The sequence below is a fragment of the Streptomyces sp. NPDC043878 genome (assembly GCF_056435735.1).
On record NZ_JBWKDW010000037.1, the window covers coordinates 1 to 57,671 of the forward strand.

Annotated in this window: 38 protein-coding genes and 1 pseudogene (1 of these 39 running past the window's edge); 19 read left to right on the forward strand and 20 right to left on the reverse strand. The window is 73.3% G+C overall.

Features of this window, described 5'->3' with window-relative positions; translation table 11 throughout:
- Both AC07AZ_RS35065 and AC07AZ_RS35070 read right to left on the reverse strand, forming a co-directional pair.
- The coding region (locus tag AC07AZ_RS35065) for a maltotransferase domain-containing protein (protein ID WP_478854794.1) at positions 1 to 572 on the reverse strand (572 nt) is incomplete at its 3' end.
- A gap of 70 nt (positions 573 to 642) precedes the next feature.
- On the reverse strand, positions 643 to 942 hold the full coding sequence (locus AC07AZ_RS35070) for a DUF5133 domain-containing protein (RefSeq protein ID WP_478854795.1): 300 nt from the start codon (positions 940 to 942) through the stop codon (positions 643 to 645).
- A gap of 301 nt (positions 943 to 1,243) precedes the next feature.
- Between AC07AZ_RS35070 and AC07AZ_RS35075 the strand changes: the two genes are divergently transcribed.
- Positions 1,244 to 1,756, forward strand: a complete 513-nt coding sequence (locus AC07AZ_RS35075; protein ID WP_478854796.1) for a pep a2 — start codon at positions 1,244 to 1,246, stop codon at positions 1,754 to 1,756.
- Positions 1,753 to 3,897: a glycogen debranching protein GlgX gene (gene glgX / locus AC07AZ_RS35080; protein ID WP_478854797.1), complete on the forward strand. Its 2,145-nt coding sequence runs from the start codon at positions 1,753 to 1,755 to the stop codon at positions 3,895 to 3,897. The genes AC07AZ_RS35075 and glgX overlap by 4 nt, the downstream gene beginning before the upstream one ends.
- A 240-nt stretch (positions 3,898 to 4,137) precedes the next feature.
- Here glgX and AC07AZ_RS35085 read toward each other — a convergent pair whose 3' ends face one another.
- On the reverse strand, positions 4,138 to 4,941 hold the full coding sequence (locus tag AC07AZ_RS35085; RefSeq protein WP_478854798.1) for a VOC family protein: 804 nt from the start codon (positions 4,939 to 4,941) through the stop codon (positions 4,138 to 4,140).
- Between the two features lie 280 nt (positions 4,942 to 5,221).
- Positions 5,222 to 6,013: a SigB/SigF/SigG family RNA polymerase sigma factor gene (locus AC07AZ_RS35090; protein WP_478854799.1), complete on the reverse strand. Its 792-nt coding sequence runs from the start codon at positions 6,011 to 6,013 to the stop codon at positions 5,222 to 5,224.
- Positions 6,014 to 6,498: 485 nt separating this feature from the next.
- On the opposite strand from AC07AZ_RS35090, the gene AC07AZ_RS35095 reads away from it, so the two are divergent.
- Positions 6,499 to 7,011: a hypothetical protein gene (locus AC07AZ_RS35095; protein WP_478854800.1), complete on the forward strand. Its 513-nt coding sequence runs from the start codon at positions 6,499 to 6,501 to the stop codon at positions 7,009 to 7,011.
- 82 nt (positions 7,012 to 7,093) lie between these two features.
- On the opposite strand, the gene hemC is transcribed toward AC07AZ_RS35095, so the two are convergent.
- The 4 genes from hemC to AC07AZ_RS35115 all read right to left on the reverse strand — a co-directional run bounded on the left by hemC (position 7,094) and on the right by AC07AZ_RS35115 (position 10,949).
- Entirely contained in the window at positions 7,094 to 8,029 is a 936-nt protein-coding gene (gene hemC / locus AC07AZ_RS35100) for a hydroxymethylbilane synthase (protein ID WP_478854801.1), read from the reverse strand.
- A 150-nt stretch (positions 8,030 to 8,179) separates the two neighbouring features.
- Entirely contained in the window at positions 8,180 to 8,959 is a 780-nt protein-coding gene (locus AC07AZ_RS35105) for an NPP1 family protein (protein ID WP_478854802.1), read from the reverse strand.
- A gap of 114 nt (positions 8,960 to 9,073) precedes the next feature.
- Complete coding sequence (locus AC07AZ_RS35110) at positions 9,074 to 10,075, reverse strand: ATP-dependent DNA ligase (protein ID WP_478854803.1); 1,002 nt, start codon at positions 10,073 to 10,075, stop codon at positions 9,074 to 9,076.
- Positions 10,076 to 10,199: 124 nt separating this feature from the next.
- Entirely contained in the window at positions 10,200 to 10,949 is a 750-nt protein-coding gene (locus AC07AZ_RS35115; protein ID WP_478854804.1) for an SDR family oxidoreductase, read from the reverse strand.
- A gap of 112 nt (positions 10,950 to 11,061) precedes the next feature.
- Between AC07AZ_RS35115 and AC07AZ_RS35120 the strand changes: the two genes are divergently transcribed.
- Complete coding sequence (locus tag AC07AZ_RS35120; RefSeq protein WP_478854805.1) at positions 11,062 to 11,742, forward strand: TetR/AcrR family transcriptional regulator; 681 nt, start codon at positions 11,062 to 11,064, stop codon at positions 11,740 to 11,742.
- A 135-nt stretch (positions 11,743 to 11,877) separates the two neighbouring features.
- On the opposite strand, the gene AC07AZ_RS35125 is transcribed toward AC07AZ_RS35120, so the two are convergent.
- Positions 11,878 to 12,066 carry a hypothetical protein gene (locus AC07AZ_RS35125; RefSeq protein ID WP_478854806.1) on the reverse strand — a complete coding sequence of 63 codons (189 nt, stop codon included), beginning with the start codon at positions 12,064 to 12,066 and terminating at the stop codon, positions 11,878 to 11,880.
- 161 nt (positions 12,067 to 12,227) lie between these two features.
- A complete protein-coding gene (locus tag AC07AZ_RS35130; protein WP_478854807.1) occupies positions 12,228 to 13,706 on the reverse strand; it encodes an MFS transporter in 1,479 nt (492 codons plus the stop codon).
- 595 nt (positions 13,707 to 14,301) lie between these two features.
- Between AC07AZ_RS35130 and AC07AZ_RS35135 the strand changes: the two genes are divergently transcribed.
- The 5 genes from AC07AZ_RS35135 to AC07AZ_RS35155 all read left to right on the forward strand — a co-directional run bounded on the left by AC07AZ_RS35135 (position 14,302) and on the right by AC07AZ_RS35155 (position 19,175).
- The gene (locus AC07AZ_RS35135) at positions 14,302 to 15,135 is read left to right on the forward strand and encodes an SDR family oxidoreductase (protein ID WP_478854808.1); all 834 of its coding nucleotides are present in this window, start codon (positions 14,302 to 14,304) and stop codon (positions 15,133 to 15,135) included.
- A 165-nt stretch (positions 15,136 to 15,300) separates the two neighbouring features.
- Positions 15,301 to 15,816 carry a MarR family winged helix-turn-helix transcriptional regulator gene (locus tag AC07AZ_RS35140; protein ID WP_478854809.1) on the forward strand — a complete coding sequence of 172 codons (516 nt, stop codon included), beginning with the start codon at positions 15,301 to 15,303 and terminating at the stop codon, positions 15,814 to 15,816.
- 93 nt (positions 15,817 to 15,909) lie between these two features.
- Complete coding sequence (locus AC07AZ_RS35145; RefSeq protein WP_478854810.1) at positions 15,910 to 16,305, forward strand: DoxX family protein; 396 nt, start codon at positions 15,910 to 15,912, stop codon at positions 16,303 to 16,305.
- Entirely contained in the window at positions 16,302 to 16,769 is a 468-nt protein-coding gene (locus AC07AZ_RS35150) for a peroxiredoxin (RefSeq protein WP_478854811.1), read from the forward strand. Before AC07AZ_RS35145 ends, AC07AZ_RS35150 begins: the two co-directional genes overlap by 4 nt.
- Positions 16,770 to 16,835: 66 nt before the next feature.
- Positions 16,836 to 19,175 (forward strand): SpoIIE family protein phosphatase, encoded by a 2,340-nt coding sequence (locus AC07AZ_RS35155; protein ID WP_478854812.1) that lies wholly within the window; start codon positions 16,836 to 16,838, stop codon positions 19,173 to 19,175.
- A gap of 12 nt (positions 19,176 to 19,187) precedes the next feature.
- Here AC07AZ_RS35155 and AC07AZ_RS35160 read toward each other — a convergent pair whose 3' ends face one another.
- Both AC07AZ_RS35160 and AC07AZ_RS35165 read right to left on the reverse strand, forming a co-directional pair.
- Positions 19,188 to 19,622: a cupin domain-containing protein gene (locus AC07AZ_RS35160; RefSeq protein ID WP_478854813.1), complete on the reverse strand. Its 435-nt coding sequence runs from the start codon at positions 19,620 to 19,622 to the stop codon at positions 19,188 to 19,190.
- A 234-nt stretch (positions 19,623 to 19,856) separates the two neighbouring features.
- Positions 19,857 to 20,687, reverse strand: coding sequence for an aldo/keto reductase (locus AC07AZ_RS35165; RefSeq protein ID WP_478854814.1), 831 nt, complete (start codon positions 20,685 to 20,687; stop codon positions 19,857 to 19,859).
- Between the two features lie 196 nt (positions 20,688 to 20,883).
- Here AC07AZ_RS35165 and AC07AZ_RS35170 point away from each other — a divergent pair, with 196 nt between their 5' ends.
- On the forward strand, positions 20,884 to 21,861 hold the full coding sequence (locus tag AC07AZ_RS35170) for a TauD/TfdA dioxygenase family protein (RefSeq protein WP_478854815.1): 978 nt from the start codon (positions 20,884 to 20,886) through the stop codon (positions 21,859 to 21,861).
- A 9-nt stretch (positions 21,862 to 21,870) separates the two neighbouring features.
- On the opposite strand, the gene AC07AZ_RS35175 is transcribed toward AC07AZ_RS35170, so the two are convergent.
- The gene (locus AC07AZ_RS35175; protein WP_478854816.1) at positions 21,871 to 22,905 is read right to left on the reverse strand and encodes an LLM class flavin-dependent oxidoreductase; all 1,035 of its coding nucleotides are present in this window, start codon (positions 22,903 to 22,905) and stop codon (positions 21,871 to 21,873) included.
- 76 nt (positions 22,906 to 22,981) lie between these two features.
- Positions 22,982 to 24,484 (reverse strand): metallophosphoesterase family protein, encoded by a 1,503-nt coding sequence (locus tag AC07AZ_RS35180; RefSeq protein ID WP_478854817.1) that lies wholly within the window; start codon positions 24,482 to 24,484, stop codon positions 22,982 to 22,984.
- Positions 24,485 to 24,843: 359 nt separating this feature from the next.
- On the opposite strand from AC07AZ_RS35180, the gene AC07AZ_RS35185 reads away from it, so the two are divergent.
- Entirely contained in the window at positions 24,844 to 27,243 is a 2,400-nt protein-coding gene (locus AC07AZ_RS35185) for a M4 family metallopeptidase (protein WP_478854818.1), read from the forward strand.
- Between the two features lie 73 nt (positions 27,244 to 27,316).
- Here AC07AZ_RS35185 and AC07AZ_RS35190 read toward each other — a convergent pair whose 3' ends face one another.
- The 3 genes from AC07AZ_RS35190 to AC07AZ_RS35200 form a co-directional block, all read right to left on the reverse strand.
- The gene (locus tag AC07AZ_RS35190; RefSeq protein ID WP_478854819.1) at positions 27,317 to 28,501 is read right to left on the reverse strand and encodes a glycoside hydrolase family 64 protein; all 1,185 of its coding nucleotides are present in this window, start codon (positions 28,499 to 28,501) and stop codon (positions 27,317 to 27,319) included.
- 166 nt (positions 28,502 to 28,667) lie between these two features.
- A complete protein-coding gene (locus AC07AZ_RS35195; RefSeq protein ID WP_478854820.1) occupies positions 28,668 to 29,417 on the reverse strand; it encodes a dienelactone hydrolase family protein in 750 nt (249 codons plus the stop codon).
- A gap of 161 nt (positions 29,418 to 29,578) precedes the next feature.
- Positions 29,579 to 30,199, reverse strand: a complete 621-nt coding sequence (locus AC07AZ_RS35200) for an L-threonylcarbamoyladenylate synthase (RefSeq protein WP_478854821.1) — start codon at positions 30,197 to 30,199, stop codon at positions 29,579 to 29,581.
- A 393-nt stretch (positions 30,200 to 30,592) separates the two neighbouring features.
- Between AC07AZ_RS35200 and AC07AZ_RS35205 the strand changes: the two genes are divergently transcribed.
- Positions 30,593 to 32,131, forward strand: coding sequence for a helix-turn-helix domain-containing protein (locus tag AC07AZ_RS35205; RefSeq protein ID WP_478854835.1), 1,539 nt, complete (start codon positions 30,593 to 30,595; stop codon positions 32,129 to 32,131).
- Between the two features lie 511 nt (positions 32,132 to 32,642).
- Here AC07AZ_RS35205 and AC07AZ_RS35210 read toward each other — a convergent pair.
- A complete protein-coding gene (locus AC07AZ_RS35210) occupies positions 32,643 to 33,110 on the reverse strand; it encodes a hypothetical protein (protein WP_478854822.1) in 468 nt (155 codons plus the stop codon).
- Between the two features lie 259 nt (positions 33,111 to 33,369).
- On the opposite strand from AC07AZ_RS35210, the gene AC07AZ_RS35215 reads away from it, so the two are divergent.
- The 7 genes and pseudogenes from AC07AZ_RS35215 to AC07AZ_RS35245 all read left to right on the forward strand — a co-directional run bounded on the left by AC07AZ_RS35215 (position 33,370) and on the right by AC07AZ_RS35245 (position 56,736).
- Positions 33,370 to 34,719, forward strand: a complete 1,350-nt coding sequence (locus AC07AZ_RS35215; RefSeq protein ID WP_478854823.1) for a transaminase — start codon at positions 33,370 to 33,372, stop codon at positions 34,717 to 34,719.
- A 40-nt stretch (positions 34,720 to 34,759) separates the two neighbouring features.
- Positions 34,760 to 35,197, forward strand: a pseudogene (locus AC07AZ_RS35220) (Lrp/AsnC family transcriptional regulator); the annotation flags it as partial.
- Positions 35,198 to 35,698: 501 nt separating this feature from the next.
- Entirely contained in the window at positions 35,699 to 37,423 is a 1,725-nt protein-coding gene (locus AC07AZ_RS35225) for a fatty acyl-AMP ligase (RefSeq protein WP_478854824.1), read from the forward strand.
- Positions 37,424 to 37,839: 416 nt separating this feature from the next.
- Positions 37,840 to 52,140: an SDR family NAD(P)-dependent oxidoreductase gene (locus AC07AZ_RS35230; protein WP_478854825.1), complete on the forward strand. Its 14,301-nt coding sequence runs from the start codon at positions 37,840 to 37,842 to the stop codon at positions 52,138 to 52,140.
- Positions 52,141 to 52,203: 63 nt separating this feature from the next.
- On the forward strand, positions 52,204 to 54,771 hold the full coding sequence (locus AC07AZ_RS35235) for a thioester reductase domain-containing protein (protein ID WP_478854826.1): 2,568 nt from the start codon (positions 52,204 to 52,206) through the stop codon (positions 54,769 to 54,771).
- Positions 54,768 to 55,904: an alpha/beta hydrolase gene (locus AC07AZ_RS35240; protein ID WP_478854827.1), complete on the forward strand. Its 1,137-nt coding sequence runs from the start codon at positions 54,768 to 54,770 to the stop codon at positions 55,902 to 55,904. Before AC07AZ_RS35235 ends, AC07AZ_RS35240 begins: the two co-directional genes overlap by 4 nt.
- Positions 55,905 to 55,968: 64 nt before the next feature.
- Positions 55,969 to 56,736, forward strand: a complete 768-nt coding sequence (locus AC07AZ_RS35245) for an alpha/beta fold hydrolase (RefSeq protein WP_478854828.1) — start codon at positions 55,969 to 55,971, stop codon at positions 56,734 to 56,736.
- 67 nt (positions 56,737 to 56,803) lie between these two features.
- On the opposite strand, the gene AC07AZ_RS35250 is transcribed toward AC07AZ_RS35245, so the two are convergent.
- Together AC07AZ_RS35250 and AC07AZ_RS35255 are read right to left on the reverse strand one after the other, a co-directional pair.
- Positions 56,804 to 57,337, reverse strand: a complete 534-nt coding sequence (locus AC07AZ_RS35250; protein WP_478854829.1) for a DoxX family protein — start codon at positions 57,335 to 57,337, stop codon at positions 56,804 to 56,806.
- A 143-nt stretch (positions 57,338 to 57,480) separates the two neighbouring features.
- On the reverse strand, positions 57,481 to 57,671 hold the 3' portion of the coding sequence (locus AC07AZ_RS35255; RefSeq protein WP_478854830.1) for a GAF and ANTAR domain-containing protein. Its footprint extends 502 nt past the window's final position; the window shows 191 of its 693 coding nt (coding positions 503–693); its start codon lies beyond the right edge, outside the window — the gene reads right to left on this strand; the stop codon is at positions 57,481 to 57,483.

Consider the following 57,671-nt stretch of genomic DNA (forward strand, 5'->3'; position numbering starts at 1 on the left):
AGCAACTCCCGCGGCGCCGACGCACTGACGTGCTCACGCAGCGGATGGCGGGCCAGTACCGCGTCCACCTCCGGCGTCAACGCCGCCGCCAGCCGCGTGGCGACCGGCAGGGTGTCGTCGCGCAGGGTCCGCGCCGCCGCCATGACCGCCGTACGCGACGGGCCGTCCGGCACGCCCGCGGCCGCCCGGCCGTACAGGTCCGCGCCCTCCTCCAGGACCAGCCCGGTGTCGATGCCGGCCGGGACCTTGATCCGGGCGACATGGCGCCAGGTGGCCACCGGGTCGCTCCACGCCTCCACGCGGTAGGTCCAGCGGCCCACCGCGTCCGGGGTGATGTCGGCTCCCCACCGGTCGGTGCCCGGGGCCAGTTCCCGCATGGGGGTCCAGGGGCCGTGGCTGCCATCCGGGCCGGTCAGCACGACGTTGGCGGCGACGGCGTCGTGTCCCTCGCGGAACACCGTCGCCGAGACCTGGAAGGTCTCTCCGGCGACCGCCTTCGCCGGACGCCTGCCGCACTCCACGGCAGGACGGACATCGCGCACCGGGATACGGCCGATCGGGGTCGAACTCATGGGTGTCACCTCCGCCGTGCTGAAGGCCGGGCCTGTCGGCCCGGCCGGGAAGGGAGTTGCGCCGGAAGGGTCACCTTCCGGCGGGGGAGCGCCGGTCGGCCGCGGGCGGGCCCCGCCGGACCACGGCGCTCGGATGCGGCCGTTCGTCCTGCTCCCGCAGATAGGCCGACAGGGTGGTGCGCAGATACCGGTCGGCCGCGTCCGCGGCCTCGCGCGCACACCGCTTGCCCATCAGCACGCACAGGGTGTAGCCCGAGTCCTCGAACGTCGCCCGCAGGTCCCGGTCGGCGGGTGCGGCGAGCATCATGCGTTCCCAGGCCCGGTACCGGCGCAGGTGGCGGGCGACTTCGTTCTTGGCCGGCAGCAGCATGGCGACGTTCACCTTTCAGGGTCTCGAAGGCACGTACTCCCGACCGCCGGTCGGTCACCGTGCGCACGCGGGCACGGTTCCGTCACGGGCAGCGAGGTCTTCACTCATGGTGCACGTAGGGCGACCCAGCGTCTTGTTGGGTTCTCAACTACCCCTTTGGTCGCTCGTGTTGCACGAATGGCGTAGCCCTCGCACTCTGGAGCTGACTCAGAAGCGACAAGTGCTCACGCTTCGTGTCCGGGGCCCAGTCCCCGCAGGGGGCGAGGAGGAGCGAGAGCTTCGCCGGTGAGGAGCGACGACGATGAAGACCGCAGTGCCCTGCTACTACCACCTCGACGTGGAGGTCGGCCCCGAACGGGTCGGACAGGTCAGCCGCATTCTGGCCGCCCACCTCCGGTTCTGGGACCTGGAGAACCTGGTCGCACCCGTCTGCCACGGAGCCGAACTGCTGCTGAAGGCCATCGGTGAACACGCGACGGACAACAACACGTCCATCGAGATGTGGTGGACCGGCCAGCACCTCATCACCGCCATCGGGGACAACAACCGGACCCTGCGCCCGGACCAGGAACTGCGCGCCTGCCTGGAGCGGATCGCCGCGATGAGCGACGGCTGGGGCTGCTGTGCCACCGACACCGGCAGCAAGGTCATCTGGTTCTCGCAGCGGGCCCGCGCCGGCGAACGCGTCCCCCTGGTCCCGACCGCCCCCGCGCCCAGCCTGCGCGAAGGGCTCCAGGTGCCCCGCGAGGTCGCCGTCGCCCAGCTGGCGGGCGCGGCGAGTACGCCGGACGGCGTACTGGTGGCCGCCCGGTGACCGCGCGCCGAAACCGGAAAGGGGTGCCCGCCTGGAGCGGGCACCCCTACCCGCTGGGTGCCGCCTACGACGGCGAGGGCACCAACTTCGCCCTGTTCAGCGAGGTCGCCGAGCGCGTCGACCTGGTCCTCGTCGACGACGACGGCGGGCACCGCGAGGTACGGCTGAGCGAGGTCGACGGCTTCGTGTGGCACGGCTTCGTGCCCGGTGTCGGACCGGGCCGGCGCTACGGCTACCGGGTGCACGGCCCGTGGGCCCCCACCCTCGGGCACCGGTGCAATCCGGCGAAACTGCTCCTCGACCCGTACACCCGGGCGGTGGACGGCCAGGCCGACAACCACGCCTCGCTCTTCGAGCGCACGCCCGGTGGCCCCTCCCCGTCCGACAGCGCGGGACACACCATGCTCGGCGTGGTCACCGACCCGGCCTTCGACTGGGGCGACGACCGACCGCCCAGGCGGCCCTACGCCGACAGTGTGATCTACGAGGCCCACGTCCGCGGACTGACCGCGACCCACCCCGACGTCCCCCCGGAGCTCCGCGGCACCTACGCCGGTCTCGCGCACCCCGCGGTGCTCGACCACCTGACCTCGCTCGGCGTGACGGCCGTCGAACTCATGCCGGTCCACCAGTACGTCCAGGACGGCGTGCTCCACGACCGCGGACTGTCGAACTACTGGGGCTACAACACGATCGGCTTCTTCGCGCCGCACAACGCCTACGCCGCCCACGGCACCCGCGGACAGCAGGTCACCGAGTTCAAGGCCATGGTGAAGGCGCTGCACGCGGCCGGCCTCGAAGTCATCCTGGACGTCGTCTACAACCACACCGCCGAGGGCAACGAGAAGGGCCCGACCCTCTCCTTCCGCGGCATCGACAACGCGTCGTACTACCGCCTGGTCGACGGCGACTGGGGGCACTACTACGACACCACGGGCACCGGCAACAGCCTGCTGATGCGCCACCCCTACGTGCTTCAGCTGATCATGGACTCGCTGCGGTACTGGGTCACCGAGATGCACGTCGACGGTTTCCGCTTCGACCTCGCGGCCACGCTCGCCCGGCAGTTCCACGAGGTCGACCGGCTGTCGGCGTTCTTCGACCTGATCCAGCAGGACCCGGTGATCAGCCGCGTCAAGCTGATCGCCGAACCGTGGGACGTCGGCGAGGGCGGCTACCAGGTCGGCAACTTCCCGCCGCTGTGGTCGGAGTGGAACGGCAAGTACCGGGACGCGGTAAGGGACTTCTGGCGGACGGAACCGCACACGCTCGGCGAGTTCGCCTCCCGGCTCACCGGATCCTCCGACCTGTACGCGCACAACGGACGCCGTCCCCGCGCCAGCGTCAACTTCGTGACCGCGCACGACGGCTTCACCCTGCGCGACCTGGTCTCCTACAACGACAAGCACAACGAGGCCAACGGCGAGGACAACCGGGACGGCGAGAGCGACAACCGGTCCTGGAACTGCGGGGCCGAGGGCGAGAGCGACGACCCGGCCGTCCTGGCGCTGCGCGCCCGCCAGCAGCGCAACTTCCTTGCCACACTGCTGCTTTCGCAGGGCATCCCGATGCTCTGCCACGGCGACGAGATCGGCCGCACCCAGCGTGGCAACAACAACGCCTACTGCCAGGACAACGACGTGTCCTGGATCGGCTGGGAGCTGACGGCGGAACAGGAGTCGCTGCGGGACTTCACCCGGCACGTCATCGGTCTGCGCGCCGAGCACCCCGTGCTGCGCCGCCGCCGGTTCTTCCTCGGCGAGACCGTCCGGCACGCGGGACAGCCGCTGCCCGACCTCGTGTGGCTGCTGCCGGACGCGCGCGAGATGACGGACGAGGACTGGCGGCGCTCCGACGCGCACAGCGTCGGTGTCTTCCTCAACGGGGACGCCATCGCCGAGCCCGGCCCGCGCGGCCGGCCCCTGGTGGACGACTCCTTCCTGCTCCTGCTCAACGGCTACTGGGAGCCGGTGGACTTCCGGCTGCCCGACGCCGCCTACGGCGAGCGCTGGACGACCCTCGTCGACACCGCTGACCCCGTGGGCGGGGCCGACGAGTCGGAGCACAAGGCGGGCACGGCACTGACCGTCGAGGCACGGAGTCTGGTCCTGCTGTCGCGGCCCTCCCGCGGGACCCGCTGAGGGGCGGCTCCCGGTCGGCCGCGGTGGCGCGCGGCCGGCGAGGGTGACGCGACGTCGTGGGCGGGTGCCGGCGACCTCGGTGAGGGGCGATGGCGTGAGGTCACCGCTCGTGGCGTGAGGCCGCCGCTTGTGGCGTGAGGCCGCCGCTTGTGGCGTGAGGCCGCCGCTTGTAGGGGTGAGGTCACCGTTCGTGGCGTGAGGCCGCCGCTTGTGGCGTGAGGTCACCGCTCGCGGGGTGGGTCACCGCTCGTGGCGTGAGGTCACCGTGAACTGGGCGCCGTCCTGATCCCGCAGCACGGCCTCGGCGCCGTCCTCGGCCAGGACGCTGCCGCCGTGCCGCTCGGCGGCCCGGGCGCAGGCCGCCACGTCGGACACCGCGAAATGGACCTGCCAGTGCGGCCGGACGGTGGGGTCGGGTGCCGATCCCAGTGCCCCGGACACGATGCGCGCCACCACGTCGCCCCGGTTGCGCAGCACCACCTCGCCGCCTTCGTACCCGACCTCGCAACAGCCGTCGCTCTCCGACGCCCAGTCGAGGACCTCGCCGTAGAAGATGGCGGCGTCGAAGGCGTCGCGGGTGTGGAGCCGGATGAAGGCGGGCTGCGAGTGGCGCCACCTGTCCCAGTTGGCGACGAGCTCGCCCTCCCAGACACCGAAGGTCGCGCCGTCCCGGTCGGCCAGCAGTGCGGCCCGTCCGGGCGGGAAGGAGATCGGGCCGACCGCCGCCGTACCGCCGCGCTCCTGCACGCGCGCCACCACCCGGTCCGCGTCGGGCACGGCGAAGTACGCCGTCCAGGCCACCGCCATCTGCCACATGGACGCCACCGCGGCGATCCCGGCGACGGGTGTGTCGTCCGCCAGAGCGACCCGGAACCGGTCGCCCAGCTGCGCCGTTCGCCACCGCCAGCCGAGCACGGCGGTGTAGAAGTCCTCGGTGGCCCCGACGTCACGGCTGGTCAGGCTCACCCAGCAGGGGGCGCCGAAGACGGAGTGGGTGGGGTAGACGTCGGTCGTGCCGGCGGAGAGTCGCGCGTCGTGCGTCATGGCAGTCTGTCCTGGTCTCGTCGGCCTGGGCCCGGGGTCCTCACCCCAGTCTCCGGCCGGAACCTTCTGGTCCGCCTGCCGAGTACCCCGGCGACTGCGTCGAAACGGTGACAGGACCGCTCGTGAAGGGTCGTGCGACTCACCCGGGAGCGGTGACACGACCTGCTAGGAAGGGTGGCGCGGGCGTCGCCCCGGCAGGGGTGCGGGCACACCCGGGGAGTGAAGGGCCGCAGACGACCGGGAGGCCGCCGAGGTGCGAGCGGGCGCCCCGGCGTCGTCGTCAGCGGGTCTCGTTGAGGACCTCGTCGCGGAGCCGGTCGAAGCAGCCGCTGAGCAGCCGGGAGACGTGCATCTGCGAGATGCCGAGCCGCTCCGCGATCGCGCTCTGCGTCATGCCCTGGTAGAAGCGCAGGTACAGGATCGTGCGCTCACGCTCCGGCAGCGCGTCCAGACAGGGCCTGACGGCCACCCGGTCGACCACGACGTCGTAGCCCGGGTCCGGCCGGCCGAGGGTGTCCGCCAGGGCGTACCCGTCGGTGCCGGGCATCTCGGCCTCGAGCGACAGCGTGGAGAAGCACTCCAGGGCCTCCATGCCGGTGCGCACCTCGTCCTCGCTCAGCTGCGTGAACGCGGCGATCTCGGCGACGGTCGGGCCCCGGCCGGACGTGGTGTCCGACAGCTCCCGTATGGCCTGGCGTACCCGGTTGCGCAGGTCCTGGACCCGGCGCGGCACGTGCAGCGTCCACAGGTGATCGCGGAAGTGCCGTTTGATCTCCCCGGTGACGGTGGGCACGGCGTACGCCTCGAAGCGGCTTCCGTGTTCGGGGTCGTAGTGGTCGACGGCCTTGACCAGGCCCAGCGCGGCCACCTGGTAGAGGTCCTCCAGGGCCTCGCCGCGTCCCCGGAACCGGATCGCGATCCGCTCGGCCATCGGCAGCCACAGCCGGATCAGTTCGTCACGGAGCGCCTTGCGCTGCGGACCCTCGGGCAACGCCGCCAGCCGGACGAACGCCTCGATGGTGTCGGGGGCGTCGTCGTGCGGATGCGGCTTCGTTCTGGTGGTGATGCGCATGGCGCGCACCTCCTCGAGAGGTGCTGAAGGGACAGACACCGCGGGACGCGCGACCCGGACGTACGTACACACCGGAGACCGAGTGCCGACTCCCACGGATCGTGCCTCCTGTCCGAAGCACTGGAATTCGGATTCCCTGCGTGTCTCCGCCGAAACAAATCGGGTGATTAGCTGTCAATACGTATTCATATGGTCACCTGGTGCGGTCGCGTGGCGGGGACCGTCACCGTCAAGCCGCGGTGCCTCGCACGGCCGTACCTTGGCCTCCTCGCTGCTGGGACGGCCGGCCCGTTGATCATGCGGTGGAACGTGATGTGCGGCACGCTCGCGGACACCGTTGTCGGGCCGGCCGGCGGATTCTTCCTGCGCACGGCTTGATCACCGATCAAGGGGACGAATTCGCTGGCCACAGCGCATTCCGCTCATTTGACAGTGCGCTGAGCCCACAGATAGGAAGCAGCTCTCTGAGGTCGAAGAGGTGCACCGTGTACGAGCCGAACGTGGTCGGGGACTGGCAGGAGTACGACGAACATGCCGGTCTGCGTGTCCGCGTCCACCGTCTGGAGGCGGGCGACCCGCCACGCGGACGCGACGACGCCGCCGAGGGACTCACGTACTTCAGTCTCCGGGTGACCGTCGAGAACCGCGGCAGCCGGCACTTCGGCATCCACCTGGAGGACGGCCAGATCGACGTGCGGGTCGGCCCCGACGGGGAGAGCGCGTTCATCGACTGGCGCAACACCCAGTTCATCGAGGGCTTCGACGTCCATCCGCTGCGCCGGGCCACCGCCGTGCTGTACGCGGCCGGTCCGGAGGCGGCCCTGAGCCAGGTCGACGTCCAGATCCAGCTGCGGGTCGACGAGGAGTGGGCCGACCGCCGGCTGTGGGCCGGGGGCATCGGCGTCGACGAGCAGCGCGCCCATCCGGCGGGGCGTGAGAGCCTCGCGCACCAGGTGAGCAACTTCCTGCGGGACCAGGCGGAAGAGGGCACCGCCTGACCGGGCGCCCTCGCCGGGCCCTGACCGTCCGCCCTCGCGCTCGCCCTGCCCGACCGTCCGCCCTGCCCGGGCGAATGCCTTGTCAGTGCGGGATGCCGTCGATGATCTCGCGGGCGCCCTGACGCAGCAGGGCCACGGCGACCGAGGTGCCGAGGGTGGCCGGGTCCAGCCGTCCCGCCCACTCGTGGGCGTTCAGCCGGGTCTTGCCGTCCGGGGTGAACACGCAGGCCCGCAGGGACAGCTCACCGGTGCCGTCCACCTTCGCGTAGCCGGCGATCGGGCTGTTGCAGTGGCCCTGGAGGACGTGCAGGAACATGCGTTCCGCGGTCGCCTCCCGGTGGGTGTCCGGGTCGCCGAGCTCACTGACCGCGTCGATGACGTCGAGGTCGCCCTCACGGCACTGGAGGGCGAGGATGCCCGCGCCGATCGGCGGCATCATCGTCTCGGGGGAGAGGACGTCGCTGATCACGTCCTGCCGGCCGATGCGCTCCAGGCCGGAGACCGCGAGCAGCAGGGCGTCCGCCTCGCCGGCCGCCAGCTTCTCCAGCCGCCGGTTGGCGTTGCCGCGGAACGGCACGCAGTCCAGGTGCGGGTGACTGGCCGCCAGCTGCGCGACCCTGCGCACCGAGGAGGTGCCCACGCGTGTCCTGGCCGGCAGTTCGTCCAGGGTGAGCCCGCCCGGGTGGACCAGGGCGTCGCGGATGTCGTCCCGTCGCAGGAACGCGGCGAACGTGGTGCCCGCGGGCAGCGGCCGGTCGGCCGGCACGTCCTTGACGCAGTGGACCGCGAGATCGGCCTCCCCGGCCAGCAGCGCCGCGTCCACCTCCTTGGTGAACGCGCCCTTGCCCTCGACCAGGGACAGATCGCCCAGCCACTTGTCCCCGGTCGTCCTCACCGGCACGACCTCGGTGCGCACACCGGGGTGGTGCAGGGCCAACTCGGCCCGAACCCGCTCCACTTGGGCGAGAGCCATGGGGGAGTCACGGGAGACGACACGGATCAGTTCCGGCACAGACATGCGGACACGATAGACCGTCGGGGAGGTGCGTCCGTGCCGTAACGCCCGCTTCCAGGCGGTGGTCCCGGTCACTGGCGCGGCGGCCGGCACGCCGTCCGGGAGCCGTCCCGGGCCCGGGGCCTGCGCCCCGGTCCCGGTTCGTCGCGACGGTCAGGCGTTGGGGTCGAACGGGATTCCGGACGGTTTGGCCGACGAGAGGTGCGAGGCGAAGCTGCCGTCCTTCAGGCCGAAGTTGGCGCTGCCGAAGTTGTACGCGCTGAGCTTGTCGCGCAGGCCCGCGGGATAGCCGTTCCAGCCGACCAGCGGCGGGTACTGCCAGGTGTGCTTGTGGTTCTCCGGCGGCTCGTCGTTGGTGTTCGCCAGCCGGAAGCAGTGCGTGCCGATGCCGTCCTTGTGGTAGACGATCTTCGGGTGGGTGCCTTCGAAGCGGACGGTGGAGGCCGCGTGCACGGTGAACGAGCCGTGGTTGGAGGTCGACACGTACTGGACCTGGTCGTTCTGCACCCACACCACGACGTGTTCCCAGTCGTTGCGGTGCCCGCCGAGGCCGCTGCCCGCCACGGCCTGGTCCTTCTCGAAGTACAGCCCGTACATGTAGGCGCACCAGCCGTTGTTGCATTTGGAGCGCGCGTAGCCGTTGGTGTTGTCGAGGTCCGAGGCGTCGTGGCAGCTGCCGTTGAGGGCGCCGCTCGGGTTGAGGCCGCCGTTGACGGTGCCGTCGGGGCCGATGGCCGGCGTCGGGTAGCAGCCGTCGGTGTCGTAGTCGAAGGCGGGCTGGTAGGTGTTCTCGCCGGCTTCGGCGTTGGCGGGAAGGGCCGTCGGAGGGGCCGCGAAGGCGGCGGAGGGGAAGGCGACGACGAGAGCGACGGCTCCGGTGAGTCCGGTGAGCCATCTCCGCCGGTGCAGGGTGGACCTCTTCGAAGACGACACCGCGTCCTCCTTCTGGGGGCGCAGCCCAACGGCTGTGGGGGGCAAGGGAGTTCAGCTTCCCGGCTTTTCACTGCCGCGCCAAGGGCCACGGGCGTACCAGATGTGAAGGGCAGATCAACTGTTGGTTTTGTCAGGGGGGACGCTGTCGTCCGGGAGGTCGGCGGAGGACTGTTCGGGGGTGAGGTCGGTGCGCAGCCGCAGCCAGGACGGCTGTCGCAGCATCCCGGCCCGGGTCCGGGTGCTGTAGCGGACCTCGCCGACCAGCAGGGGCCGTACCCAGTGCGCGCCCGCCACCGGCGGCGCCGGGGTGAAGGGGCAGACGTCCGTCGCGGCGTCCCGCAGCAGTTCGGCGAGGCGCAGACGTTCGTCCTCGCTCCAGCCGGTGCCCACGCCGCCGACGTACCGCAGGGTCCCCGCGGCGCGCTGGCCGACCAGCACGGCGCCCGGCAGTCCGGTGAGCCTGCCCCTGCCGGGCAGCCAGCCGCCGACGAGGACGTCCTCGCTGCGCATGTTGCGGATCTTGATCCAGGCGCGTGAGCGCACACCCGGTTCGTACACCGAGTCCAGCCGCTTGCAGACCAGGCCCTCCAGGCCGTGTTCGCGGGTGGCGCGCAGCGCCTGTTCGCCGTGCCCGACGAGCGCGGCGGGGGTCGACCAGGAAGGCCCGGCGAGGGCCAGCTCCTCCAGTTGCCGGCGCCGCCGCGCGTAACGCAGCGGGAGCAGGGAGCGTCCGCCCAGATGCAGCACGTCGAACAGCACCAGATGCGCCGGGACCTCCGCGGCCCGGCGCGCGGCTCTGCCGGGGGCGTGCGCGAGACCCATACGGGACTGCAGCAGCTGGAAGTCGGCGCGGCCCCGCGCGTCCAGGGCGAGGATCTCCCCGTCGAGCACGGCGGGCGTGGAGCCCAGGGCGCCGCCCAGCGCGAGCAGTTCGGGGTACGCGGCGGTGATGTCCTCCCCGGACCGGGCGCGGAGCGTCACGCTGCCGTCCCCCGGCAGGTAGACCACCGCCCGCTGGCCGTCCTGCTTGGTCTCGTAGGCCCAGCGGGTGTCGTCGGCGGCGGGCGGCAGGGAGCCGGGTGTGGCGAGCATGGGGGCGATCGGCGGGAGGCGCACTGCTCAGTTCTCGACGCCTCCGCCCGACGGCACGCCCCGCCGCGCGGCATTTCGCCTGAACGGCGTCGGCCGGACGAGGGCGCGGCGCGTCAGGCGACCCCGCGACACGCAGGGGAGCGGCGCGTCAGATGATGCCGCCGTTGGCTCGCAGCACCTGCCCGTTGACCCAGCGGCCGGCCGGGCCGACGAGGAACGACACGACTGCGGCGATGTCCTCGGGCGTCCCCAGGCGCTCCAGCGGGGCCTGCGCGGCGAGGCGGGCGACGGTCTCCTCGTCCTTGCCGTCGAGGAACAGCTCGGTGGCGGTGGGGCCGGGCGCGACGGCGTTGACGGTCACGTCACGGCCGCGCATCTCCCGGGCGAGGATCAGGGTCAGTGCCTCGACCGCGCCCTTGCTCGCGGCGTAGGCGCCGTAGCCGGGGAAGGCGAGAGCGAGCACCGAGGTGGAGAAGTTGACGAGCGCTCCACCGGGGCGCAGCCGGCGGGCCGCCTGCTGGTCGACGACGAACGTGCCGCGGATGTTGGTGCGGTACAGCGCGTCGAGCTCGGCGAGGTCGAGGTCCGCGACGGGCGACAGCGGCATCCGGCCGGCCGCGTGCACGACCGCGTCGACTCCGCCGTACGTGCTCTGGGCCAGGTCGAACACGGCCGCGACCGCGTCCTCGTCGGCGACGTCCGCCCGCGCGGCGACAGCGCTGCCGCCGGCCGCCTCGATGGTGCGTACGACGTCGTCGGCAGCGTCCTGGTTGCCCGCGTACCCGACGACGACGGCGAATCCGTCGGCGGCGAGCCGTTGGGCGACCTGGCGTCCGATGCCGCGCGATCCACCGGTCACGATCGCGACGCGCTGCTGTGCCGTGGGCTGAGTGGTCATGACTGCATCCTTTGTTAGCGGCGCTACGTTTCTTTCGTACCGACGATAACATGACGTGTAGCGTCGCTATTCCTATGTCGTATCAGTGTTACGAATGGCGTACGGTGGACCCATGGACGCGCGCGAGAAGATCCTGGAAGCGGCCACGGCCCTGCTGGCCGAGGCACCGGTCGCCGACGTCTCCACCCGCGCGGTCTGTGAGGCGGCGGGGGTCGGGGCGCCGATGCTGTACCGCCTCTTCGGTGACAAGGCGGGACTGCTGGCCGCGGTCGTGGACCGGGGGTTCGAGCAGTACCTCGCCTCCAAGCGGACCGCCCGCCCCGGCGCGGACCCCGTCCAGGACCTGAAGCACGGCTGGGACAACCACATGCGGTTCGCGCTGGAACACCCCCACCACTACCGGCTGATGTACTCGCCCGGACTGACCGCCCCGCCCGCGGCGGCCCAGGAGGCGCACGCCCTGCTGCACGGCATCCTGGAGCGCTGTGCGGCCGCCGGACGCCTGACCGTGCCCCCCGCCCTCGCCACCCGGGTGATCATGTCCGCGAACGTCGGAGCCGCGCTGTCCCTGCTCACCAGGCCGGAGCAGTACCCCGACGACGGGTTCTCCGCCCGGTTGCGGGACTCCGTGATCGACTCGCTGACCCGCCCCGCCGAGCCCGGCGAGCCCGAGGGCGTCCCCGGCGCGGCCGCCACCCTCGCGGCCCGTCTGCGCGCACACCCGCCGCAGTCGTTCACGGCGGTGGAGGCGGCGCTCCTCCAGCAGTGGCTGGACACGCTCTCGGAGAGTTGACGGCTCGGTCGCCCGGGGGCGGTGGCGTGGCCTGACACCAGGCCCGACTGGTAGGCCGTCACAGTGAGTCGGGCGCGGTCGCGGGCGCCCACCCGGTCATCGGGTGATGGACGCGGGTGCGTAGCGTCGGCGGGCTCACGAAGAGCTTCCCGAGATCTCCTCGTCGGAGCGCCCCTCGGCCGTCCACGCCATCACCTCGCGCGCGTTGGCGAGGGCCGGACGGTGGGCGACGACGTCGTGCAGTTCGCGGGCGATGCGCACGGGCTCCGCCACGACCCGGTGGCGCGTCTCCTCCTCGCGGCTGCGTTTCGGCGTACGCGGCACGCGCCACCGTGCGCGGGAGTGAGCATGCGGCGGGCCCGCGGGAGTGAGCATGCGGCGGGCCCGCGGGAGTGAGCATGCGGCGGGCCCGCGGGAGTTCCGCCTGACGCATCGAACCCGGTGGCCGCGGACCGTCGTGGGTCCGCGGCCACCGGGCCGGGTGCTCAGTGCGCCGAGGGAGCGTCGGCCGTCGCCTCCGCGGCCGTGGGCGCCGCCGCGGTCACGGCGGTGCGCTGGCGCGGGATGAAGGAGGCCACGGCGCAGGCGAGCAGGGCCGCCCCGGCGCCGAGGCCCATCACCGTCTTGAAGCCGTTCTCCGAGGGCAGCGCGTAGCCGCCGAAGTCGGCGGTCATGTGGGACAGGATGACGCCCGCGATCGCGCTGGCCACCGAGGTGCCGATGGAACGCATCAGGGTGTTGAGGCTGTTCGCGGCGGCCGTCTCGCTCGCCGGTACCGCGCCCATGATGAGGGCGGGCATCGAGCCGTAGGTGAAGCCGATGCCGGCGCCGATCACACAGGACACCAGGACCAGGTGCCAGACCTCGGACATCAGCACGATGTTGATGCCGTAGCCGGCCGCCACGATCAGCGCGCCGATCATCAGGGTGACCTTGGGGCCCCTGGCCCTGGAGACGGCCGCGGACACCGGGGCGGTGGCCATCATGACCAGGCCGGACGGCGCCATGACCAGACCGGCGGTCAGCAGGGACCGGCCCAGCCCGTAGCCGGTCGGCGCGGGCAACTGCAGGAGCTGTGGCAGGACCAGGGACATCGCGAACATCGAGAAGCCGATCGCGATCGAGGCGAGGTTCGTGACCAGCACCTGGCGCCGGGCGGTGGTGCGCAGGTCGACCAGCGGCCGGTCGGTGCGCAGTTCGAAGACGCCCCACACCATCAGCACGACCACGGCCGTCACGAACAGGCCCAGCGTGGTACCGCTGCCCCAGCCCCAGTCGGCGCCCTTCGAGACCGCCAGCAGCAGGCACACCAGCCCGGTGGCCATGCCCACGGCGCCGATCACGTCGAAGCGGCCTCCGCTGCGTACCGGCGACTCTGGCACGGTCAGCAGGACGAGCACGAAGGCGATCACGCCCATCGCGGCGGAGCTCCAGAACAGCGTGTGCCAGTCGAAGTGGTCGGCGATCAGCGCGGCGGTCGGCAGTCCGAGGGCGCCGCCGACACCGAGGGAGGCGCTCATCAGGGCGGTGGATCCGGCCAGCCGCTCGGCGGGCAGTTCGTCGCGCATGATGCTGATGCCGAGCGGGATGACGCCCGACGCCATGCCCTGGAGCGCCCGGCCGACGACCAGCGGGACCAGCTGGTCGCTGAGCGCGCACACCACGGAGCCCGTCACGAGCAGGACGACGCTGACCAGCAGCATCCGGCGCTTGCCGAACATGTCACCGAGGCGGCCCACCACGGGGACGGCGACCGCGCCGGCCAGCAGGGTGGCCGTGACCGCCCAGGCGGTGTCCGAGGCGGGGGCGTCGAGCAGTTTGGGCAGCTCGGGCACGATCGGGATGACCAGGGTCTGCATCAGCGCGACGACGATTCCGGCGAAGGCCAGCACCGCCACCACGGCGTTCGTCCGCGGTGGTGAGCCGCCTCCGGCGTCGCGGGGTCGGGCAAGGGCGTCGGACATGAAGGAGCCTCCGGGTGTGGTGGACGGGCCGAACTCGCGACGGGAGACTGAACTCGACCGAAGTTAAGTCAGATGCTTGACTTACATTAGTACCCTGGGCCGCCGGTCCGTACGGCGATCACCGGTTCCAGGCGGGCGTGTGGCGCGAGTGAGGTCGGGACACCGGCCGGTCCACCCCGCACGGCCTGGTGCCGTGCGGCGGTCCGAACCGGTGCGGCGGAGCGGATCACCGACGGGCGCGACCGCTGTCTGCCCGAACCACCCCCCGAGGTTCGCGCCGAGCGGGGTGAACCGGCCTGCCGGCTGATCGTCCACACGCCCACCGAGCACGAGCGCGCCCTTGCGGCCGACGCTCCCACCCCGTGGGGCGGTTGGCGGGGCGCGCCCGGGTCCGGCCGACGCGACCCTCGGCGTGTGGACGGCGCCCGTCACGCCGGGGGCGTGACGGCGGCCGGAGGACCTCGGCCCGATGTCGTACGAAGGGTTGCCCAGGCCGGACGGACCCCCATAGATTACTTGAGTCAAGCAAAAGGTTTGCCGGTGAGCCGGGCAGCGCGGGAGCGGCCGGCCCGCCGGCCCGTCGAAAGGGGTGCCCGTGGCGGGTGTTGCGTCCGGTGAGCGGGGAGAGGTGGTCGTGGTGACGGGGGCGGGAGCCATCGGCGCGGCAGTGGCGCGGCGGCTGGGCAGCGGGCGCACCCTGCTGCTCGCCGACGTCTCCCGCGAGCAGGTCGACCGCGCGGTGGCCGCGCTGCGTGCCGAGGGGTTCACGGCGCTCGGCACGGTGGTCGACGTGTGTGATCGCGCGGCGGTGCGCAAGCTCGCCGACGCGGCCACCGCCGAGGGGCGGCTCGCGGCCGTCGCGCACACCGCGGGGGTCTCCGCCGCGGTCGCCTCGGCGCGGACCAACTTCGAGGTGAACATGGTCGGCGCGGCCCACATCATCGAGGAGTTCGAGGCCGCGGCCGTCCCGGGCACCGCGCTGGTCTGCGTCGCGAGTGTCGCCGGCCACTACGCCACCCTGAGCGCCGCCGACGAGGCGGCCCTGGCGACGACACCCGCAGGCGAACTGCTTGGACTCGACCTCGTCGCCACGGTCGGGGAGGACGCCGTGTCGGCGTACATCGTGTCCAACCGGGCCGTGCAGGTGCGGGCGCAGGCCGCCGCCCTCGCCTGGAACCTGCGCGGCGCCCGGGTGAACACGGTCAGCCCCGGAGTCGTCGCCACGCCGATGGCCCGGGCCGACGCGGGCTCGGCGTACGGCGCGTGCCTGCCCGGGCTGCTGGACGCCTGCGGCGCCGGCCGGGCGGCGACTCCGTGGGAGATCGCCGACGTGGTCGCGTTCCTGGCCGGGCCGGACGCGCGGTACGTCACCGGAGCCGACCTGCTCGTCGACGGCGGCCAGTCCGCGTGGACGCGCTGGCACGACTGAGGGGCATCCGGACGCGGGACGAGCGCGGGGCGTGCGCAGGGTGGGCCGGGTGCGAACCGGGCGACGGCGCGGCGAGCGGGCGAGGGCTCGTCGCGGAGCGGGGCACGGGGTGCGGATCCGCTGTAGTTTACTTGAGTTACGCAACAAGATGGTAAAGTGGGTCACATGTCCACCTCACCCCTGCCCGATGTCCCCGCGTCCCCGGAAGTCGTCGAGATCGAACGCGCCCTGACCCGGATCACCTACCTGAGCACCCGGGCCCGGCAGCACGAACGGCTGATGGCCCTGGCCGGCGTACCGCTCGACCGTGCCGCCGTGGCGCTGCTGCGCCAGATCGCCGACTCCGAGCCGCAGCGTCCGGGAGAACTGGCCCACCGGCTGGGGGTCGAGGCGTCCCACGTCACGCGCACCGTGCAGCAGCTGCAGAAGTCCGGCTACGTCACCCGGGTGCCCGACCCCGAGGACCGGCGTGCCCAGCGCGTGCAGCTCACCGAGGCCGGTCAGCTGGCCGTCGACCGCGTCCGTGAGGCGGGTTCCCGCGGCATGATGCTCGCGCTGGCCGACTGGTCGCCACAGGAGCTGCGGCAGCTCGCCACCCTCTTCCACCGCATGGTCGACGACTTCCTCTCGCACGCCGAGGACGGAGCCGAGCAGGCCGTCGCTCCCGCGAGGACCGGCTGACCCGCCTCGTGACACCGGCCGGCGGCGACGTGGTGGTCACACCCGCAACTACCGTCCAGTAATATCGCGCGGCAGGTCATCAGAGGAGGAACCGTGTCACGGTCCGAACGCTCGCCCCTGCTGCTCGCCGGCCTGCTGGCCACCGCGGGTGTCGCCCACTTCGCCTCACCGCGTCAGTTCGACGCGACGATTCCCCGGTCGCTGCCCGGCTCGCCCAGGGTCTGGACGTACGCCAGCGGCGCCGTCGAACTGGCGCTGGCCGCCGGCCTCGCGGTGCCCCGCACCCGCAGGGCCACCGCGCTGACCGCCGCCGCGTTCTTCGTCGGAGTCTTCCCCGCCAACGTCAAGATGGCCGTGGACTGGCGCCACCGGCCCACCCCGCTGAAGGCGGCGGCCCTCGGACGGCTGCCGCTTCAGGTGCCCCTCGTGCTGTGGGCCCGCGGCGTCGCCCGGAACGCCGCCGCCGTGAACGCGGGCGGACGGTCGTGAGCGGGCGCGTGGACGTCGGCGACACGGTCGAGGACTTCTCGCTGCCCGACGAGACCGGTACCGACCGCAGCCTCTCCGAACTGCTCGCCGACGGGCCGGTGGTGCTGTTCTTCTACCCGGCGGCCCTGACGGCGGGCTGTACCGCGGAGGCCTGCCACTTCCGTGATCTCGCCGCCGAGTTCGCCGCGGCCGGCGCACGGCCCGTCGGCATCAGCGGAGACGCCGTCGAGCGCCAGCGGGACTTCGCCGGACAGCACAACCTCGGCATGCCGCTGCTGTCCGACGCCGACGGCGCCGTCCGTGAGAGGTTCGGCGTGAAACGGGGGTTCTCCCTGGCCCCCACCAAGCGGGTCACCCTCGTGATCGCGCCGGACCGGACGGTCATCGAGGTCGTCCGCAGCGAACTGCGGATGAACACCCACGCCGACCGGGCCCTGGCCGCGCTGCGCGCCCACGGCAAGTGACCCGCGGGCACCCGCGGCCCTACCGCGCGGTTGATGCGGTGCCCCAAAGGGACCATTCTGGACGATATGGAGCACGTCTCCGCTGCGGCGGTCCTCGATGGCCGGGGCATGGTGACGGGGTGGAGCGAGGGTGCCCGGCAGCTGACGGGATACGCGGCGGAGGAGGCCGTGGGACGGGCGGCGCGGGAACTGCTCGCCCATGCCCCGCCTCCGGACGTCCTGGCCGCGCTGGAGGGTGACGTCGTGCTGCGCCACCGGGACGGCTCCCCGGTGCCGATCACGGTCCGGGCCAGCGCCGTGCTGGGCCGGGACGGTGCGCCTGGCGGATACGTGGTCACCACCGAACGGCCGCGCCCGCCGGAGCCGACGCTGGGCGCGCGCGCCTTCGAGCAGGCATCCCTGTCGATGTCCGTCTTCGACAGCGAACAGCGCTACCTGCGCCTCAACGGCGCGGCCTGCCGGGTGATGGGAGTGCCGGAGGAGGTTCTGCTCGGCAGGCACTTCCCGGACACCGTGGCGGACGCCGAACACAGTCGCGGCTTCCTCGGCAAACTGCGCCAGGTGGCCGAGACCGGCCGACCCGTCCGCTACGAGAGCTTCACGGGCGCGCCCTCCAGCAACCGTGAGCACGCCTGGAACTTCGAGATGTGGCCGGTCCGCGACGACGCCGGAAAGATGACCGGCGTGGCGCTGGCGGGCTTCGACAGCAGCGAGCAGTACTGGGCACGGCAGCGGCTGGCGCTGCTCAACGAGGCGGCCGCCGCCATCGGCACCACCCTGGACGTCGTGCGCACCGCCGAGGAACTCGTGGAACTCCTGGTGCCCCGGTACGCCGACTTCGCCAGCGTGGACCTGCTCGACTGGGTCCTGAGCGCGGACGAACCGCCGGCCATGCCGGACGGCGAGATCGTGCTGCGGCGCGTCGCCCACGGCTCCGCCACCGAGGGCACGCCGGAAGCCGCCGTGCACCTGGGCGCGGCGGACGTCTACCCCGCCTTCTCGCCGCCGGCCAAGGCGCTGCTCCAGGGGCGGCCGGTGCTCGGCCAGGCGGGCGAGCCCGACTTCGTGCGATGGGTCGCCGAACGCAACGCGCAGGCCCCCGCGGGGCGCGCTCACCGCAAGGGCGTGCACTCGATGCTCGCGGTGCCGTTGCGGGCCCGCGGCACGACGCTCGGCGTCGCCGTGGGCGTGCGCATCGCCCACCCGGACGACTACGCCGAGGACGACGCCGTCCTGGCCGAGGAACTCGCCAGCCGCGCCGCGGTCTGCGTGGACAACGCCCGCCGCTTCGCCCGGGAACGGACGACCGCGCTGGCCCTCCAGCACAGCCTGCTGCCGCGGGGGCTGCCCGGACAGGCGGCGGTCGAGGTCGCCCACCGCTATCTGCCCAGCGGGTCGCTGGCGGGCATCGGCGGTGACTGGTTCGACGTCATCCCGCTGTCCGGCAGCCGGGTCGCGCTGGTCGTCGGCGACGTGGTGGGGCACGGCATCCCCTCCACCGCGACCATGGGACGGCTGTGCATGGCGGTGCGCACCCTCGCCGACGTGGACCTGCCGCCGGACGAACTCCTCACCCACCTCGACGACCTGGTCACCCACCTCGCGGCGTACGAGGGCGGCGAGGAGGTCGCGGAACTGGGCGCCACCTGTCTCTACGCGGTCTACGACCCGGTGTCGCGTCGCCTGACCCTCGCCGCGGCGGGCCATCCGGCGCCCGCCCTCGTCCTGCCCGACGGCACCGCGCGCCTGGTCACGATGACCCCCGGCCCCCCGCTGGGCGTGGGCGGTCTGCCCTTCGAGGCGACCGAGCTCGACCTGCCCGAGGGCACCGTCGTCGCCCTCTACACCGACGGCCTGATCGAGGACCGCGACCGTGACGTCGACCGCGCCACCGCCGAACTGTGCCGCTCGCTGACCGCCCCCGCGGAGTCGCTGGACGCGCTGTGCGACACCGTGCTGAAGGCCGTGCTGCCGGAGGAGCCCGGTGACGACGTGGCGCTGCTGCTGGCCCGCACCAGGGTGCTGGGCGGCGACCGGGTCGCCACCTGGGACGTGGCGCCGGACCCCGCCCATGTCGCCGTCACCCGGCAGGCCGCCACCGAGCAACTGGCCGCGTGGGGACTGGACGAGGAGGTGGCCTTCGTCACCGAACTCGTCGTCAGCGAACTGGTCACCAACGCGATCCGCTACGGCGAACCGCCCATCCAGCTGCGGCTGATCCGGGACCGCACCCTCATCTGCGAGGTGGCCGACGGCAGTTCCACCTCACCGCACCTGCGCCGCGCCCACGCCTTCGACGAGGGAGGGCGCGGCCTGCTCCTGGTCGCCCAGCTCACCCAGCGCTGGGGCAGTCGCCAGACCGGGCGCGGCAAGACGATCTGGGCCGAGCAGACACTGCCGGACTGACCGTCCGGCCGCTCACTGGAACGGGCACCCGGGATTCGGCGCGTCCTCGGAGAACGGCGCGTCGTGCGGCAGTACGTAGAGCACGTCCAGGACGAGCGGTGCGGTGCCCAGGTTGCGGCCGATGTGGACGTTGCCCGGGCCGGCCGGTTCCCGGATGGCGCCGCCCTCGCGGTAGACGCCGTCGGAGGCGCAGCCGGAGTCGAAGTGGCTCAGCGTGCCCTGGCGCACGACGCCGTAGAGCGGGCCGTCGTGGTAGTGCCAGCCGGTGCTCTGCCCGGGCGGCACCGTGATCTCCCGCACGACGTAGTCGGTGTCGCCCACCGTGGTGCGGCTGATCAGCCGGGCGGTGACGCCCGGACCGGCCGGGGTCGCGTGGGCGGTGCCGCCGACGAGGACGGTGGCGGCGGCGACCGTCCCGGTGAGGGCGGTGCGGAGCGCGTGGCGCATGCGTGGGCCTCCTGGTGCTGGAGCGGGCCGATCGGGACGTGCCGCAGCGAACATAGAGGCGCGGAGGTCCCGCCGGGGCCTCAACGGCCATATCGGCCGATCCGCGGCCCCCGCCGGATCGGGGCTCGTGGGGGGCACCAAGGGGTCCGCGACGGCACGCCGGTACGCGCCCCGGGCTGTCCGCCGGTACGCGCCCCGGAGGGCTCGCCGTACGCGTACCGGCGGACCGCCCGGTCAGAACTCCTCGTGCACTTCCGGGTCGCCGCCGATGCGCTGGTGGTCCCGGTCGGCGACGGCCCGCATCTGGGCCGGGCCCAGGGAGAAGCCGAAGACGTCGAGGTTCTCGCGCTGCCGGTCCGGGTCCGACGACTTCGGGATCGGGACCGCGCCGAGCTGCGTGTGCCAGCGCAGCACGACCTGGCCGGGCGTCACCCCGTGCGCCTCGGCCACGGACACGATCACCGGGTCCTCCAGCAGCCGCGTGCCCCGGCCCAGCGGGCTCCAGCTCTCGGTGCGGATGCCCTTCTCGGCGTGGAAGGCGCGCAGTTCGGCCTGCGGGAAGAAGGGATGCAGCTCGATCTGGTTGACGGCGGGCAGGACCCCGGTCTCCTTCTCCAGCCGCTCGATGTGCCCGGCGGTGAAGTTCGAGACGCCGATCGACCGGACGAGTCCGTCCTCACGCAGTCTGATCATCGCCTTCCACGAGTCGACGTACCTGCCGACGCGGGGCAGGGGCCAGTGGATGAGGTACAGGTCCACGTACTCCACCCCCAGTCGGCGGCGGGACTCCTCGAAGGACGCGAGGGTCTCGTCGTACCCGTGGTGGCGGCCCGGGAGCTTCGTCGTCACCACCACGTCCTCGCGCGCCACGGAGCCGTCCGCGAGCCCGAGCCCGACACCGGTCTCGTTGCGGTAGTTCGTCGCCGTGTCGACCAGGCGGTAGCCCGTCTCCAGGGCGCCGCGCACCGCCGGCCGCGCCTGCGCGTCGTCCATCGGCCAGGTGCCCAGACCGATCGCGGGAATCGTCGTACCGTCGTTCAGCGTGTGGGTCGGGATGCCGGCCACGGCCGCGCCTTTCTCTGGCTGCTCTTCGACTGCCTCGTACGGCCAGTATGGGAGCGCGTGCCGCCCGGCCCCAGCGGCCACGCGGAGGCCGCGCCCGCGGCCGGGGACGCTGTCGCCGGCCGCCGCGATCACTGACACGATCTTCCGTGGAGCCGGCACGGGCAGGTGTGGCGGCGGACGGGCGAACGGAGCGGGCATGACGACGGACAGGGCCACGGCGGGCGGGTCGGCGGAGGGGACCGCGGGGATCGAGGTGAAACCGGTCGCCGGGCACATCGGCGCCGAGATCACCGGCGTCGACCTCGCCGGCGGGCCGACCGACGCCCAGGTCGCGGCGATCAGGGCGGCGGTGCTGCGCTGGAAGGTGGTGTTCTTCCGCGACCAGCGCCTCGATCACGCCGGGCATGTCGCCTTCGCCCGCCGCTTCGGCGAACCCGTCGTCCTGCCCCGCCGGGGCAGCGCCTCGCCGCCGGACGTCCCGGAGATCGAGACCACCGCCGACCGGCTGGAACTCGGCGGCAGATTCGGCATGGACCACGAGGAGTGGCTGCGCCGCCGGCGCCACAGTCTGCTGCGCGGCTGGCACTGCGACCACGGTGCCCGGGTCGATCCGCCGGCCGCGACGATCCTGCGCGCCGAGACCGTCCCGCCCTACGGCGGCGACACGACCTGGTCGAACCTGGCCGCGGCCTACGCCGGGCTCTCCGCACCGGTGCGCGCCTTCGTCGACGGCCTGCGGGCCGAGCACCGGCTGGGCGTCGGCTACCAGCCGCGGCCCGGCGACGACGCCTACGTCCGTCACCTGCTGGACCATCAGATCGCCACCCTGCACCCGCTGGTACGGGTGCATCCGGAGACCGGCGAGCGCGTGCTGTACGTCAACGGCTACTACGTGGAGCAGATCGACGGCGTGTCCCGGGCCGAGAGCGCGGCCATCCTGGAACTGCTCGTCGAGCAGGCGACCCGGCCCGAGTACACCGTACGGTTCCGCTGGGAACCGGGCAGCGTCGCCTTCTGGGACAACCGGGCCACCATCCACCTCGCCCCCGCCGACAACGCCCACCTCGGCCATCCCCGGACCATGCACCGGGTGATGCTCACCGGCGACGTGCCGGTCGGGGTGGACGGCACACCGTCGCGGGCGCTCGTCGGAAGCGAGCCCGGCCGCTGGTGACGCCGCGGCTCAGCCGGCGGGCCGCCAGCCCAGCGCCGGACCGAGCTTCGTGGCCATGTCGGTGAGGATCTGGACGTAGTCCTCGTGCTCGAAGGTGAACGGCAGCGCGAACGCGACCTCGTCGACCTCACGGAACGCGGCGTGCGCGTGCAGCCGTTCGACCAGCTCCTGCGAGGTGCCGACCAGGTCCGGCGCGAACATCAGGCGTGCCGGGCCCTGCGGCGAGGCGGTGCGCGGTGCCCGTCCGGCCGCGTACTCCTCGTACTTCGCGCGCTGACCTGGCGAGGCGGAGTCGGTGGGGATGACGACCAGGCCCTGCGAGACGCGGGCGGCCTCGCCGTCGGGGTGGTGGGCGCGGAAGGCGCGGATGTGCGACAGCTGGATGTCGGCGAAGTCCGCGGGGCTCTCCGTCTCGGGGCCCTCGGCCTTGACGACGCTGCTGGTCAGGAAGTTCATGGCGTTCTCGCCGGCCCAGCGCGCCGAGCCCAGGCTGCCGCCGCCGTACCACAGGCGGTCGCCCAGGCCGGGGGAATGGGGCTGGACCCGCTCCGAGAACACCTCGAAGCCCTCGGTGCCCCGGAAACCGGTGACCGGCTTGCCGCGTACGCCGTCCAGCAGCCGTTCCACGCGGGTGTACCCGAAGTCCTCGGCGTCGGCGGTGTCCGGGTACAGGGCGTCCTTGACCTGGTCGTAGTGCATCGGCGGGCCGACGCTGACGCCCGGGTTGAGGCGGCCTCCGCTCAGGATGTCGACGGTCGCCAGATCCTCGGCCAGGCGCAGCGGGTTCTCCCAGCCCAGGGGGATGACCGCGGTGCCCAGCTCGATGCGGCGGGTGCGCTGCGAGGCGGCGGCCAGCACGGCGACGGGGGAGGAGATGCCGTACTGGAGGTGGCGGTGACGGACCCACGCGCTGTCGAGGCCGAGCCGCTCGCCCAGCTCGATGATCTCGAGCGTGGACTCGTGTCCCCGGCGCGGATCGGCTTCGTCGAAGAGACCGATGGTGAGGAAGCCCAGCTTGCGCAGCGGGCGTGAGGTCGGGGACACGTGCTCCTCCATCGTCCACGGCGCACTCGGCCGTACACCGGTCGCTCCGATTGTCTCAGGCGCTGTCGGGGAGCTTTCAGGTCAGGGGGATGACGACCTCGTCCTCGATCGGCGGTTCGGCCTCCTGCGCGCGGTTGCCGGTCGCCGCGTAGCAGCGCAGCCGGACGGCCTCGGGCGTGACGTCCAGGCGCAGGAAGCTCTTGAAGAAGGGAGGACTGTAGGTGGCCGAGCCGGGTGAGAACAGCTGCGTGTAGATCTTGCGCACCGGCAGCCGCAGTCGCGCGGTGCGGTCGGGGCGGCCGCCCGCCCCGAGCAGGCTCGCGACCAGCCGGATGCGCGCGGTGACGCGGGCCGGCGCACCCGGGGAGCGGGTCGGCGGGACGCCGAGCCGTTCGGCGATCACGGCGGTCGCCTCGGCCTCGCTGAGCTCGAAGAAGCGCCGCAGGCGCAGGCGGCGTCCGTAGAGCCTGCTGTAGAAGGCGAGGGAGTCGCCGCGCAGCGGATAGCAGCGGAAGTCCCGCTCGGTGACGTTCGCGACGCCGACGCGCGGGATGGTGTGGGTGGCGTGCATGAACGCCCCGCCGCCACCGGAGACCACGTACTGCAGGGTGCGGCCGTCCACCTGGACCGGGTAGCGCTGGTAGTTGTGGATGTCGCCGCCGATCGCCGCGACGTAGTGGTGGGCGGGGTCGCGCACGATGTCGTCGACCGTGCCGCCGCCCTCGATCGCGCACGGGTGGTGTTCGCCGTCCACGTACAGCGGCGACCCGGTGACGAGGATCTTCGGGCGGGAACCCCGGGACACCTCGCGCAGCCATACCCCCTGTTCGGCGTCGAGGGTGCCCAGCAGACCGGTGTCGATGCCGACGACGCGCACCGGTCCGGCGTCGATCGCCCAGTACGGGCCCGGCTGGATCGCCTGTTGGGCCGGTGCGGACCGCAACGCGCGGGCCGCGTCGAGGTGTTCACCGTCGTGCGGGCGCGGCCGGTGCCACAGCAGTGACCGCAGCCAGGCCCGGGTGAGGGGCCGCGGGGCGGGCTCCGGGGGGAGGGGCGCGGTGTCGTCGCAGAAGACCCGCATGAAGGCGCCGAGGTCCTCGTACCAGTCGTGGTTGCCCGGTATCGCGTAGACGGGGGCCGGGTAGTCCCGGTAGGGGCGGAAGAACTTGGTGCCGTAGTCGTCGGCGCTGCCGACCGGGTAGATGACGTCACTGGCGAGGACGGCGAAGTCCGTTCCCCGACCGATCTTCAGAAAGCCCGGTACGACGGCGTACTGGGGGTCGTCGCCCTCGCCGGTGTCACTGATGACCATGAAGGAGAACCGGTCCGGGACCTCGCGCCGGATCACCTTGTCGGCCGGTGCGCCGGCGGCCGCCCGGCGGGCCACCCATCGGTCGCGGGTACGGCCGGTGGGGTCTCCGAACCAGGAGGCCAGCACGCCGTTGCGGGCGGCCCACAGCATCTTCGGGTCGAGCCAGGAGATCTTCTCGACCCTGGGTGGCATGAGGTGCCGGTAGTCGCCGCGTTCTGCGGTGCCCCAGCCGGCGCCTTCGGCGGTATCGCGTGAGGAGTCAGACACCGGTGCACCGTAACAACCGTGCTGGTGACGGTCGTAGGCCCGTCCGCCCCTCGTCCGCGCGAGGCCGGTACGCCCTCGCGCGGACACAGGCAACGAACAGGCGGCGCACAGAAAGGGCGTGGGCGGCGGCGCGGGTACCGAGGGATAACCCTAGAAGCCTCCGGGTTCTGGTGACATGGCCCGGACAAGCCTGTCAGTCTCCCTCCCAGCTGCCCTGCACGAGTGTCAACTGCCGTGCAAGGCCAGTCTGTTCCCCTCACACACGCTCGGTCCCGCACACCTCGGCTCGTCCCGGACAGCACACCCGTCTGCCCGGTCTGTCACCGGCCGACCCATCGGTCGCAGCAGTAGGAGAACGAGTGAGATCCATCCCCCGCAAGCGGACCGCGGTCGGAGCAGCCCTGCTCTCCACCGCCGCCCTCCTGGCCGTCGGCGTCCAGACGGTCCCGGCGGCCGCGCAGCCCGCAGCCCCCCACCCCAGCCCCCTGCGTGCCGGCGGCCTGCCCGCCGACATCACCCCCGCGCAGCGCACCGCGCTGGTCAGGAGCGCCGCGTCGAAGACGGCGCAGACAGCCCGCATCCTCGGCCTCGGCGCCAAGGAGAAGCTGGTCGTCAAGGACGTCGTCAAGGACAACGACGGCACCGTGCACACCCGTTACGAGCGGACCTACGCGGGACTGCCCGTCCTCGGCGGCGACCTGGTCGTGCACACCCCGCCCGCCTCCCGGGCCACCGGCACGGTGAGCACCACCTTCAACAACAAGCGCACCGTCAAGGTCGCCTCCACCACGGCGACCTACTCCAAGTCGGCCGCGCGGAACAAGGCGTTGAAGGCGGCCAGGGCGCTGGACGCCGAGCAGCCCGCCGCCGGCAGCGCCCGCAAGGTGATCTGGGCCGGCAGCGGCACGCCGAAGCTGGCCTGGGAGACGGTGGTCAGCGGCTTCCAGGACGACGGCACCCCGAGCAAGCTGCACGTCATCACCGACGCCGTCACCGGCGCGAAGCTCTCCCAGTACGAGGGTGTCCAGACCGGCACCGGCAACAGCCAGTACAGCGGCACCGTCACGCTCGGCACCACGCTGTCCGGCTCGACGTACCAGCTGAACGACACCTCGCGCGGCACCCACAAGACCTACAGCCTCAACAACGGCACGTCCGGCACCGGCACCCTCATGACGGACGCCGACGACACCTGGGGCACCGGCTCCGGCTCCAACACCCAGACCGCCGGCGTCGACGCCCACTACGGCGCCCAGGTGACGTGGGACTTCTACAAGAACACCTTCGGGCGCAGCGGCATCAAGAACGACGGCGTCGCCGCCTACTCGCGCGTCCACTACAGCACGGCGTACGTCAACGCGTTCTGGGACGACAGCTGCTTCTGCATGACCTACGGCGACGGCACCGGCAGCACCCACGCGCTGACCTCGCTGGACGTCGCGGGCCACGAGATGAGCCACGGCGTCACCTCCAACACCGCGGGCCTGGACTACACGGGTGAGTCGGGCGGCCTCAACGAGGCCACCTCCGACATCTTCGGCACGGGCGTGGAGTTCTACGCCAACAACTCCACCGACGTGGGCGACTACCTCATCGGTGAGAAGATCGACATCAACGGCGACGGCACGCCGCTGCGCTACATGGACAAGCCCAGCAAGGACGGCGGCTCCGCCGACAGCTGGTACTCCGGTGTCGGCAACCTCGACGTCCACTACTCCTCGGGCCCGGCGAACCACATGTTCTACCTGCTCTCCGAGGGCAGCGGCACCAAGACCATCAACGGCGTCACCTACAACAGCCCGACCTCCGACGGGGTCGCCGTGGCGGGCATCGGCCGGGCCGCCGCCCTGCAGATCTGGTACAAGGCGCTGACGACGTACATGACGTCAAGCACCAACTACGCCGGGGCCCGCACCGCCGCGCTGAACGCCGCGGCGGCCCTGTACGGCACCAGCTCCAGCCAGTACGCGGGCGTCGGCAACGCCTTCGCCGGCATCAACGTCGGCAGCCACATCACGGTCCCGTCGACGGGCGTCACGGTCACCAACCCGGGCAGCCAGTCGTCCACCGTCGGCACCGCGGTGAGTCTCCAGGTCTCGGCGAGCAGCACCAACAGCGGCTCGCTGACGTACGCGGCCACCGGCCTGCCCGCCGGACTGTCGATCAACAGCTCCACCGGCGTCATCTCCGGCACCCCGACGACGGCCGGCAGCTCCAGCACCACCGTCACGGTCACCGACAGCACCGGCGCCACCGGCACCGCCTCCTTCACCTGGACGGTGAGCTCCGGCGGGGGCGGCGGCACCTGCACCGCGGCCCAGCTCCTGGGCAACGCCGGCTTCGAGTCGGGCAACACCACCTGGACGGCGTCCAGCGGGGTCATCACCAACTCCAGCAGCCAGGCGGCGCACGGCGGTTCCTACAAGGCGTGGCTGGACGGCTACGGCTCGACCCACACCGACACCCTCAGCCAGTCGGTGGCCGTCCCCTCGGGCTGCAAGGCCACTCTCACCTTCTACCTGCACGTCGACAGTGCCGAGACCAGCACCAGCACCGCCTACGACAAGCTGACGGTGACCGCCGGATCGACCACGCTGGCGACCTACTCCAACCTCAACAAGGCCACGGGGTACACCCAGAAGACCCTCGACCTGTCCTCGTTCGCCGGCACCACGGTCGCCCTGAAGTTCAGCGGCGTCGAGGACTCCTCGCTCCAGACCAGCTTCGTCCTGGACGACACCGCCCTGACGACCAGCTGATCGCTCCGAGGTGAACACGCGTCCCTGAACGGCCGCCCCGCACGCGAAGTCCTCTTCGCGTGCGGGGCTCCTCTCAGTTGAGGGGGTCGAGGGTCAGATAGCCCTGCTGGGGTGCGCCGTCGTGGACGAGCGACTCGTGGTTGCCGACGTCGTCGAACGCGAAGGCGTACGCCTTGCCGTCGGCCATCTGCGCGTGGATCGTGCGCGCGTAGTGGTTGGTCACCGCGTCCTGGTAGAAGGCCGCGTCCGTGGTGTCGGGCTGGTTGGGGTCGGTCAGCAGCGTGGAGCGGTTGTAGCCCGCGCACAGGGTCCGTGAGATCGGGCCGCGCACCTGGTCGTTGGGGGCGTCCAGCAGTTTGTGGCAGCCGAAGACGCTGTCGGCGTCCGGCTTCTGGAAGCTGGTGACGACCGCGCCGGCGCTGTTGGTGAAGTTCATGACGTTTCCGGAGACCCGGCCGTAGTACTTGGTGCCGGGCTGGTCGCCGAAGGGCGCGACGGTGAGGGTGGCCGACGCGTACTTCTGCCAGACGCGTTTGACGTAGTCGTCCATCACGGAGGCGGGCAGGGCCCCGGTCTCCAGGCCGTAGGTGGGTGACAGCGCCCGCAGCACGGTGCCGTCGGAGCGGGTCTGGATCAGGTTGGCCCAGCCGCCGGGCTGTCCGCGCAGGGCGTTGAAGAACCCGCTGTATCCGCCGGCCTTGAGATGTCCCGTGCTGACGGTGCTGCCGTCGGCGCGCTGCACGCCGACCGCGTACGGCGCGGAGAACATGTCCACCTGGGTGCTGTTGAGCCACAGGCCGGAGTCGTTGAGGGTGTACTCGGACCAGTTGAAGAGGATGTTGCGGTTCGGGTCGGTCGGGTTCTGGACGGCCGGCTGCACCAGACCGCCGGTGGTCAGTCTGAACACCAGCTTCTGTCCGTACGAGAAGTAGATCCGGCCGGAGAACCTGGGGATCCGGATCGTCCTCGACTGCCCGGCCGGGGGTCCGGGGATGGACGCGTCGGGTGCCGGTGTGGGGGGACTGCCGCCGGCGGGCCACGCGTGGAAGGTGCCGTTGGCGTCGGCCCAGCCCTGCTGTCCGGTGCTCAGCAGGGTGCCGAGGTTGTAGACGTAGACGGCGTCACCGCGTCCCGAGCTGTTGGTGATCTTCAGCGGGAGGGTGTTGGGGACGGCGGCCTGGGCCGGGGGGCCGAGGCTGAGGAGTGCGCCGATGAGGGCGGCAGTTCCGACGTGTCTGAGGGTGATCCTCGCGAGCACTCTCCACCTCCGTGCGGGGTAGGCCTGTGGGGTTGGTCCGTACCATGTTGAGAGCGCTCTCAACGTCGCATCGGGGTGTGCCCATGTCAACAACGCGAACAAAAAAGGGACGCCGGTCCGACCCGCTGGGCCTCCGGCGTCCCTGTGTGGAGGGCCGTCCCCGCGCTCAGAGGTTCCGCTTCAGCAGATCCAGCAGCGCCACCCAGTGCCGCTCCGCGCTCTTCTCGTCGTACGCGGCGGTGTCGGCCTGTGTGTAACCGTGCTCGGATCCGTTGTAGACCTCGCAGGTGTGACGGACTCCCGCTGCGGTCAGGGCCTCCTCGAAGCGCTCGATCTCCTCGGGCGGCAGGTCGTTGTCGGCGTGTCCGAAGTACACCTCGGCCGTGATGTCCCCGGCCGCCAGGTGGGGGCTGTCCGGCGCGTCGGTCACCAGACGGCTGCCGTGGAAACCGGCCACCGCCGCGACCCGGTCCGGATACGCGCCGGCGGTCGGCAGCGCGAGCCGGGCGCCCATGCAGTACCCGGTCACCGCGACCGGGCCGTCCGCGACCAGCGCGCTCTCCGCCATCCACCGCAGGTACGCGTCGGCGTCACGGACGATCAGCTCGGGGGTCAGGGCCAGTATGAACGGGTACAGCGTCTCGAAGATCTCCGGGCGCGCGTCGGGGTCGATGAACTCCGGCAACTCCATGAGGGGGGCGCGTCCGTGACGGTAGAACAAGTTGGGAACCAGCACCGCGTAGCCGGCCCCGGCGAGCCGGTCGGCCATCGCCCGCAGGTGCGGGCGCAGGCCGAAGGCGTCCTGGTAGAGCAGAACGCCTGGCCGGGGCGTCCCGTCACCGGGACGCGCGAGATACGCGTCGGCGACGCCGTCCTCGGTGGGGATGTCCACGGCTGTTCCCTGTAGGGAGGTCATGGGGGTGCCTCTCTGCGCGGTGCACGACGACGGGCGGGCGATCGGCCCGGCGAGGCCGGGCAGCGACCATCGTTGCACGCACCTCCACCTGGCCGGTCCCGGGCCCCGGTGCGCGGTCCTGAGAGGTGGGGAGGTGCTGGGGGTCCGGCGTGCCGAGGGGGCTACTCGAAGCGCGTGACGTCACCCGCTCCGTGCCGTACGACCTCGGCCTCGCCGCCGGAGAAGTCGATGACCGTCGTCGGCTCGGTCCCGCACTCGCCGGAGTCGACCACCGCGTCCAGGACGTGGTCCAGCCGGTCCTTGATCTCCCAGCCCTGTGTCATCGGCTCGTCCTCGTCCGGCATGAGCAGGGTGCTCGACAGGAGCGGCTCCCCGAGCTCGGCCAGCAGGGCGTGGGTGACGACGTGGTCGGGGATGCGCACGCCGACCGTCTTCTTCTTCGGGTGCTGGAGCACGCGCGGCACCTCCCTCGTCGCGGGCAGGATGAAGGTGTAGCTGCCGGGGGTGGACGCCTTGATCGCACGGAACACGTCGTTGTCGATCCGTACGAACTGACCGAGCTGCGCGAAGTCCTGGCACACGAGAGTGAAGTGGTGCCGGTCGTCCAGCTTGCGGATCGTACGGATGCGGTCGATGCCGTCACGGCTGCCGAGGCGGCAGCCCAGCGCGTAACAGGAGTCCGTCGGATACGCGATGAGCGCGTCGGCACGGATCATGTCGGCGATCTGGGCGATGGTGCGCGGCTGCGGGTTGTCGGGGTGCACGTCGAAGTACTTCGCCATTCACCGAGCTTATGCCGTGCGGGTGCCGGGTCCGCGCAGGAGGCCGCGGGTGGCCGCCGGTGTGCGGCACCTGCCCGCCGCCGGGCCGGCCACGGCCGTACGACCTGCCGGAGGTCCGTGCGCGTTCGCCCCGCCGGCCGCAGGGCACGCGTGGGGTAACGTCCGCGGACGGCGGACGAGGCGACACGCGAGGAGAAGGCCGACATGACTGGCCGAGAGGACGGAAGCCCCCCGACGACCACAGACCACATCGCAGTGAGCACGGCGGACCGCGGGACGGATCGCGCGACGGACCGTGGAACGAATCGCGCGACGGACCGCGGAACGGATCGCACGGCGGACCGTGGGACGGACCGCGCGACGGACATGACGACGGACCGCGCCGCAGACTCCATGGCGGACCGGCCGGCACGGAGCAGGGGCCGGGGCGCGGACGGGGATGCGGACGCGGACGCGCCGTGGGCGCAGGGGCTGTTGGAGCATCTGCGGCCGACCGGACGTGACGTGCGCAGGGTCGTCGCCTGGCTCGCCGAGGCCGTGCACGGAACCGCCTCGCTCCAGGACCCCACGGGCGCCCTCCTCGCCGGCGCCCCCACGACACTGGACCCCGGCCTGGTCGCGGACCTCGTCACCGGCCGGATCGCCTCCGCGGCCTGGGGCGACCGGGGACAGCACCTGCGCCTGGTCAGGGTCGCGCCGGGGCCCGCCTCGCCGGCCCGGGTGCTGGCGGTCTCGCGCCAGGCGCCGTTCGACCGGCGGGCCTCCGAGATCGTGACGCACACCGCCCGGCTCGTGGAACTCCTGCTCCGGGCGAGGGAGGCCACCGAGTCGGCGCGGCGGCTGGAGCTCGCGTCGGCCGACCTGCGGCTGGCGATCCTCCAGCTGCTGATGGTGGAGGACACCGTCTCGGCGCGCCGCGTCGCCGCGGGCCTGTGGCCGGGACTGCTCGACACGGACACGGCGTGCGTCTACGTCGTCGAGGGCGGCCCCGGGGAACGCGACGCCCTCGCCGACGAGTGCCGTGAGGCGACCGCGGAACGCGCGCTGGTGGTGCGCTGCCCCGCCGTGGACCGGCACGTCATCATCGTGACCCCCGGCGAGGCCGTGGGGCGGGACCTTCGGACACTGGTCGCCCGGCGCCCCGGCACGTTCCTCGGCGGCAGCGTCCGGCAGAGCCTGGCCCGCACCGCCACCGCGTACGGCCAGGCCGTGAGCGCCCTCGCCGTCGCCCGGTTCCGGCCGGACAAGACGGCCGTGTACGCCGAACGCACCCACCCCGAACGGCTGATGGACCCGCGGGCACTGCGCGTGTGGACCACCCGGGTGCTGCGTCCGCTCGACGTCCTGCCGCACCACACCCGTGCCGAACTGCTGGCCACCACGCGGCTCGGCCTGGAGTTCACCGCCGTCAGCGCGGCGAAGGTGCTGGGGGTGAGCCGCAACACCGTCCGCGCCCGTATGGAACGCGTCGAGAGCCTGCTGCGGACCGACTTCTCCGACCTGACGGTCCGCGCGGTCGTCCATCTGGCGCTGAACTCACAGGTCGGTCTGGGGGAGGAGGCGCTCGACGGCGGTGCCCGGCAGGCCGAACCGCCGAAGGTCGGCGACCTGCTCGCCGGCCCTGGCCTGCGTGCCTGGGCGGACAGCCTGCTGGGGCGGCTGGACACGGACGGCCGGGACCGGCGCCGCACCCTGCGCACCTGGATCGCCGCCGGCGGCAACGCCGAACGGGCCGCGCAGACGCTGGGCGTCCACGCCCAGACCGTGCGCGAACACGTCCGCAGCGCGGAACCCGTGCTGGAACGCCAACTCCTCGCCGCCGGCAGCGACCTCTACGAGGTCGTCCTCGCGTTCGTGGCCACCGGAGACCTGCGACCGCCCGTCCTGGACCGGACCAAACCGGGCCATCCGGACGCACCTGTGCACGGGTGAGTCCTCGGGGGCCCACAGCGGGCATCGTTGTGGTTCACAAGGGCTGGGCAGGGACGTATGTTCGACTGGCCGCGGGGACACGACCGGAACGGGGGACCGGTCGGGTCCCCGTTCGCGGTCCGGGGCGGACGCCCGTGGGCTGCGGTCCGAGGCCCGCGATCCGAGGCCCGCGGTCGGTCGCCGGCCGGCCGGGTGCGGCGCGCTCGGTCTCCTGTCGGCGGGGGCTGAGGCGGGGGAGGGTGGCCGCGCCCACCGCGGCTTCGGTCCCCGACCGCGGGGGACACACGCGGGTGGCGCTGAAGTGCCTTACACCTGAACGGGGTTGATCCTGTTCGGTCTGATCCGGCACGGCCCCCGGTCGCGGGTGGCGGGATGGTTGTCGGACCGGGGGATGCCCCAATCGGTGGGCGCGCTCACCCGACCCGGTGAGTGGGCGGGTGCGCGCGTACCACCGGCGCGGGGTGACGGTCGTACCCTGCCCCGGCCACGGTGGCGGTCCGGGGCCCTCCCGTCAGTCGCCGCACGCGGGCGTGAGCACGGCGAGTGTGCCGTTGGCCTGGCGCAGCGCCATCTCCAGGGTGACGGGGGCGTGCAGGGAGCCCGTGCCGTCGGGCGGGATGAGCCACTCCAGGGAGCGGCCGGCGCGGTACGGCGGCGGTACGGCGACCCAGGAGCCGCGGCCCGCGTGGCGCAGGCCGGCGCCGACCCAGCGGCTGCCCGGGTCGGGCGGCAGGAAGAAGCCGACCCGGTGGGCCGCGGAGTCCACGAGGGTCGGTCCGGGCAGCGGGAGCGAGGGTCTCCACAGGAGGTCCAGCGTGAGCAGTCCCAGGTGGTCGGGGACGCTGAGCACGTCCCAGTACCGTCCCGCCTCCAGCAGGGCGATGCCGTCGCCCTCGTCCCAGGCGCGTTTGCAGATCCGGGGGTTGGGGGCGGCCGCGGCCAGCCACTCGATGCCGTGCGCCCACATTGCGTTGGTCATGTCCCGCTCCCGGGTGATGTCCGTCGGGCCTGCAGGGCTGCAGGAAAGATCCAGCCGGGAACGGGCGGCCGCAGCGCGCGATTCCGGCATATGCATGCTGGTGGATATTCCTACGTGGCGGAAGGGGTGGCGTGACCTGGCGATTATCCGGCGAGGGAATCGATCGCCATGACGAACGATTCCTTCGCCACCCCTTGAGTACGTGCTTCGTTCCGCCGTACGCTGCGCTGGTTCCGTCGTCCCGCCTGCGAGGTCTGCCATGGATCGTCAACGACTGCATGACCTGCTCGTCCGCGAGAGGGCGGAGGCCGAGCGCCGGTGCCCGCGTTCGAAGGACGCTCACGCGCGAGCCGGACACCTTTTCGGACGGGTCCCGATGACCTGGATGAACAAGACCGCCGGCCCCTTCCCCCGCTATCTCGACGGTGCCCGCGGTGCCCGGGTCACCGACATCGACGGTCACGAGTACATCGACTTCTGCCTCGGCGACACCGGCGCCATGGCCGGTCACTCCCCGGCCGCCGTGGCCGAGGCGGTCCAGCACCGGTTCGCCGTGCGGGGCGGTGCCACCGCGATGCTCCCCACGGAGGACGCCGAGTGGGTCGGCGCCGAACTGACCCGCCGCTTCGGACTGGCCCGCTGGAGTTTCTCGCTGACGGCGACGGACGCCAACCGGTGGGCGATCAGGCTCGCCCGGGCCGTCACCGGCCGCCCGAAGGTCCTGGTGAACAGTTACAGCTACCACGGCAGCGTCGACGAGTCCCTCATCGTGGTCGGCCCGGACGGCCACGGCGTCGCCCGGCCCGGGAACGTCGGCGCCCCCTGCGACGTCACCCTGACCAGCCGGGTCGCCGAGTTCAACGACCTGGAGCAGTTGGAGCGCGAACTCGCCCACGGCGACGTGGCCGCCGTACTCATGGAACCGGCGCTGACCAACATCGGCATCGTGCTGCCCGAGCCCGGCCACCTCGCCGGCGTCCGCGAGCTGACAAGGCGCCACGGCACGCTGCTCATCAACGACGAGACCCACACCTTCTCCGCCGGGCCGGGCGGCTGCACCGCCGCCTGGGGCCTGGAACCCGACCTGCTGACCATCGGCAAGGCGATCGGCGGCGGCATCCCGGCCGGCGCCTACGGGCTGTCCGCCGAGCTCGCCGACCGGCTGCTGGACCGGGCCGACCTGGACCTGGTGGACATGGGCGGGGTCGGCGGCACCCTGGCCGGCAACGCCCTGTCGGTCGCCGCGATGCGCGCCACCCTCGAACACGTCCTGACCGACGACGCGTTCGCCCGGATGGCGAAGCTGTCCGAGCGCTTCGAGGCGGGCGTGCGCGCGGGCATCGGCGCCCACGGGCTGCCCTGGTCCGTCAGCCGGCTCGGCGCCCGCACCGAGTACCGCTTCGCCGATCCGGCGCCCCGCAACGGTACCGAGTCCGCGGCGGCGGCCGACCCCGAACTCGAGGACTTCCTGCACCTGTTCCTTGCCAACCGCGGCATCCTGCTGACCCCCTTCCACAACATGGCCCTGATGTGTCCGGACACGACCGAGCAGGACGTGGACACCCACACGGAGCTCTTCGCCGCGGCCCTCACGGCCCTGGCAGGCTGAAGCACCCGGCCGCGCCGGGCAGAAAGGAAGCACCTCCCGCATGGACGAGATCGACCGGGCCATCCTGCGCGAACTGCAGACCGACGGCCGTATCGCCTACGCCGACCTCGGCCCGAAGGTCGGCCTGTCGGCGTCCGCGGCCCGCCAGCGACTGCAACGGCTGCTGGACAGCGGGGTGGTGTCGGTGGTCGGCGTCACCGACCCGATGGCCATGGGCGGACAGGCCATGGCGCTGCTCGGCATCGTCGTGGACGGCGATCCCCGCGCGGTCGCCGACGAACTCGCCGGGCGGCCCGAGGTGGTCTACGCGGTCCTGACCTCGGGCGGCTTCGACCTGTTCGCCGAGGTCGTCGCTCCGGGCCCCCGGCAGCTGCTGGACTTCGTCAACGACGTCGTGCGCCCGGTGGAGGGGGTGCGGCAGATCCAGTCCTTCCCGTACTTCGGCATCCACACCCACCGCTTCCTGTGGGACGTGGGCCGAGCGCGTCGCCGGCGACTTCGGCCCACCGCCGGCGGTGGGCCGCCCGCCCGACCGGAACCGAGCGGCTGGTGCCCGTGAGCCGGGAGCCCGAGACCGGGGGGCGGTCGCTCGCCGCACCCGAGGCGCACCCGAGGCGCACGCGCCTACCACGGTGTGTGCGCGCGTTCCCCGGTGAGTGCGCGCCTTCCCCGGGGGGTGCGCACCCGGGTGTCGGGCCGCTGTCGTAGGGTGGCCGGGAGGCTCAATTCCGTTGTGACATCCAGGGTTTACACGATGCCGGTCGGCGGGACCGACCGGACTTGCTAGGGTGCTACTCACCGGTAGCAAACTGAAAACGGGGGACCACGAGGAGACCGCGCGACCGCGGCTCCTCGGACGAGTGGTCGAGATGGACGCATCGGCAAGGGGGCCGGAGCGACCACGGCTTCCGCGCGCGCTCGACGCCGCCCTCGAACGCCAGTTCCTCGCCCACCGATCCAGACAGGTGACACTCGTCTTATGGCTCGATCCCTGGTCGATCTGCTGACCACGCACGCCTCGCACCAGCCCGACCGGACCGCGTACCGCTATCTCGTCACCGGAGACTGTGACGGAGAGATCGAGGACATCTCCTACGGCCGGCTGGCCCTGCGGACCCGGGCGATCGCCGCCTGGCTGCAGGAGCGCGGGCTGGCGGGCTCCCGCGCCATGCTGCTGTACCCGCCCGGCCTGGAGTTCATCTCCGGTTACCTGGGCTGCCTCTCCGCGGCCGTCGTCGCCGTGCCGGGCGTGCCGCCGCAGGGCCGGTCCCAGAACCACCGGGCCCTCACCCGTATGAAGCGTCTGATCGCCGACGCGGACGCCAAGGTGATCCTGGGCGGACGCGAGGTGATCGCCGCGCTCGGCGCCATGGCGGAACACCTGCCCGAACTCGCCGACATCACCTGCGTCGTCACCGAGGACATCCCCGACGAGGCGGCCGCCGCCTGGCGCGAACCCGCCCTCACCGACGACTCGGTGGCCTTCCTCCAGTACACCTCCGGGTCCACCTCCGCCCCGCGCGGCGTGACGGTGACCCACGGCAACCTGATGGCGAACGAGCACGCCATCACCGAGCGGATGGGGCACACGCCCGAGGCCGTCGCCGCCCACGACCACGAGATGTTCGTCAGCTGGCTGCCGGTGTACCACGACATGGGCCTCATAGGCCCCGTGCTCAACACCGTCCACCTCGGCGTCACCGCCACCCTGTTCTCCCCGCTGCACTTCCTCCAGCGGCCCCAGCGCTGGCTGACCGCGATCAGCCGATACCGCCCGCACACCACCGGCGGCCCCAACTTCGCCTACGAGTTGTGCCTCAAGCACGCCACGCCCGAACTCCTCGACGGCCTCGACCTGACGTCCTGGAAGGTCGCCTTCAACGGGGCCGAACCGGTACGCGCCGCCACCCTCCGCCGCTTCGCCGACACCTTCTCCCCGGCCGGGTTCCGCCGCGAGACCTTCTACCCGTGCTACGGCCTCGCCGAGGCCACCCTCATCGTCACCGGCGGCTCGGTCGACGCCCCGCCCACCCTCGTCGAGGCCGCCTCGGCGGGCCCGCACGCCGGCGCGGCGGACGCCGCCGCCGTCTCCTCCGGCCGGCCCGCCCCCGGCACGACCGTGGTGATCGCCGACCCCGGTCGGCAGGAGGAACTCCCCGAGGGGGAGGTCGGGGAGATCTGGGTCGCCGGCGCGAGCGTCGCCAAGGGCTACTGGCGCAACACCCTGGCCACCCGCGAGACCTTCCGCGCCCGGCTGGCCGGCCGGGAGGACCGCTTCCTGCGCACCGGCGACCTCGGATTCCTGCGCGACGGTGAGCTGTTCGTCACCGGCCGGCTCAAGGACCTCCTCGTCATCGACGGCCGCAACCACTACCCGCAGGACCTCGAACTGTCGGCCGAGATGTGCCACCCGGCGCTGCGGCCCGGCTGCACCGCGGCGTTCTCCGTGGACGGGGGAGTGGCGGGCGAACAGCCCGTCCTCGTCGCGGAGGTGAGCCCCGTGGCCCCCGCCGAGCACGAGAAGATCACCGACCTGATCCGCAGCGCGGTCGGCGAGGCGCACGGGCTCGCGGTGCACGACGTCGTGCTGGTCCACCCCGGAACCATCCCCAAGACCTCCAGCGGCAAGATCCAGCGGCACGCCTCCCGCACGGCTTACCTGAACGGCTCCCTCACGGCCGTCGACGCGCCCGCCACACGCTGACCCCGTCGTCGGCGCCGCCGACCCAACGGCTGTGCGCCGACTGTCCGTTCGGCCATGTCGGCGCCCGTGCGACCGGTCCTGCGGCCGGTGCGGCGTCGACCACGGAAGGCGGCGTGACGCGTTCCTCGCCGGTCGTCCGCCGGTCACGGCATCGTGAACCGGTCACAGCGTCGTGAACCGGTCACGCCGTCGGACAGCGGTCACGCCGTCGTGCACCGGGCTTCCGTCGTACGACCGTTGCGGTGCCGAACGACCGTCGCGGTGCCGTACGACCGTCACGGCGCCCTGCGACGGTCGCGGCGCCCAGCGCCGTCGTGGCCCGATCGCGTCGTCCCACCGTATCCGCGCGCCCCGGCCGGGGTGGTCGCCCGGATCCCGCCCGCGCTCCGCCCGAGTTCACGAGGACACCTCTTCACATGCCTGCGAACGAGTCTCCGAAGCAGTTCCCCGCACCGTCCGTCACGACCTCGGAGGGCGTACGGGCCTGGCTGACGTCGGCCGTCGCCGAGGCGGCCGGACTCGATCCGGTGGCCGTCGGTGAGCACCGTCCGATCGCCGAACTCGGTCTGGGGTCACGCCAGTTGGTCACACTCGCCGCGAACCTGTCCGAGCACCTCGGACGCTCCCTCAACCCCGCTCTCGTCTTCGAGCACCCCACCATCGCCGAACTCGCCGAGGCGGTCCTCGACGACCGGCCCGGCAGCCTGGTGGCGGCCCGGCCGCAGCCCACGGACCGGTCCCCGCGGACCGGGGACGACATCGCGGTCATCTCCATGGCCTGCCGCTTCCCCGGCGGCGCCGACGACCCCGAGGCGCTCTGGCGGCTGCTCGCCGGGGGCACGGACGCCGTCACCGAAGCACCCGCGGGCCGCTGGAACACCGACCGGCTGCTCGACCCCGACCCGGAGACCGCGGGCACGGCGTACTCCCTGCGCGGCGGCTACCTCACCGGCATCGACCGCTTCGACGCGTCCTTCTTCGGCATCTCCCCGCGCGAGGCCGCCGCGATGGACCCGCAGCAGCGGCTCCTGCTGCAGACCACCTGGGAGGCGATCGAACGCGCCGGGATCGTCCCGGAGACCCTCAACGGCAGCTCCACCGGCGTCTACCTCGGCCTCTACGACAGCGGATACCTCGCCTCGGCCGCGCTGGACCAGCTCGACGGGCACGTCGGCACGGGGTCGGCGGCGAGCGTCGCCTCCGGGCGCATCGCCTACACCCTCGGCCTCCAGGGCCCCGCGGTGACCGTCGACACGGCCTGTTCGTCCTCCCTCGTCGCACTGCACCTGGCCGCCAGGTCGCTGGCGGACGGCGAGTGCGACCTCGCGCTGGCGGGCGGCGCGACGCTGCTGGTCACCCCGCGCGGGCACGTCGAGTTCAGCCGGCTGCGCGGGCTGTCGCCGTCGGGTCGGTGCAGCCCGTTCTCCGCCGACGCGGACGGTGTGGTGTGGGCCGAGGGCTGCGGCCTCGTGCTGCTGAAGCGGCTGGCGGACGCGCGCCGGGACGGCGACCGGGTCCTCGCGGTCGTCAAGGGCTCCGCGATCAACCAGGACGGCCGCAGCCAGGGGTTGAGCGCCCCCAACGGGCCCGCGCAGGAACGGGTGTTGCGCGCCGCGCTGGACGCGGCCGGGCTGACGCCCGGGGACCTGGACTACGTCGAGACCCACGGCACCGGCACCCCGCTCGGCGATCCCATCGAGGGGCGGGCGCTCGCGGCCGTGTTCGGACCGGGCCGGCCCGGCGAACGGCCGCTCGGCATCGGCTCGTTGAAGTCCAACCTCGGGCACACCCAGGCCGCCGCCGGCATCGGCGGTGTCATCAAGGCGGTCCTGGCCCTGCGCAACGAACTCCTGCCCGCGTCGCTGCACGCGGACACACTCACCGAGCACATCGACTGGGCGGGGAGCGGCCTGCGCGTCCTCGGCGAAGCCCAGGCGTGGCCGCGGGATGGTGACCGGGTGCGGCGGGCGGGTGTCAGCGCCTTCGGTATCAGCGGGACGAACGCGCACGTGGTGCTGGAGGAGGCACCGCCGGAGCCGGCGCGGGCGTCCGTGGGGGAGCAGCCGGTTCCGGGGGCGGCGCGGGCGTTCGTGGGGGAGCAGCCGAGTCCGGGGTCGGCCCCGGTTTCGACCGGCGCGCCCGGTGAGGAGGTGCCCCCGGCCGGGCCCTGCCTCTTCCCGCTCTCCGCCCGCAGCCCGCAGGCGTTGCGGGGACAGGCCGAGCGACTCCACCGCGCCCTCCTCGACCGGCCGGAGGCGCCACTGGGCGCCGTGGCGGCGACTCTGGCCCACCGGCGCACGCACTTCGAGCACCGCGCCGTCGTCCGGGCGGGCGACCGTGAGGAACTGCTCGGCGCCCTGCGCGCACTCGCCGACGGCCGGCCCGGCGGCGACGCGGTCGCCGGTCCCCAACAGGCCGTGCCGGGCGGCAAGGTGGCGTTCGTCTTCCCCGGACAGGGCTCCCAGTGGCCGGGCATGGCCCGCGACCTGCTCGACCGCGACCCGGTGTTCGCCGACGAACTCGACCGCTGCGACGCCGCGTTGCGCCCGTTCACCACCTGGTCGCCCGCGGCGGTCCTGCGTGGCGACGCCGGCGCTCCGTCCCTGGACCGGGTCGACGTGGTCCAGCCGGTGCTGTTCGCCGTGATGGTGTCCCTGGCCGCCGTGTGGCGAGCCCGGGGGGTCCGCCCCGACGCCGTCGTCGGGCACAGCCAGGGCGAGGTCGCCGCCGCCTGCGTCGCCGGTGCCCTGAGCCTCAACGACGCGGCCGCGGTCGTCGCCCTGCGCAGCCAGGCCCTGACCGAGCTGTCCGGCACCGGCGCCATGGCCGTCGTCGCCCTGCCGCACACCGAGGTCGAGAACCACCTCGCCGGGTACGACGGCCGGGTCAGCGTCGCCGCCGTCAACAGCGGGCGCGCCACGGTGGTCGCCGGCGAGGTGACGGCCGTGAGCGCCCTGCTCGCCGAACTGGAGGGGCGACAGGTGTTCGTCCGCCGCCTCGACGTCGACTACGCCTCCCACAGCGCCCAGGTGGAGCCGGTCCGCCGGACGATCCTCGGCGAACTCGACGGCGTCGTCACCTCCCCGACACCGGTCGCCTGGTACTCCACGGTGACCGGCGAGCCCGTCACCGGGGAACTCGACGCCGGCTACTGGTACGACAACCTGCGCGAGCCGGTCCGCTTCGCCCCCACCGTCGAGCGCATGACGGCCGACGGTTACCGGTACTTCGTCGAAGTGGGCCCGCACCCGTCCCTGCTCACCGCGCTGAGCACGGTCGCCGAGGACACCGGCCGTGACCTCGTCGCCGTCGGATCGCTGCGCCGCGACGAGGACGGGCCCGCCTGCCTGGACCGCGCCGCCGCCGAACTCCACGTCCACGGGAAGCCGGTGGACTGGCGCCGTCTGGTCCCCGACACCACGGCCGCCGACCTGCCGACGTACGCCTGGGACGCGCGCCGCCACTGGACCGAAGCCGCGCCCGCCACCGGCACCTCCGGCCTCCTGGACCGGGCTGCCCACCCGTTGCTCGGTATCCAGTTGCAGTCGGCGGACGAGACGCGCTGGACCTTCCGCGACGAGTGGTCCCCGGCCACCGCGGACTGGCTGGGGGACCACACGGTGTTCGGCCGGACCGTGGTGTCGGGCACCACGGTGATGGAGATGTGCCGCGCCGCGCTCGCCGTGGCCCGCCCGGACACCCCGGCCGACGTGAGCGACCTGCTCCTGCTCGCGCCGCTCACGCTGCCCGCCACCTCCACGGTCGAGGTGTCCGTGGAGGTGTCCGTGACCGGTCCCGCGACGGAGATCACCGTGTACAGCCGCCCGCGCGGCGACGAGGGCACCGGCTGGACCCTGCACGCCACCGCGTCGGCGGCCGAGCCGGCCGACGAGGACACCGGCCCGCCCCCGGTGTGGCCGCACACGGCCGCACCGGCCTGGAGCGAGGAGACGTACGAGCGACTTTCCGGCCTCGGCCTCGGCTACGGACCGGCCTTCCAGGGCGTACGGGACGCCGTCGCCGGGCAGGACGGCGCACTGCTCGCCCGGCTGTCCCTGCCGACGGCCGCCCGCGACGCGAGCGACCCCTACCCGCTCCACCCGGCGCTGCTGGACGCGGCACTTCAGGTGGCCGCCGCCTTCGACGCCTCCGACGGCCGGGTGCTGCTGCCCGTGTCGGTGGGCCGCTGCGTCCTCCCACCGGGCGGCGCGACCGACCTGACCGCGTCCGTGCGGCGGACCGGCGGATCCGGTACCGACCTGACGCTCGACGTGACGCTGTGGGACACCGACGGCTTCCCGGCCGGCCGACTGGAGGGCGTACGACTGCGGGCCGCCGACCCGGCCGACCTGGACGCCGGGTCGCAGAACGCCCGGCACCTGTACGAGATCGCCTGGACGGCGGTCACTCCCGGCCCACCGCAGGCCGCGGACACACGGTCGACCACGCCGACCGACCGGCCGGGCCCGCCCGACACGGACCAGCCATGGGCCCTGGTGGGCGACCCGTCGGACCGTCCCGACACGGACCAGCCATGGACCCTGGTGGGCGACCCGTCGGACCCGGACATCACCGCGGCCCTCCACGCCCTCACAGCGGCGGGAATCCGAGCGACCACCCGGAACACCGGCCCGCTGCTGGGCCTGCCGGGCCCGAACACCGGGCAAGGACCGGCCCCGCTGATCCCGCCCGGTGTGACGGCGGACGCGGGCGCCCAGCCGGGCGCCTCGGACCCGAACGCCGGGACGGGCGGCCCCGCCGCATCGGGCCCGTCCGGAGCGGCGGACGCGGGCCCGTGGACCGGCGGTGCGGGCTCCGGGGTTGTCGTGCGGTTCTGGCCGCGTCCCCAGCCCGGCGACGAACCGGCCACCGGTGCGGGCGCGTTGGCGGTCGCCGCTCTGGCCGAGGTGCGGGCGCTGCTCGCGCTGCCGGCCGGTGAGGCGCCCGCCCGGGTCGTGTGGGTGACCCGTGGGGCGGTCGCGGCGGCGGACGGGGACACCGTGCCCGGTCTCGCCCAGTCGGTACTGTGGGGGCTGGCCCGCAGCACCCGCACCGAGCACCCGGACCTCGGGCTCAGCCTCCTCGACCTCGACGGCTGCGACCCGTCGGCCGCCCTGGCGGCGGCCGTCACCCAGGTCGCCGAGCCCGAACTCGCGGTACGCGAAGGCAGGATGCTGGCGCCGAGGCTGGTGCGCGCCCGCACCGACGGAGTGCCCCCGACAGCGCCGGACGAGCGACGCGAGCAGGCCGCCACCCCGCAGGACGCGCACCCGCGCCCGCACCACGAGGCGCCCCGCACCACGCTTCCCACCGCGGGCACCGTTCTGATCACCGGCGGACTCGGCGCGGTCGGCCTTCATCTCGCCCGACTGCTGGCTGAAAACGGCGTCCCTCGACTGCTGTTGACGTCCCGTCAGGGACCGGACGATCCGCGCGCCGCCGGAGCGGTCGCCGAAGTCGCGGCCCTGGGGGCGGACGCCGAGGTGGTCGCCTGCGACGTGGCCGACGCGTCCGCCCTGGCGGGCGTACTCGCGGGCATCGGTGAGGAGGCGCCGTTGCGCGGAGTCGTGCACTGCGCCGGCGTCCTGGCCGACGGCGTGGTCGCCGAGCTGACCCCCGAACGACTCACGCGGGTGCTCCGCCCCAAGGTGGACGGCGCCGCCCATCTGCACCGGCTCACCGCCGACCTGCCCCTGGACCTCTTCCTGCTGGTCTCCTCGGCCGCCGGTGTCGTCGGCAACGCGGGCCAGGCGAACTACGCCGCGGCCAACGTCTTCCTCGACCAACTCGCCCACCACAGAAGGGCGCTGAGCCTGCCCGCCGTCTCCGTGGCCTTCGGCGCGTGGTCGGGCGGGGGCCTGGCCGCCGAGCACGCGGACCTCGACCGCATGGCCCGCCTCGGCCACCGCGCCCTCAGCCCCGACCAGGGCCGCGACCTCGTCCGGCTCGCCCTGCGGCGCGGCTCCCCGCACCTGGTCGCCTGGGCGCTCGATTTGCCCCGCCTGCGGGCCACCGCGGCCACCGCGGCCACCGGCGACAGCGGTACGGCGGCGTTGTGGCGGTCCCTGCTGCCCCCGCCCCCCGCCGGACAGGGCGCGGCACACCGCCTGGCGGACCGTCTCGTCCGGCTCCCGGAGCCCGAACGCGCCGAACGTGTCCTCGCCCTGGTCCGCGAGGAGGCCGCCCACGCCCTCGGTCTGCGCGCGGCGGACTCCGTCCCCGCCGACCAGCCGCTGCGCGACCTCGGCATGGACTCGGTGACGGCGGTCGACCTGCGCAACCGCATCGGCACCCGGATCGGCGCCAAGCTGCCCGCCACCCTGCTGTTCGACCACCCCACCCCGGCCCGGCTCGCCACCCACCTGCTGGTCACGGCCCTCGCGACCGGCGGCCCTACGACCGGACGGACCGCGCCCGGTCCACGCCCCGCCCGCCCGGCCACCGCGGCCGCCGACGAACCGGTGGCGCTGGTGGGGATGGCCTGCCGGCTGCCCGGCGGGGTCGACGATCCCGAGGGGCTGTGGCGCCTGGTCGCCGAGGGCCGGGACGCCGTCGGGCCCTTCCCGGCCGCCCGCTGGGACCTGGAGGCGCTCTACGATCCCGACCCCGACGCCCCCGGCAAGTCCTACGCCCGCGAGGGCGGCTTCCTCGACGACCTGGAGTGCTTCGACGCGGGATTCTTCGGGATCACCCCGAAGGAGGCCGCGGCCATGGACCCCCAGCAGCGGCTGCTGCTGGAAACGGCCTGGGAGTCGCTGGAGCGTGCCGGCCTCGTGCCCGCCGACCTCGCGGGCAGCACCACCGGCGTGTACGTCGGCATGTTCGGCAGCGACTACCTGTCCGGCATCCGGCTCGACCAGCTGGACGGCTACGTCGGCACCGGCCAGGCGCTCAGCGTGGCCTCCGGCCGGCTCGCCTACACCCTCGGCCTCACCGGCCCGGCCATGACCGTGGACACGGCCTGCTCCTCGTCCCTGGTGGCCGTCCACCTGGCGGCCCAGGCGCTGCGGGCGGGCGAGTGCGACCTGGCGCTGGCCGGCGGGGTGACACTGATGGTGACCCCGCAGACCTTCGTGGAGTTCAGCCGGCTGCGCGGCCTGTCCCCGACCGGCCGCTGCCGGTCCTTCTCGGACGACGCCGACGGCGCCATCTGGTCCGAGGGCGCCGGCATGGTCGTACTGAAGCGGCTCGCGGACGCCCGGCGTGACGGCGACGAGGTACTCGCCGTCCTGCGCGGCACCGCCGTCAACCAGGACGGCCGCAGCCAGGGCCTGTCCGCGCCCAACGGCCCCGCGCAGGAGCAAGTGATCCGGCGCGCGCTGGAGTTGTCCGGGCTGACGCCCGCCGACATCGACCACGTCGAGGCGCACGGGACGGGCACCACCCTGGGCGACCCGATCGAGGCCAACGCGCTCGCCGCGGTGTTCGGCGGCTCGCGCCCCCACGACCGCCCTCTGCGTCTGGGGTCCCTCAAGTCCAACATCGGCCACGCGCAGGCCGCTTCGGGCGTGACCGGACTGATCAAGGTGGTGCAGTCACTGCGCCACCGGAAGCTGCCGCGCACCCTGCACGCGGGCACCCCCAGCCGTCACGTGGACTGGGCGGACAGCGGGCTGAGTCTGCTGCGGGAACCGGCCGACTGGCCCGAGGGCGGACGGATTCGGCGGGCCGGCGTGAGCGCGTTCGGGATCAGCGGCACCAACGCGCACGTCGTCGTGGAGGAGGCCCCGGGAGCGGAGGCGGCACCCGCGGCGTCCCGGAAGGACGCGAGACCACTCCTGTTCACGGTGTCCGGGCGCGGCGAGGCGGCCTTCCGCGGCCAGGCCGCACGGCTGGCCGCGCACGTGCCGGAGGAGGCATCGCTGCCGGACCTGGCGTACACGCTGGCCCGGCACCGCAGCCACTTCGAGCTCCGGGCCGCCGTGGTGGCGGCCGGCCGGGACGAACTCCTCGACGGCCTGGAGGCGTTGGCGAGCGGACGGACAGCTCCGACGCCGCCCCGCGAGGAGCCGGCGGGCAAGGTGGCGTTCGTCTTCGCCGGTCACGGCGGTCAGTGGCCCGGCATGGCGCTGGACCTGATGGCCGGCTCCGACGCGTTCCGCGAGGAACTGGCCCGGATCGACGAGGCGGTGCTCCGGCAGGCCGGCTGGTCGGTGCTCACCGCGCTGCGGGCGCCGGAGGACGTCACGCCGCTCGCCCGAACCGAGTTCCTGCAACCGGTGCTGTTCGCCGTCAACGCGGCGCTGGCCGCCGCCTGGCGTGCCCTCGGCGTCACCCCCGACGCGGTGACCGGACACAGCCTGGGAGAGATCGCCGCCGCCTACACCGCGGGCGCCCTCACCCTGGAGGAGGCCGTCACCGTGGTGACCGGGCGTGCCCGTGCCGTCGTACCGCTGGAGAACAGGGGCGGCATGCTCGCCGTCGAACTGCCGCGTGCCGAGGCGGAGACGCTGCTGGCGCCGTACGCCGGCCGGCTGTTCGTCGCGGCCGTCAACAGCGCGCAGTCCACAGCGGTCTCCGGCGACACCGAGGCGCTGGACGCCCTGCGTGCCCACCTGGAGGAGCGGGGCGTCCCGGCCCGCCGGCTCTCGACCCCCTTCGCCTCGCACACCCCGCTCATGGAACCGCTCCGGGCGGACCTGCTCGACCGGCTGGCCGGGATCACCGGATCGGCCACCTCGACGCCGCTGTACTCGACCGTGCTGGCCGAGCCCGTCGCCGGGGAGCGGCTGGACGCCGGGTACTGGTTCGGCAACCTCAGCGAGCCCGTGCGCTTCGCCGACACCGTCCGGCGCCTGCTCGACGACGGCTACCGCACGTTCGTGGAGCTCAGCCCGCACCCCTCGCTCGGCCCGTCGATCGAGGCGGTGGCCGCCGAGGCCGGCGTCGACGTCGTGAGCGTGGCCTCGCTGCGCCGCCAACAGGGCGGTCAGGACGTCCTGCTGCGCGGACTGGGCGAGCTGTACGCGGCCGGTCACACCCCCGACTGGTCCGTCCTGTTCCCGGCGGGCCGCCGCACCGACCTGCCCACCTACGCCTTCGCCCGTGAACGCCACTGGATCACCCCCGACCCCCTCGCCCCGGCAGGCCACGGCTCGCCGCTCCTGGGCACCCATGTCGAGGCCAGCGACGAGTCCGACCGCCACCTCTTCCAGGTGGACCTCGACCTGCGCGACAGCCGCTTCGCGTATCTCACCGACCACCGGGTCACCGGCGAGGTCTGGCTGCCGGCCGCCGCGTTCCTCGACCTGGCCCTGGAGTCCGCGTCCGCACTGCTGGACGGTGATGACATACGGCTGTCCGACGTCCGGTTCGCGCAACCCCTGCGGCTGGACCCGGACACCCCCGTGCGACTGCAACTGGTCCTGCGACCCGCCGAGGACGGCCGGCGTGAGTTCACCGTCGCCTCGGCTCCGGCCGGCGAGCGGGGCGCGCCGTGGCAGCGGCACGTCAGCGGGCGGATGTCCGTCGGCACCGCCGATCCCGCCGCGGATCCCGTCGGCGACCCGGGTGAGGAACTCGCCCGGTTGCGTGCGTCCGCCGTGCAGGTGGTCGACCTGGCGCCCGTCTACGCCGGGCTCGCGGCCCTCGGCATCGACTACGGCCCCGCCTTCCGCGGACTCGAGGAGGGGCGCCGTACCGGCACGGAGGCGCTGGGCCGGCTGGCCGCACGGCCCGACGCCGGGCACCTGCTGCACCCGGCCGTCCTCGACGCGGCCTTCCACACCGCCGCCCTGCCCCAGGACGCTCCCGAGGGACGGGCGTTCGTGCCCGCGGCTGTGGGACGGCTGCGGTACACCGCCCTGCGGACCCCGCCGGTGTGGGTGACCTGCCGGCTGCGCTCGGTGGACGGCGACCGGGCGACGCTTGACCTGAGACTGTGGGACGAGCACGACCGACTCGTGCTGGAGGCCGAGGAGTTCGAGCTCGCCGCCCTCTCACCGCTGGACGGCGCACTCTTCGAGACCCGCTGGCAACCGCGGCCCGCCGCCAAGGAGCTTCCGGCGCACGGCACGTGGCTGATCGTCGCCGACGACGGCTCGGTGGCCGGCGACCTCACCGCGCGGCTGCGCGCCGCGTCCGTGCCGTACGTCGGCGTCCGTCGGGGGCGGGCGTTCGCCGCCGAGGGCGACGGACAGTACGTGCTCGATCCGGCCGATCCGCGGCAGTGGGCCCGGCTGTTCGACGAGGCGTTCCCGGACGGCCCGCCCCGCCGGGTCGTCCAGCTGTCGGCCCTGGACGCACCGCCGGTCACCGACACCGCGTCCGCCCGGGAGGCGGCCCGGCTGTGCTGCCTGAACACCCTGCACCTGGTCCGCGCCCTCACCGACCGTCCCGAGGGTCGACCGCCCCGCCTGTTCGTGGTGGTCAGGGGCAGCCAGGCCGCCGGCGGCAGCACCCGGGTGGCCCACCCCGAACAGGCCCTGGCCTGGGGCTTCGGGCTCGCTGTGGCGCAGGAGCACCCGGAGTTCAGCAGCACGCTGATCGACCTGCCGCCCACCGGCGGCGCCGAGGCACTGTGGACGCAACTGCGCCACGCCGACGACGAACGCCTGGTCGCGCTGCGCCCCGAGGGCCGTCTCGTCCCGCGCCTGACCCGCACCCGCCCGGACGACGCCGGCCACGGCCGCGTCACACCGGACGGCGTCCACCTGATCACGGGCGGACTCGGCGGCCTCGGCCGTGTCGCGGCCGAACGCCTGGTGCGTCGCGGGGCCCGCCGGCTGGCCCTGCTGAGCCGGGGCATCCCCACCCCCGACGCGGCGCGCTGGATCGCGGCACAGGAGGAGCGCGGGGTGAGCGTGCGCCTGGTGCGCGCCGACGTCGCCGACCGCGCCGGCCTGACGGCCGCACTGGACGCCGTACGGCAGGAAGCCGGCCCCATCACCACGGTCGTCCACGCGGCCGGCGTCCTCGACGACGCGACGGTGGCGAACCTGACCGACGAACGCGTCCTCAGCGTTCTCGCCCCCAAGGTCCTGGGCACCGCCCTGCTCACCGAACTCGTGCCGGAGGCCGAGGACTTGGTCCTGTTCGCGTCGGTGGCCGGACTCCTCGGCTCGGCCGGGCAGAGCCCGTACTCGGCGGCCAACGCCTTCCTGGACGCGTGGGCCCACCATCTCTCGCGCACCGGACGCCGGGCCCTGAGCCTGGACTGGGGCGCCTGGGCGGAGGTCGGCATGGTCGCGGCCTCCGGCGCCCGGGCCGACGAGACCGGCCGGTCGGGTCTGATCGCCTTCACCCCGCAGGAGGGCGGCGAACTCCTCGACCGGGTGATGGCGACCTCGCGCCGCCAGCTCGCCCCCGTCGCCCTGGACTGGGAACTTTTGGCCCTCGACCCGGACGCGGCCCGCACCCGCCCGATCCTGGCCGACCTCGTCACCGCCCCGGCGACCACCCCCGGCGCCGACGACCTGGTCAGGAAGATCCTCACCGCGCCGACGGACCGGGACCGCGCCGAGCGCCTCGAAGCGTACGTACGGGCCAGGGTCGGCGAGGTGTCCGGCGGCACCGCGGACGTGTCCCCGACCGCGGGCCTGAAGGAACTCGGCCTGGACTCCCTCATGTTGGTACGGCTGCGCAACGCCTTCGTGCGCGAGCTCGGCGTCGAACTTCCCGCCGCCGCCCTGTTCTCGGCCACCGACCTGCGCGGCCTCGCCCGCACCCTGGACCGCGCTCTGCCCGACCGCGACGCCGCCACCGCGCCCCCGGGGCAGCCGCGTCCCGTGGAGCGCGCCGCGCGGATACCCGACAGCACAGTCCTCCCCGCCACCCGCGATGTCGTACGGCTGCTGCGCAGCGCCCAGCCGGGTATGCCGGACGCGGCGCACGCCGTCGGCCTCGCCGTACGGCTCATGTCCGCGACCACCCACGACACGCTCACCGGCATCCTCGCCCGCCTCGCGGCACGGCACGCGGCCCTGCGCACCGCGATCGTCACCGGCCCGGAAGGCGGCCGACAGCTGCGCGTCCAGCGGGAGTTGACGCAGCCACTGCTGCGCTGGACACCGGTCACCACCGAGGCCGGACCCGACGCGGCCGAAGGGCTCCGACTGCTCCTCGAACCGCCCTTCGACCTGACCCGGCCGCCGCTGTGGCGCTTCGAACTGCTGGACGGCGGCGCACACGGCCAGACCCTGGTGTTCGGCGCCCACCACGCGGTGAGCGACCTGCAGTCCCTGCTGCTCGTGGCCGGGGAGATCGACGCAGAACTGTCCGGCACCCCGCTGGACGACACCATCAGCAACCGCGACCTCGACCTGCTCGTCGAGGCGCAGCAGACCAAGGGGGCGAGGCGGACCCGGGAGGACGCCGACGGCGCCGCCGAGTGGCGTCGTGCCTTCCACGGCAGCGCCCGCCTGGACCTCACGCTCGCCCGGCCGCGCCCGGCACACCGGTCCTACCGCGCGGGCAGCGTCACCGTCGCCCTGCCCGAAGGACTCATGGAACGCGTCTCGGCGGCCGCGAGCCGGCTCGCGGTCACACCCGCCGCGTTCTGCCTGGGCGCGCTGACCGTGCTGCTGGCCCGGCGCGCGGAGCGCGAACGCTTCGTGCTCGCCGTGCCGGTGGACACGCGCATGCACGCCGACGCCTTCGACGCGCTGGGCTTCTTCGGCGTACCGGTGCCGTTCCCGGCCGAGGCGCGGGCCGGCGAGCCGGTCGCGGAGGTGCTGCGCCGCACCGACAGCCGCCTCGCGAGGATCCTGGCGAAGGGCGCCGTGTTCTCCGACGTCCTGCCGACGCTGGCCCGGCAGGGACTGCACCGGCCGAACGCACCGCTGGTGGAGGTGTACTTCAACTACGTACGGTCGGCGTCCGGCCCCCTCACCCGGCTGGAGGTGCTGCCCGCCGGAACGGGCCACTCCGACCTCGACCTGATGATCACCATGACCCCGGACGCGGGGCGCGTCCGCCTCGACCACAGCCTCGACATCCTGGACGCGGAGACCGCCACCGCGCTGGGCGAGGACCTCGTACGGCTGCTGGACGAGACGGCCGACGACCCGGGGAGCCCGGTACACGTCAAGGGGACGGCGTCCGGGGCGACGGCGGACACCCCGTCCGCGCCGGCGGTCGGGAAGGCGCCGCCCGCGACCGACCGCGCGGCCGGCGCCGGTGCCGTCCCGCGGCCCCCACTCGCCCTCGCCGCCACCTTCGCGCTCGGCAACCTCCCCGCGCTGTACGCGGCGGCGGTCGACGAGGGCACCGGGGACGGCGGGACGACCACGATCACGGAAGCCCCATACCACCAGGTGCTCGCCGCGGTGCAGGACCCCTCCGGCGTCTTCGCCGACCCCGCCGTGGCGGCCGGCGTGGTGCTGGTGCGGGCGGCCGACCTCCAGCGTTTCGGTCCGGTGGACGACGCGCTGCTCGCCGAACTGCGCGACGCGTACCCGGCCGCGCTGCGCGCCCTGGCCGAGCGCACCCGCAAGCCGCTGATCGTCGGCTTCCTGCCCACCGCCCACCCCGAGGACCGCCTGACCCGCTGGGAGCGGGAGGTCGCCGGCGAACTCGCCGAACTCCCCGGCATCGCCGTGCTGCGGCCCGACGACTGGACACGCGACCACACCGTCGAAGAACGCTTCGACGAGCGGACCGAACGCCTGGCCCACCTGCCCTTCACCCCGCACTTCCAGGCGGCGGTGGCCCTGCGCCTGGCGGAGACCGTACGGGCGGTCCGGCGCCCCACGCCGAAGGTGATCGTGGTCGACGGCGACGAGACCCTGTGGGGCGGGGTCGCCGGAGAGACCGGGCCGCTCGCCGTCGACCTCTCCGGGCCGCGCGAACTGCTGGCCCGCAGGCTCCTGCGGTGGCGGGCGGCAGGCGTGCTGCTGGCCCTGGTCAGCAACAACGACGAGGACACGGTCCGCGCAGTTCTCGACCGCCCCGAGAGCCTGCTGAAGGCCGAGCACTTCAGCGTCCTGTCCGCCGCCTGGGAGCCCAAGCCGGTCCGGGTGGCCGATGCCGCACGCACCCTGAACCTGGGTCTCGACAGCTTCCTGTTCCTCGACGACAACCCGGCCGAGATCGCGAAGATGCGGTCGGCGCTGCCCCAGGTCCTGTCGGTGACCTGCCCTCCGGAGGCCGAACTCACCGCGTTCCTCGACCGGTTGTGGCCCCTGGTCCCGGCGGCGGCCACCGCCGAGGACGCCCTGCGGGCACGCTTCTACGAGCAGGAGCGGGAACGGGACGCCGTCCGCGACCAGGCCGGCTTCGAGGAGTTCCTCGACCAGCTCGACCTGCGCGTCGACTTGCGGGAGCTGTCGCCGGACGGAGCGGCGCGGGCCGAGCAACTCGTGCGCCGCACCAACCAGTTCACCCTGCGCGGCCGCTCGGCGGACGGCGGCGACCTCGCCCGGTGGCGTGAGCGGGGCGAGGTGTGGACGGCCGCGGCCCGGGACCGCTTCGGCGACTACGGCCAGATCGGCCTGCTCGCCGTCCGCGCGGAGGGCGACCGACTCGACGTACTGGCCTGGCTGATGAGCTGCCGAGCGCTCGGCCGGGGCGTCGAGGAACGCATGCTGGGCTGGCTCGCCGACCGGGCCGAGCAGCTGGGCTGCACCAAGATCCGGCTGACCGCCGAGCGCACCGCGCGCAACGCGCCGGCACGGCGTCTGCTGGCCGCCCTAGGCGGCGGCGAGCCGGACGACGAGCGACTGGAGGCGGTCGGCACGCCCGAGCACCTGCGGGCGTTCCGCTCCTGGCGGCAGCAGTGACCGGGCCGGCCACGACCCGGGGCAGCAATGACGAGAGGACCGCGTACAGCGTGAAGGGTTTCCATGCCTGAGACGAACGAGACCGCACCGGCACACGCCGGACAGCGGGAGACCGCCGAGGAGATCGAGCGGGGCGGCGGCGGACCGGGCGTGAGCGACCTGCTCGCCCGGGTCATGCGGTCCGCGGCCCGGCCCGATGACGGGGACGGCGACGGGGACGGGGACGTGGCGTCGGGTGAGGCGGACGCGAGTGCCGCCGTACGTCCGCCGGGGGGAGCGGAAGCGGTTGCCGCCGTCCTCCCGCCCGGCGGCCCCGGGACGGGCGCCCGACCCGATCCCGCCGTCGTCGCCGCGCCGGTCGCCGGCTCCCCCGTCCTGGATCTGGACGGCCTGGCCGCCGTCATCGCCACCACGGCCGGCCGCTTCCTGCCCGGCGGGCACCTGTCCGCGGACGCGGACTTCTTCGACGCCGGTGGGAGTTCGGTGAACGCGGTGGAGCTCGTCGCCACCCTGGAGGACGAGCTGGGCATGGAGGTCGACCTGGACGAGGTGTTCGCCGACGCCCGCCCGCGCAGCCTCGCCCGGCGCTGGCTGGAGGCCACCGGGGGAGCACCGGTCCCCACCCCGGCGCCCCCGGCGGTCACGGCGGCCCCCGCGGCCCCGGCGATACCCGCGGCCCGGGCGACCGGCACCCCGGACCCGGCCGCCACCAGCACCATGCCGGCCGCCACCCCGATGCCGGCCGCCACCACCGATGTCGCCCGGTACTCCACCGCCGGCCTCCCCCCGTACTCCACCGCCCGCCGCGAGGACCTGGACCAGATCCTGGCCGACCTCGCGCTCGCCGACCGGTTGCCCTTCACCGGCTCGCCCGAGCCCCTGCCTCCGCGCCGCGTCCTGCTGACCGGCGCGACCGGTTTCCTCGGCAGCCACATGCTTCTCGACCTGCTGCGGCACAGCGACGCGCACGTGTACTGCCTGGTGCGCGGGTCGGACGAGGCGGCGGCCACGGCCCGGCTCGCCGAGGCCCTCACGGGCTACGAGCTGCCCTGGTCCTCGGAGGTGCGGCGGCGCGTCACGGTGCTGGCCGGCGACATCCGCCGTCCGCGTCTCGGGCTGTCCGACGAGCTGTGGCACACGCTGGCCCATGAGCTGGACAGTGTCGTGGGCGTGGCGGCGGCCGTGGACTTCCTGCGCGGTTACCACTCGCTGCGCTCCAGCAACGTCCTCGGCGCGCTGACCCTGGCCGAACTGGCGTCGGCCGGGCGTCCGAAGCCCCTGCACCACATCTCCTCGATCGCCGTCTTCAACGAGGTCGGCATCACCTCCATGGGCGAGGACGACCCGCTGGCCCACGTCGACCGCCTGATAGCGGGCTACGACCAGACGAAGTGGGCCGCCGAGGTCGCCCTGCGCCGCGCCCGCGACCACGGCCTGGTCGTCACCGCCCTGCGGCCGGGCGGCATCGGCGGCCACACCCGGACCGGCGCGCACAACCCCCAGGACCTCAGCAGCGGCCTGATCTCGGCGTTCGGCCGCTTCCGCACGGTACCGGCGTTCCGGCATCTCAACGCGGCGCCCGTGGACTGGGTGAGCCGCGCCGCCGTCGGCGTGATCTGCGCCCCCGACGCCTGGGGCTTCGACTACAACCTGACCGGTGTGCCGAACACCCTCGACGACGTCGTGGCGGACATGGCACTCGGCGGCATGCACGTCCGTGTGCACGGCTGGGAGGAGTGGCGGGCCGACGCGCTGGCCCGCCTCCAGGCCGACCCGATCCCCGAACTCGCCTTTCTGGAGCGGGTGTTGCAGAACCCTGCGGCGCTGAAGCTGTGCGAGGCGACCCTCACGGGGCCCGCGGCCGGCATGGACCGCACGGCCGCGGTCACCGCCGCCCTCGGCCTCGCGCCCGCGGCCCGCTACGACGCCAGGGCGCAGCTCCGGACGTTCGAGAAGCTCGCCCGCGACGGCCTGGCCCGCCTCCCGCACAGGGACGACCAGCCCTACCTGTGGTTCTCCGAGACCACCGAGGGCAGTGTCCGCCCCATCGGCACCACCGCCCGCGCCACCGACTGCTCGATGGAGCTGACGCTCTCCATCGCGAGCATGCACCAACTCGTCACGGAGCGGCGGGTCGATGCGCACGGCCGGCTCGGCTGTACGGCGCTCCACCCCGAGCCGCTGACCGTGGAACGCGGCGACGTGTGGGTCCGCCCGGACGAGGGCATCCCCCAGCAACACGGCATGCGTCATCAACTTCTGCGCTACCGGCTCCAGTTGACCGACGTGGACGGCGGCCGCTGGTGGCTGGAGGGCCGTAAGTACGCCCGCGCCCGCCGTGATGTGTGGCGCCAGACCCGGGCGTTGAGCGTCGAGATCGGGCGCGAGGGCGAGGCGGCGAGCCTGGCGGGCGAGGTCGTCGTCCCCGCGGAGTCCTACGTCCGTGACCAGATCGACGGCATCAGGGTCGACCCGCGTCTGACCGGCCGCGAGAAGCGCGCCGCCAAACTGACCTGGCTCGCCTGGTTCGGCCTGGAGATGGGCCGCGGCCTGCTCGGTCCCTTCGCCCGGGCCGCCGCCGACCTGCTCGACCTGCGCCGCACCCAGACCCCCACGGAGCACAACCGATGATCATCAAGGCGAACACCAGGACCCGGCCGGCCCTGCGCCGCACCCGCACCGGCACGACGCCGCGCCCGCTGCGCCACCGTCTGCACCCGGCGGTCGTCGAGGAGATCCCGCTGCACGCGGGGGACGGCGTGCGGCTGGGCCTGACCCGCGTCGACAGCGGTGAGCGGGACCGTCCGGCCGTCCTGCTGCTGCACGGCCACACCGCCTCCGCCGACATGTTCCTGCTGCCGGAGACCCGCAACCTCGTCGACGTCCTGCTCGACGACGGCTACGAGCCGTGGCTGCTGGACTGGCGGGGCAGTTGCCGGCTGCCCTACAACGAGACCGGCGGGAGGTACACCTACGACGACGTCGCCCTGTACGACATCCCGGCGGCCGTCGCCCACATCCGCGCCCGCATCGGCGCCGACCGCCCCCTGTTCGTCGTCGCCCACTGCATCGGCTCGCTCACCCTGTCGCTGAGCATGACGGCGGGCCTGGTGCCGGGCCTCGCGGGTGTCGTGTCGCAGGGCGTGTTCCTCACCCCGAAACTCGCCGGCCGCACCTCGCTGCGCATGACGCTGGCCGGGGAACTGCTGAAGTCCCGCATCGACCACATCCCCGTCGACTTCCGCAAGGTCGGCCTGTGGTCGAAGTACACCCCGCTCTTCGCGCTGGCGTCCCGCAAGGCGGACTGTCCCGACCCGACCTGCCAGATCCTGCACAACTCCGCCTGGGGCACGGGCGCTTCGCTCTTCGCGCACGAGAACCTCACCGACACCACCCACGACCGGCTCGCGGAACTCCTCGGGCCCGCCCCGCTGTGGATCCTGCCGCACCTGCGCCGCATCGAGCTGGCCCGCACCGTGGTCCGCTGGCACGACACCGACCAGCGCTACCGCGCCCTGCCGCCCAACGCGCTGGACGCGGCCGGCCGCATCGACACGCCGGTCCTGCTGCTGGCCGGCAGCGAGAACGGGCTGTGGCTGGACTCCCAGAAGCTGTGCAAGGACGTGCTGGCCCACCGGCAGCCCCAACTCGACGTGACCTACACGGAGATCCCCGGCTACGGCCACCTCGACACGTTCATCGGCCGGGGCGCCGCCCTCGACGTGTTCGGTCACATCCTCGGCTTCCTGGGCTCGCGACGGTGACGCCGGCCTGGGCGGACAGCTACCGTACTGGCCAGTAACCGCAAATGCAGGAGGGGACACCGGCATGCCGCAGCTCGAGGTCGACGGCGCCACACTGACGTACGACGACGAGGGGCCGCGCGACGACGCCGGTGTGCCCCTGGTCTTCGTCCACGGCTGGACGGCGAACCGGCACCGCTGGGACCACCAGCTGGCGCACTTCTCGCGGGAACGGCGGGTCATCCGCCTCGACCTGCGCGGGCACGGGGACAGCAGCGGGGCGGGCGTCCGCACGGTGGCGGAGCTGGCGGGGGACGTCCTCGCCCTGCTCGACCATCTGAAGGTCGACCGGTTCGTCGTCGTCGGCCACTCGATGGGCGGGATGATCGCGCAGACCATCGCGCTGGCCCACCCCGAGCGCGTCGAGCGGATGGTGCTCGTCAACTCCATCGGCCGTATGACCTACAGCCGGGGGAGGGGTCTGCTGATGGCGGCGTCGACCCTCGTGCCGTTCAGGCTCTTCGTCGCCACCAACATCCAGCGGGCCTTCGCCCCCGGCTACCCGCGCGAGGAGATCCGCTCCTACGTCCGGGCCTCCGCGTCCCTGCCGCGGGAGGTCGTGATGACGCTGTACGGCGCCATGCGGGCCTTCGACGTCCTCGACCGGGTCGGCGAGATCCGCACTCCCACCCTGCTGGTGCACGGCTACCACGACATCCAGCTGCCCGTCTCGCAGATGCTGCGGATGGCGAAGGACTATCCGGACGCGGTGATCCGTATCATCGACGCCGGCCACGAACTCCCCGTGGAGAAGCCCGCGGAGCTGACCGAGGCACTCGCCCGCTTCGTCTGAGCGGCCGTACGGCGGCCACCGCCCGCGTCCGGACGGTCTGCCGGCGCCCGCCGGCAGACCGCGCGCCTCAGACCGGCAGCTTGGCCCGGAGGCCGGCGGCCGCCGCCGCGGGGCGCCCGGCGGCGCGCACGGAGCGCCGGATCAGCCGCGCGTCCCGCTCCAGGTCCCGCACGGTGTGGCGGCCGCGCCACACCAGCGACGGCCGGCCGGCGGTGTCGTCGGCGGCGATCAGCAGTCCGCCGAGCATCGACAGGTTCTTGAGGAAGTGGATGCGCTGCTGGGCCCGGTCGGAGGGGTCCTCCGCCTCCCAGAAGCGGTGCCCGGCCAGGGTGGTCGGCACCAGGGTGGCGGCGATGGCCAGGGCGGCCGAGCGGGGCATGCGGCCCAGACCCAGCAGGACACCGGCCGCCACCTGCACGGCACCGTTGAGCCGCACGATCTGTTCGGTGCGGTCCGGCAGCGCCGAGACACGCTCGGTCACCGGCCGTACGACGGGTTCGGCGGCCGGGGCCACCGACTTCGGGTCGCGGAGGGAGGCCAGCCCGCCGACGACGAAAATCGACGCGAGCATGGGTCGGCCGGCCACGCGCAAGAGACTCATGAGGTGCTCCAATGGTGTGGGCATGCGGTGGTCACCGAGTCCCCACCCCGCACCGGCTCATTCGTCGTCGTCCACCCACCGGCCCATTCGCCGTCGGCCACGGACCGGTCCGATCTCCGGCCGGCCCCGACCGGCGGACGGGCTCACTGCCCCGGGCTGCCGGTCTCGCAGACCCGGCGGGCGATGTCGCGCAGCTTGGTGTTCGTCGCCTGGGAGTGCTTGCGCAGGACGTCGAAGGCCTGCTCCTGCGTGATGTGGTGGCGGCCCATGAGGATGCCCATGGCCTCGCCGATGGTGTGCCGCGTGGCGATGGCCTCCCGCATCTGCGCCTCGT

Bases quoted from the DNA above. Each gene is read 5' to 3' on its own strand.
- AC07AZ_RS35070 (WP_478854795.1), bottom strand. From the start codon at position 942: ATGCTGCTGCCGGCCAAGAACGAAGTCGCCCGCCACCTGCGCCGGTAC.
- AC07AZ_RS35075 (WP_478854796.1), top strand. From the start codon at position 1,244: ATGAAGACCGCAGTGCCCTGCTACTACCACCTCGACGTGGAGGTCGGC.
- AC07AZ_RS35085 (WP_478854798.1), bottom strand. From the start codon at position 4,941: ATGACGCACGACGCGCGACTCTCCGCCGGCACGACCGACGTCTACCCC.
- AC07AZ_RS35090 (WP_478854799.1), bottom strand. From the start codon at position 6,013: ATGCGCATCACCACCAGAACGAAGCCGCATCCGCACGACGACGCCCCC.
- hemC (WP_478854801.1), bottom strand. From the start codon at position 8,029: ATGTCTGTGCCGGAACTGATCCGTGTCGTCTCCCGTGACTCCCCCATG.
- AC07AZ_RS35115 (WP_478854804.1), bottom strand. From the start codon at position 10,949: ATGACCACTCAGCCCACGGCACAGCAGCGCGTCGCGATCGTGACCGGT.
- AC07AZ_RS35120 (WP_478854805.1), top strand. From the start codon at position 11,062: ATGGACGCGCGCGAGAAGATCCTGGAAGCGGCCACGGCCCTGCTGGCC.
- AC07AZ_RS35130 (WP_478854807.1), bottom strand. From the start codon at position 13,706: ATGTCCGACGCCCTTGCCCGACCCCGCGACGCCGGAGGCGGCTCACCA.
- AC07AZ_RS35140 (WP_478854809.1), top strand. From the start codon at position 15,301: ATGTCCACCTCACCCCTGCCCGATGTCCCCGCGTCCCCGGAAGTCGTC.
- AC07AZ_RS35155 (WP_478854812.1), top strand. From the start codon at position 16,836: ATGGAGCACGTCTCCGCTGCGGCGGTCCTCGATGGCCGGGGCATGGTG.
- AC07AZ_RS35160 (WP_478854813.1), bottom strand. From the start codon at position 19,622: ATGCGCCACGCGCTCCGCACCGCCCTCACCGGGACGGTCGCCGCCGCC.
- AC07AZ_RS35170 (WP_478854815.1), top strand. From the start codon at position 20,884: ATGACGACGGACAGGGCCACGGCGGGCGGGTCGGCGGAGGGGACCGCG.
- AC07AZ_RS35195 (WP_478854820.1), bottom strand. From the start codon at position 29,417: ATGACCTCCCTACAGGGAACAGCCGTGGACATCCCCACCGAGGACGGC.
- AC07AZ_RS35200 (WP_478854821.1), bottom strand. From the start codon at position 30,199: ATGGCGAAGTACTTCGACGTGCACCCCGACAACCCGCAGCCGCGCACC.
- AC07AZ_RS35205 (WP_478854835.1), top strand. From the start codon at position 30,593: ATGGCGGACCGGCCGGCACGGAGCAGGGGCCGGGGCGCGGACGGGGAT.
- AC07AZ_RS35210 (WP_478854822.1), bottom strand. From the start codon at position 33,110: ATGACCAACGCAATGTGGGCGCACGGCATCGAGTGGCTGGCCGCGGCC.
- AC07AZ_RS35215 (WP_478854823.1), top strand. From the start codon at position 33,370: ATGGATCGTCAACGACTGCATGACCTGCTCGTCCGCGAGAGGGCGGAG.
- AC07AZ_RS35225 (WP_478854824.1), top strand. From the start codon at position 35,699: ATGGCTCGATCCCTGGTCGATCTGCTGACCACGCACGCCTCGCACCAG.
- AC07AZ_RS35230 (WP_478854825.1), top strand. From the start codon at position 37,840: ATGCCTGCGAACGAGTCTCCGAAGCAGTTCCCCGCACCGTCCGTCACG.
- AC07AZ_RS35235 (WP_478854826.1), top strand. From the start codon at position 52,204: ATGCCTGAGACGAACGAGACCGCACCGGCACACGCCGGACAGCGGGAG.
- AC07AZ_RS35240 (WP_478854827.1), top strand. From the start codon at position 54,768: ATGATCATCAAGGCGAACACCAGGACCCGGCCGGCCCTGCGCCGCACC.
- AC07AZ_RS35245 (WP_478854828.1), top strand. From the start codon at position 55,969: ATGCCGCAGCTCGAGGTCGACGGCGCCACACTGACGTACGACGACGAG.
- AC07AZ_RS35250 (WP_478854829.1), bottom strand. From the start codon at position 57,337: ATGAGTCTCTTGCGCGTGGCCGGCCGACCCATGCTCGCGTCGATTTTC.